Origin of the sequence: Streptococcus cristatus, from assembly GCF_963529205.1 — a bacterium.
GTDB lineage: Bacteria > Bacillota > Bacilli > Lactobacillales > Streptococcaceae > Streptococcus > Streptococcus cristatus_O.
The window spans coordinates 1-57,159 of record NZ_CAURYF010000004.1 but is presented as its reverse complement, the minus strand read 5'-3'; the positions used below and the strand labels follow the sequence as shown (position 1 = coordinate 57,159).

54 protein-coding genes, 1 pseudogene and 1 riboswitch (1 of these 56 only partly in view) are annotated in these 57,159 nt (G+C 43.4%); of the genes and pseudogenes, 12 read left to right on the top strand and 43 right to left on the bottom strand.

Annotation, left to right across the window (positions count from 1 at the left end):
* The 7 genes and pseudogenes from RWS39_RS01855 to yycF all read right to left on the bottom strand — a co-directional run.
* Positions 1-341 (bottom strand): annotated as a pseudogene (locus tag RWS39_RS01855) (AI-2E family transporter) (its annotated part extends 344 nt beyond the left edge of the window); the annotation flags it as partial.
* 366 nt (positions 342-707) lie between these two features.
* Positions 708-4,244 carry a chromosome segregation protein SMC gene (smc, locus tag RWS39_RS01850; RefSeq protein ID WP_045501073.1) on the bottom strand — a complete coding sequence of 1,179 codons (3,537 nt, stop codon included), beginning with the start codon at positions 4,242-4,244 and terminating at the stop codon, positions 708-710.
* A complete protein-coding gene (rnc, locus tag RWS39_RS01845) occupies positions 4,244-4,933 on the bottom strand; it encodes a ribonuclease III (protein WP_045501072.1) in 690 nt (229 codons plus the stop codon). Before rnc ends, smc begins: the two co-directional genes overlap by 1 nt.
* A 145-nt stretch (positions 4,934-5,078) precedes the next feature.
* A complete protein-coding gene (locus RWS39_RS01840) occupies positions 5,079-5,438 on the bottom strand; it encodes a YbaN family protein (RefSeq protein WP_015605195.1) in 360 nt (119 codons plus the stop codon).
* 312 nt (positions 5,439-5,750) lie between these two features.
* Positions 5,751-6,551: an MBL fold metallo-hydrolase gene (locus RWS39_RS01835; protein WP_037586201.1), complete on the bottom strand. Its 801-nt coding sequence runs from the start codon at positions 6,549-6,551 to the stop codon at positions 5,751-5,753.
* Positions 6,544-7,908 (bottom strand): cell wall metabolism sensor histidine kinase VicK, encoded by a 1,365-nt coding sequence (gene vicK / locus RWS39_RS01830; RefSeq protein WP_005589490.1) that lies wholly within the window; start codon positions 7,906-7,908, stop codon positions 6,544-6,546. Before vicK ends, RWS39_RS01835 begins: the two co-directional genes overlap by 8 nt.
* Entirely contained in the window at positions 7,901-8,602 is a 702-nt protein-coding gene (gene yycF / locus RWS39_RS01825; RefSeq protein WP_045501071.1) for a response regulator YycF, read from the bottom strand. The genes vicK and yycF overlap by 8 nt, the downstream gene beginning before the upstream one ends.
* A 262-nt stretch (positions 8,603-8,864) precedes the next feature.
* Here yycF and RWS39_RS01820 point away from each other — a divergent pair, with 262 nt between their 5' ends.
* Positions 8,865-9,947 (top strand): M24 family metallopeptidase, encoded by a 1,083-nt coding sequence (locus tag RWS39_RS01820; protein WP_314479845.1) that lies wholly within the window; start codon positions 8,865-8,867, stop codon positions 9,945-9,947.
* A gap of 51 nt (positions 9,948-9,998) precedes the next feature.
* On the opposite strand, the gene RWS39_RS01815 is transcribed toward RWS39_RS01820, so the two are convergent.
* From RWS39_RS01815 to RWS39_RS01785, 7 genes are all read right to left on the bottom strand, one after another.
* Positions 9,999-10,505, bottom strand: coding sequence for a methylated-DNA--[protein]-cysteine S-methyltransferase (locus RWS39_RS01815; protein WP_314479843.1), 507 nt, complete (start codon positions 10,503-10,505; stop codon positions 9,999-10,001).
* Between the two features lie 35 nt (positions 10,506-10,540).
* On the bottom strand, positions 10,541-11,398 hold the full coding sequence (locus RWS39_RS01810; protein WP_314479839.1) for a VOC family protein: 858 nt from the start codon (positions 11,396-11,398) through the stop codon (positions 10,541-10,543).
* A gap of 55 nt (positions 11,399-11,453) precedes the next feature.
* A complete protein-coding gene (locus RWS39_RS01805) occupies positions 11,454-12,083 on the bottom strand; it encodes an NAD(P)-dependent oxidoreductase (protein WP_314479837.1) in 630 nt (209 codons plus the stop codon).
* Positions 12,084-12,210: 127 nt separating this feature from the next.
* Entirely contained in the window at positions 12,211-12,660 is a 450-nt protein-coding gene (locus RWS39_RS01800; protein ID WP_048763305.1) for an Rrf2 family transcriptional regulator, read from the bottom strand.
* Positions 12,661-12,716: 56 nt separating this feature from the next.
* Positions 12,717-13,565, bottom strand: a complete 849-nt coding sequence (locus RWS39_RS01795; protein WP_314479835.1) for a metallophosphoesterase family protein — start codon at positions 13,563-13,565, stop codon at positions 12,717-12,719.
* A 93-nt stretch (positions 13,566-13,658) separates the two neighbouring features.
* Positions 13,659-16,382: an FtsX-like permease family protein gene (locus RWS39_RS01790; protein WP_314479832.1), complete on the bottom strand. Its 2,724-nt coding sequence runs from the start codon at positions 16,380-16,382 to the stop codon at positions 13,659-13,661.
* A 1-nt stretch (position 16,383) separates the two neighbouring features.
* A complete protein-coding gene (locus RWS39_RS01785; protein ID WP_125383645.1) occupies positions 16,384-17,085 on the bottom strand; it encodes an ABC transporter ATP-binding protein in 702 nt (233 codons plus the stop codon).
* A 141-nt stretch (positions 17,086-17,226) separates the two neighbouring features.
* Between RWS39_RS01785 and RWS39_RS01780 the strand changes: the two genes are divergently transcribed.
* On the top strand, positions 17,227-17,790 hold the full coding sequence (locus RWS39_RS01780) for a TetR/AcrR family transcriptional regulator (RefSeq protein WP_125383644.1): 564 nt from the start codon (positions 17,227-17,229) through the stop codon (positions 17,788-17,790).
* Positions 17,791-17,919: 129 nt separating this feature from the next.
* Here the strand turns inward: RWS39_RS01780 and RWS39_RS01775 are convergent, their stop codons facing one another.
* Positions 17,920-18,849 (bottom strand): peptidase U32 family protein, encoded by a 930-nt coding sequence (locus RWS39_RS01775; protein ID WP_314043044.1) that lies wholly within the window; start codon positions 18,847-18,849, stop codon positions 17,920-17,922.
* A 129-nt stretch (positions 18,850-18,978) separates the two neighbouring features.
* On the opposite strand from RWS39_RS01775, the gene RWS39_RS01770 reads away from it, so the two are divergent.
* Positions 18,979-19,266 (top strand): DUF3270 family protein, encoded by a 288-nt coding sequence (locus RWS39_RS01770; protein WP_005589467.1) that lies wholly within the window; start codon positions 18,979-18,981, stop codon positions 19,264-19,266.
* 52 nt (positions 19,267-19,318) lie between these two features.
* Here RWS39_RS01770 and RWS39_RS01765 read toward each other — a convergent pair whose 3' ends face one another.
* From RWS39_RS01765 to RWS39_RS01725, 9 genes are all read right to left on the bottom strand, one after another.
* Positions 19,319-20,161 carry a C39 family peptidase gene (locus RWS39_RS01765; RefSeq protein ID WP_314479824.1) on the bottom strand — a complete coding sequence of 281 codons (843 nt, stop codon included), beginning with the start codon at positions 20,159-20,161 and terminating at the stop codon, positions 19,319-19,321.
* Positions 20,162-20,241: 80 nt separating this feature from the next.
* Positions 20,242-20,685 (bottom strand): YtxH domain-containing protein, encoded by a 444-nt coding sequence (locus tag RWS39_RS01760; RefSeq protein ID WP_061423198.1) that lies wholly within the window; start codon positions 20,683-20,685, stop codon positions 20,242-20,244.
* Positions 20,686-20,700: 15 nt separating this feature from the next.
* Positions 20,701-21,096, bottom strand: coding sequence for a DUF948 domain-containing protein (locus RWS39_RS01755; RefSeq protein ID WP_061910099.1), 396 nt, complete (start codon positions 21,094-21,096; stop codon positions 20,701-20,703).
* A gap of 12 nt (positions 21,097-21,108) precedes the next feature.
* Complete coding sequence (gene lgt, locus RWS39_RS01750; RefSeq protein WP_125383640.1) at positions 21,109-21,888, bottom strand: prolipoprotein diacylglyceryl transferase; 780 nt, start codon at positions 21,886-21,888, stop codon at positions 21,109-21,111.
* The gene (gene hprK, locus RWS39_RS01745) at positions 21,881-22,816 is read right to left on the bottom strand and encodes an HPr(Ser) kinase/phosphatase (RefSeq protein ID WP_048792079.1); all 936 of its coding nucleotides are present in this window, start codon (positions 22,814-22,816) and stop codon (positions 21,881-21,883) included. The genes lgt and hprK overlap by 8 nt, the downstream gene beginning before the upstream one ends.
* 143 nt (positions 22,817-22,959) lie before the next feature.
* Positions 22,960-23,451 carry an NUDIX hydrolase gene (locus RWS39_RS01740; protein ID WP_314479816.1) on the bottom strand — a complete coding sequence of 164 codons (492 nt, stop codon included), beginning with the start codon at positions 23,449-23,451 and terminating at the stop codon, positions 22,960-22,962.
* Positions 23,452-23,591: 140 nt separating this feature from the next.
* On the bottom strand, positions 23,592-23,864 hold the full coding sequence (locus RWS39_RS01735) for a PspC domain-containing protein (protein WP_048792094.1): 273 nt from the start codon (positions 23,862-23,864) through the stop codon (positions 23,592-23,594).
* A 102-nt stretch (positions 23,865-23,966) separates the two neighbouring features.
* Positions 23,967-24,416 (bottom strand): SprT family protein, encoded by a 450-nt coding sequence (locus tag RWS39_RS01730; protein WP_314043031.1) that lies wholly within the window; start codon positions 24,414-24,416, stop codon positions 23,967-23,969.
* The gene (locus tag RWS39_RS01725) at positions 24,403-26,535 is read right to left on the bottom strand and encodes a Tex family protein (RefSeq protein WP_314479812.1); all 2,133 of its coding nucleotides are present in this window, start codon (positions 26,533-26,535) and stop codon (positions 24,403-24,405) included. Before RWS39_RS01725 ends, RWS39_RS01730 begins: the two co-directional genes overlap by 14 nt.
* Positions 26,536-26,706: 171 nt before the next feature.
* Here RWS39_RS01725 and RWS39_RS01720 point away from each other — a divergent pair, with 171 nt between their 5' ends.
* The 5 genes from RWS39_RS01720 (at position 26,707) to zwf (ending at position 31,701) form a co-directional block, all read left to right on the top strand.
* Positions 26,707-26,844: an SPJ_0845 family protein gene (locus tag RWS39_RS01720; protein WP_125380345.1), complete on the top strand. Its 138-nt coding sequence runs from the start codon at positions 26,707-26,709 to the stop codon at positions 26,842-26,844.
* A complete protein-coding gene (locus tag RWS39_RS01715) occupies positions 26,841-27,746 on the top strand; it encodes a permease (RefSeq protein WP_314479808.1) in 906 nt (301 codons plus the stop codon). Before RWS39_RS01720 ends, RWS39_RS01715 begins: the two co-directional genes overlap by 4 nt.
* Positions 27,743-28,558, top strand: a complete 816-nt coding sequence (locus RWS39_RS01710) for a TIGR03943 family putative permease subunit (protein WP_314479806.1) — start codon at positions 27,743-27,745, stop codon at positions 28,556-28,558. The genes RWS39_RS01715 and RWS39_RS01710 overlap by 4 nt, the downstream gene beginning before the upstream one ends.
* A gap of 193 nt (positions 28,559-28,751) precedes the next feature.
* Entirely contained in the window at positions 28,752-30,116 is a 1,365-nt protein-coding gene (locus RWS39_RS01705; protein ID WP_314479802.1) for an MFS transporter, read from the top strand.
* A 121-nt stretch (positions 30,117-30,237) separates the two neighbouring features.
* Positions 30,238-31,701, top strand: a complete 1,464-nt coding sequence (gene zwf / locus RWS39_RS01700) for a glucose-6-phosphate dehydrogenase (protein ID WP_314479800.1) — start codon at positions 30,238-30,240, stop codon at positions 31,699-31,701.
* A gap of 68 nt (positions 31,702-31,769) precedes the next feature.
* Here the strand turns inward: zwf and mgtA are convergent, their stop codons facing one another.
* The 5 genes from mgtA to RWS39_RS01675 all read right to left on the bottom strand — a co-directional run bounded on the left by mgtA (position 31,770) and on the right by RWS39_RS01675 (position 39,599).
* Positions 31,770-34,430: a magnesium-translocating P-type ATPase gene (gene mgtA / locus RWS39_RS01695; RefSeq protein WP_314479789.1), complete on the bottom strand. Its 2,661-nt coding sequence runs from the start codon at positions 34,428-34,430 to the stop codon at positions 31,770-31,772.
* 157 nt (positions 34,431-34,587) lie between these two features.
* The gene (locus RWS39_RS01690) at positions 34,588-35,199 is read right to left on the bottom strand and encodes a glutathione S-transferase family protein (RefSeq protein ID WP_314479786.1); all 612 of its coding nucleotides are present in this window, start codon (positions 35,197-35,199) and stop codon (positions 34,588-34,590) included.
* Positions 35,200-35,349: 150 nt separating this feature from the next.
* Positions 35,350-35,505: riboswitch (M-box (ykoK) riboswitch) on the bottom strand.
* A gap of 52 nt (positions 35,506-35,557) precedes the next feature.
* The gene (locus RWS39_RS01685; protein WP_314479784.1) at positions 35,558-36,724 is read right to left on the bottom strand and encodes a MalY/PatB family protein; all 1,167 of its coding nucleotides are present in this window, start codon (positions 36,722-36,724) and stop codon (positions 35,558-35,560) included.
* Between the two features lies 1 nt (position 36,725).
* A complete protein-coding gene (locus RWS39_RS01680; protein ID WP_314479780.1) occupies positions 36,726-37,820 on the bottom strand; it encodes a cystathionine gamma-synthase in 1,095 nt (364 codons plus the stop codon).
* Positions 37,821-37,970: 150 nt separating this feature from the next.
* Positions 37,971-39,599, bottom strand: coding sequence for a putative polysaccharide biosynthesis protein (locus tag RWS39_RS01675; RefSeq protein WP_005589439.1), 1,629 nt, complete (start codon positions 39,597-39,599; stop codon positions 37,971-37,973).
* 86 nt (positions 39,600-39,685) lie between these two features.
* Between RWS39_RS01675 and RWS39_RS01670 the strand changes: the two genes are divergently transcribed.
* Positions 39,686-41,131: a UDP-N-acetylmuramoyl-L-alanyl-D-glutamate--L-lysine ligase gene (locus RWS39_RS01670; protein WP_314479776.1), complete on the top strand. Its 1,446-nt coding sequence runs from the start codon at positions 39,686-39,688 to the stop codon at positions 41,129-41,131.
* A gap of 311 nt (positions 41,132-41,442) precedes the next feature.
* Here the strand turns inward: RWS39_RS01670 and RWS39_RS01665 are convergent, their stop codons facing one another.
* From RWS39_RS01665 to rplK, 7 genes are all read right to left on the bottom strand, one after another.
* Complete coding sequence (locus RWS39_RS01665) at positions 41,443-42,192, bottom strand: CPBP family intramembrane glutamic endopeptidase (protein WP_314479774.1); 750 nt, start codon at positions 42,190-42,192, stop codon at positions 41,443-41,445.
* A gap of 96 nt (positions 42,193-42,288) precedes the next feature.
* Positions 42,289-42,942, bottom strand: coding sequence for a DUF1803 domain-containing protein (locus RWS39_RS01660; protein WP_314479771.1), 654 nt, complete (start codon positions 42,940-42,942; stop codon positions 42,289-42,291).
* The gene (locus RWS39_RS01655; RefSeq protein WP_314479769.1) at positions 42,935-43,447 is read right to left on the bottom strand and encodes a YiiX/YebB-like N1pC/P60 family cysteine hydrolase; all 513 of its coding nucleotides are present in this window, start codon (positions 43,445-43,447) and stop codon (positions 42,935-42,937) included. Before RWS39_RS01655 ends, RWS39_RS01660 begins: the two co-directional genes overlap by 8 nt.
* 87 nt (positions 43,448-43,534) lie before the next feature.
* Complete coding sequence (locus RWS39_RS01650) at positions 43,535-44,470, bottom strand: manganese-dependent inorganic pyrophosphatase (protein ID WP_314479766.1); 936 nt, start codon at positions 44,468-44,470, stop codon at positions 43,535-43,537.
* A 313-nt stretch (positions 44,471-44,783) separates the two neighbouring features.
* Entirely contained in the window at positions 44,784-46,235 is a 1,452-nt protein-coding gene (locus tag RWS39_RS01645) for an APC family permease (protein ID WP_314479763.1), read from the bottom strand.
* 127 nt (positions 46,236-46,362) lie between these two features.
* Positions 46,363-47,052, bottom strand: coding sequence for a 50S ribosomal protein L1 (rplA, locus tag RWS39_RS01640; RefSeq protein ID WP_001085673.1), 690 nt, complete (start codon positions 47,050-47,052; stop codon positions 46,363-46,365).
* Between the two features lie 97 nt (positions 47,053-47,149).
* Positions 47,150-47,575 (bottom strand): 50S ribosomal protein L11, encoded by a 426-nt coding sequence (gene rplK / locus RWS39_RS01635; protein WP_001085808.1) that lies wholly within the window; start codon positions 47,573-47,575, stop codon positions 47,150-47,152.
* A gap of 149 nt (positions 47,576-47,724) precedes the next feature.
* Here rplK and RWS39_RS01630 point away from each other — a divergent pair, with 149 nt between their 5' ends.
* Positions 47,725-48,072: a DUF3397 domain-containing protein gene (locus RWS39_RS01630; protein ID WP_125390334.1), complete on the top strand. Its 348-nt coding sequence runs from the start codon at positions 47,725-47,727 to the stop codon at positions 48,070-48,072.
* Positions 48,073-48,178: 106 nt separating this feature from the next.
* On the opposite strand, the gene gloA2 is transcribed toward RWS39_RS01630, so the two are convergent.
* The 3 genes from gloA2 to RWS39_RS01615 all read right to left on the bottom strand — a co-directional run bounded on the left by gloA2 (position 48,179) and on the right by RWS39_RS01615 (position 51,224).
* Positions 48,179-48,565 carry an SMU1112c/YaeR family gloxylase I-like metalloprotein gene (gene gloA2, locus RWS39_RS01625; protein ID WP_314479753.1) on the bottom strand — a complete coding sequence of 129 codons (387 nt, stop codon included), beginning with the start codon at positions 48,563-48,565 and terminating at the stop codon, positions 48,179-48,181.
* A gap of 116 nt (positions 48,566-48,681) precedes the next feature.
* Positions 48,682-50,970 (bottom strand): DNA translocase FtsK, encoded by a 2,289-nt coding sequence (locus RWS39_RS01620; protein WP_314479751.1) that lies wholly within the window; start codon positions 50,968-50,970, stop codon positions 48,682-48,684.
* Positions 50,971-51,041: 71 nt separating this feature from the next.
* Complete coding sequence (locus tag RWS39_RS01615) at positions 51,042-51,224, bottom strand: PspC domain-containing protein (protein ID WP_148887930.1); 183 nt, start codon at positions 51,222-51,224, stop codon at positions 51,042-51,044.
* A gap of 543 nt (positions 51,225-51,767) precedes the next feature.
* On the opposite strand from RWS39_RS01615, the gene RWS39_RS01610 reads away from it, so the two are divergent.
* Positions 51,768-52,103 (top strand): NUDIX domain-containing protein, encoded by a 336-nt coding sequence (locus tag RWS39_RS01610; protein ID WP_390896026.1) that lies wholly within the window; start codon positions 51,768-51,770, stop codon positions 52,101-52,103.
* Positions 52,104-52,158: 55 nt separating this feature from the next.
* Positions 52,159-52,953, top strand: a complete 795-nt coding sequence (locus RWS39_RS01605; RefSeq protein WP_314479745.1) for a peptidylprolyl isomerase — start codon at positions 52,159-52,161, stop codon at positions 52,951-52,953.
* A 210-nt stretch (positions 52,954-53,163) separates the two neighbouring features.
* On the opposite strand, the gene ldcB is transcribed toward RWS39_RS01605, so the two are convergent.
* Genes ldcB through RWS39_RS09535 form a run of 4 tightly spaced genes read right to left on the bottom strand, consistent with a single transcriptional unit; the run spans position 53,164 to position 56,832 of the window.
* The gene (ldcB, locus tag RWS39_RS01600) at positions 53,164-53,949 is read right to left on the bottom strand and encodes an LD-carboxypeptidase LdcB/DacB (RefSeq protein ID WP_314479743.1); all 786 of its coding nucleotides are present in this window, start codon (positions 53,947-53,949) and stop codon (positions 53,164-53,166) included.
* 9 nt (positions 53,950-53,958) lie between these two features.
* The gene (locus RWS39_RS01595) at positions 53,959-55,683 is read right to left on the bottom strand and encodes a TcaA second domain-containing protein (RefSeq protein WP_314479741.1); all 1,725 of its coding nucleotides are present in this window, start codon (positions 55,681-55,683) and stop codon (positions 53,959-53,961) included.
* Between the two features lie 18 nt (positions 55,684-55,701).
* A complete protein-coding gene (locus tag RWS39_RS01590; protein WP_390896025.1) occupies positions 55,702-56,670 on the bottom strand; it encodes a DUF6574 domain-containing protein in 969 nt (322 codons plus the stop codon).
* 36 nt (positions 56,671-56,706) lie between these two features.
* A complete protein-coding gene (locus tag RWS39_RS09535; protein ID WP_390896028.1) occupies positions 56,707-56,832 on the bottom strand; it encodes a hypothetical protein in 126 nt (41 codons plus the stop codon).
* Between the last annotated feature and the right edge of the window lie 327 nt (positions 56,833-57,159).

Sequence of the window (57,159 nt, the reverse complement as noted above, 5' to 3'; positions counted from 1 at the left end):
ACGAGAATACTCCGGCCAGCACCCCAACAAGTCCTGCATATGGCAACCCTACAAGAGAGTATGCGGCAAAAATCATAACCCCAACAATTCCCGCCTCGATGATTTGACTCATCAAGAAACGGTCATACGTATCCACGATGACTTCCCCGACATAAGAATGTGCTCAATTTTGTCTTTTAGCAACACCACATTGAGAATGCGAAGCGTTAAACGTGCGAGTATTTCCTTACTTACGAGAATATTAATCATGAAGAAAATCCCCATAATCACAGAGAACACATTTGAGAAGAGCCTATAATATTCGTTGTAAATCCGCCAAGGAATGTAATGACAGACGATATACGCTTTTGTATTATCTATAACCTAGTTTATTTCCATCAACATACCTGTGCCTTCAAATTATTTTTTATTTATTATCCTCATTATACCAAGAATTCTCACAATTTACTATAACTCCTACTTTCTATTGACGAAAGAAATGTTATTATGCAGTTATACTGCCTCAAGATGATTGACTTTCGAAACATGCAATTTAACGTTTAACAAATCAAGGGTGTCTCCATAGAATCAAAGTATTTCTGATACCCATTTCCTTCTATCTATAGACAGTAAAAAGCCTTGAAACAACTTATTCAAAGGCTTTCTTAGTATTCTATTGTATCAATTACCTTATTCCGATTTCTGTTGCTACTAATTTTATACTCATACTATAAACTTTCTAAATCTTTTAACTTGACCGACACAATCTTGGAAACTCCTGACTCCTGCATGGTTACTCCATAGATGGAATCTGCCGCAGACATGGTTCCCTTACGGTGGGTCACAACGATAAACTGGCTTTCTTTGTCAAAGCGATTGAGATAATCCCCAAAGCGCTTGACATTGGCCTCATCCAGAGCTGCCTCAACTTCATCCAAGATAACAAACGGAATGGTCTTGACGCGGATGATGGAGAAGAGAAGGGCTAAGGCTGACAGGGCTTTTTCTCCACCACTCATAAGATTGAGAGATTGGATTTTCTTGCCCGGAGGCTGAACCGAAATCTCTACCCCAGCTGTCAGCAGGTCGCCTTCTGTCAAGATCAGGTCAGCTGAACCGCCGCCAAACATCTGGCTAAAGGTCAGCTTGAAGCTTTCACGAATGGCTTCAAAGGTTGTTTGGAAACGTTCCTTGACTTCGTCATTCATCTCTTCAATGGTTTCCAAGAGAAGATTTTTGGCTGAGAGGACATCGTCCCGCTGACTTTTGAGGAAATTCAGTCGGTTGCTGACTTCTTCAAATTGTTCTACTGCTTCCAGATTGACCGGTCCCAAAGCACGAATAGCCTTTTCTAAGTCTTTGACTTGGGCTTCTGCAGCTGCAAGATTTTCCAAAGAACGCGCTCTTTGATCAGCCTCTTCAAAGCTGATCTGGTAATTATCCGTCAGATTAGTCAGCAGACGACGCAAGGCATCTGAAAATTTCTCTTTTTCAGCCTCTGCCTTGGCCTGACGGCGAATCAGACTTTCGTTTTGCTGACGGGCTTGATCTAAGTTCCCTAGAATATCCTCAGACTGGCCCTCTAAGTCGTCCAGCTCAAATTTGAGTCGGATGAGGCTCTGATCCAAGTCTGTCTTTTTCTCTTGGGCAGTCTTAAGCTGCTCTTCCAAGACGGAAATATCCACCTTCTGGCTGACCGCTTCTTCCTTTTGCTCTATCAAAAGCTGCAAAGTAACGACTTCCTTGTCCAGAGCAGCCTTCTCCTCTAGCAAACGCGACAAATCATTCTTCTCAAAGCGCTGGCTAGAAGTCAGCTCCGTGCTCTTCAATTTCAGTTCTGACAAGTTAGCCGATAGCTGATCGAAACGATCCTGAACAGCGTTTTTATTCGACTTGACTTGCTCGATTTCAGCAGTAATGGCTACTTTGGAAGCCTCGATAGCCGACAGCCGCTCTTCCATTTTTTTCTTTTCAGCAAGGCCTGCTGCTTCAGTCTGATTAGCCAAATCTTGCTCCTGGAGTTGCTCCAGCTGGCTGAGTTCCGCAACCCGCTCTGCAATCTGTTCGTAGGCCAACTTGACTCTTTGCTCCGTCAAGCGGGCTTGCTCACCCTCAGACTTGATGGCTTCCAAGGCTTGCTTGGCCTCTGATAGCTGAGACTGCAAGCTTTCGACTTGCTGCTCCTGAGCTTTCAGCTTCTGGGACTGCTGCTCCATTTCTCCAAGCAGGCTGTCCAGTTCAGGCTTGATAAAGATTGTGTTATTATTGCGATTGGCTCCTCCGGCGTAAGAACCGCCTGTGCGCAGTTCCGTTCCGTCCAGCGTTACAATTCTGACTTGGTAACGTACCTGACGAGCAGCCGCACGCGCATGCTCAATCGTATCAAAAATAGCGGTTGTCCCCAATAGATTTTGGAAAATATTCTCCAAACCTGGCTCATAGGTCACCAGCTCCGAAGCTATACCTAAGAAGCCTGAACTAGCCTCAATTCTGGATTGATTTTGCTCGGGAAGTTGACGAGCCTTGATGGTCGTCAGAGGTAGGAAGGTAGCCCGACCAGCCCGATTTTTCTTAAGAAAATCGATGGCTCTGGTCGCTGCCCCTTCGTCCTCAACGATGATATGCTGACTACTTGCCCCCAGCGCAATTTCCAAAGCGGTCTGGTAATGAGGATCGAAGCTCAATTTCTCGCTGACTGCCCCGACAATGCCACCCAGACGATCAGCTTCCTGCAGGACACTTTTTACACCTGCATAGAAATTACTGTGATTTTTAAGAATAGCTTCTAAACTGGCTGCACGGGCTTTTTTATTTTTCAAATCATCCAGCAGGGCAAACATGCTGGTCTGCTCATTTTGATAAGCAGTCGCCAACTTCTCGACCTGCTCCTCCTGCTGCTGATACTGATCTAGCAAGTCTCTGAGGGCAGCCTGTGCCGCTTCCAATTCTGCTTGTCGAGCCGCTTCTTCGTCTCTACCAGCTTTTAAATCAGCCTGTAGTTTGCTAAACTCTGCCTGTTTGCTGGCCGCTTGGCTCCGCTCATTCTCCAGACGATTTTCTAGCGAGGTCAAGTCGTTGGACAAGTCCGCTTCTTCTTGCATGAGCTTGACGTAACGATCCCGCAGATTTTCGATCAACTGGTCTGGGTCATCTGAAAAGTCCGCCAATTCTGCTTCCAACTGGCTCATAGCCTCTTGATTTTCTGTCAACTGGACTACTAAATCAGCCAGATGAGCTTCCTTGGAGGAAATATCAGCTGTCAGCTGCTGGCTTTTTTCTCTCAACCCAGCCAAGCGTTCTTCATTTTCCAAACGGCTGCTGGCCGCCTGACTAGATTCCAGCTTAGCTAGGTCTATCTGGCGTTCCAAATCACTGATCAAACGCGTCAACTCCAAAAGACTGGCCTGATCGTCAGACAGTTTTTGATTCACTTCCTGACGTTTAACCTTAATCTCTTGGTTTTCACGCTCCAATTCATCCCGTTTCGTATAATAGGCCGCTAGTTCCTGCTTGATACTCTCCAAATCAGCTTCTGCCGCCGTCAAATCAGTTTTATTCGCCTTGATTTGAGCCACCAAGACATCCAGATAAAGCTCCTGACGCTCATGATCCAGTTCTAAAAAGCGCTTGGCCGTCTCAGCCTGCTTTTCCAGTGGCTTGACTTGACTATCCAGCTCGTAGATAATATCTTCCAAGCGATCCAAATTGTCTTGAGTCTGCGCTAGTTTGCTTTCTGTTTCCTTGCGACGGGTCTTATATTTGAGCACTCCGGCCGCTTCTTCAAAAATAGCCCGACGCTCCTCTGGCTTACTGTTAAAGATTTCCTCGACCTTTCCTTGGGAAATAATGGAGAAAGAATCCCGTCCCAGTCCTGTATCCATGAAAAGGTCATGGACATCGCGCAGACGGACCTTTTTGCCGTCAATCTTGTACTCGCTATCACCACTGCGATAGATATGGCGCTCGACGCGGATTTCCTTGCTTGCTTGCTTGATAAACTGATCCTGATTATCCAAAACCACAACGACCGAAGCATAGTTGAGGGGCTTGCGGTTCTCCGTCCCTGCAAAAATGACATCGGGCATCTTGCCACCCCGCAGACTCTTGACACTCGACTCACCCAGAGCCCAGCGCAGGCTCTCTGTAATGTTGGACTTGCCTGAGCCATTGGGACCAACAACAGCAGTCACACCTTGGTCAAAAACCACCTTGGTCTTATCTGCAAATGACTTGAAGCCCTGAATTTCAATTTCCTTTAAAAACATTAGTGACTTTCCTTTTCAAATGCATCCTTGGCAGCTTCCTGCTCAGCCAGTTTCTTAGAACGGCCTTGTCCCTGACCCGCTTTCTGACCATTGATTAACACAGCCACAGCAAAGTTCTTAGCATGGGCTGGCCCTGTCTCATCTGTAACCTGATAGACAATCTCCACATCCCCATTAACCTGTAGGAGTTCTTGCAGCTTAGTCTTATAGTCAGTCACCTGCTCAAAGTCACCTGCTTCTACCTTGGGAATCATGACTTGGTAAATAAAGTCTTTGACAGTCTCCACATCCTTATCCAAAAGAAGGGCACCCAAAAAGGCCTCAAATAAGTCACCCAGAATGGTATCGCGATTGCGGCCTCCTGACTTTTCCTCACCGCGACCCAGCTTGATAAACTGATCGAACTGACAGTCCCGTGCAAAGCCAGCCAAACTCTCCTCCCGAACAATCATGGAGCGTAGTTTTGACAAATCTCCTTCTGGTTTTTTGGGGTATTTTTTATATAAATACTCAGAAATAATCAGCTGCAGAACAGCGTCTCCTAAAAATTCCAGGCGTTCATTGTGTGAAATTTTTAAGAGGCGGTGCTCATTGGCATAGCTGGTATGAGTAAAAGCGGTCTCTAGCAGACTGCTGTCTTCAAACACCAGCCCAAACTGCTCCAGCAGTGCATCTTTTAATTGTTCCATAATTTCTTTTTCATGCTAGGCCAAGGCAGAGCATGAGTCCAATCCATCCTTTCTAAAATGATGTTCTTTGTGAACCATCTACCATTATACCAAAAAACAAGTGCCAACGCACTTGTTTACTTGTCTTCTTAGCGTAATTCCTGGCCTATTCCTTATCTGGGATGACCTTGAAAAGATAATAGGTAATAAAGATTGTCAGGGCGAATAAGAAAATTTTTACCCAAATTATCGGAGCTAACGCAATGGAAATTCCCATCAAGATATAGATGGATACGATAATCTTTTTCTTGCGCTCCTTAGCAATCGAACCTGTCTCCCGAAAATCTGCAACATAGGTCTGATATAGCTTGGTGTGATAAAGCCAATTCTCAATCCGCTTGGAACTGCGCGAAAAGCAAGCAATAGACAAAAGTAAAAAAGGAGTCGTAGGAAGAAGGGGCAGAAAAATCCCCAGCACTCCTAAGGCCAAAGATAAGCAGGCAATCACAAAATAAATCAAGCGCATTTGGTTTCCTCACGTACGTTTTCATGGTCATTCTTTAGCTTCCTTTCTAGTATAAAAAACAAGCTAAAAAATATAAAACTAGTTTCCCATAAAAAGCAATCCTTGTCAATCCTAAAAAAGAGGCTGGGACAAAAATCCCAGACTCTCAATTGTCTTTGGTTTGTTGAGCAAGACGCAGTGGTTGAGTGGGCTCTACCACGCTGATTTCATCAGCTTTTACAGCCCTACTCAACTGTGCGGAGGTGGGACAACGAAATCGAATTCTAACGAATTACCGATTTCTGTCCCACTCTCTTTCTGAACGACTGATGATTAGATATTTACCAAAGGCGTCGCTGTATCAGGAGAAGTATCGAAGACCTGGAAATCATGGCCCACTGGCAAGTCTGCTTGAGCCAGTTGATTGACCATGGTCATATGAGCCAACTCCTTGATATTATTTTCCTTGCTCAGATGCCCCAGATAGATGCGCTTGGTGCGATTGCCAAGTGTACGAATCATAGTTTCCGCACCATCTTCATTGGATAAGTGCCCCAAGTCAGACAGGATGCGCTGTTTCAGGCTCCACGGGTAGGCACCGCTCCGGAGAATCTCGATATCATGATTGCTCTCAATCAAATAAGCATCTGCATTCTCAATGACTCCTGCCATGCGGTCACTGACATAGCCCGTATCCGTCAGCATGACAAAGCTCTTGCCATCCTTCATAAAGCGATAAAACTGGGGAGCAGCCGCATCATGGCTGACTCCAAAACTTTCGACATCTAAATCGCCAAAAGTCTTCATCTTACCCATTTCAAAGATATGCTTCTGACTAGCATCCAGCTTGCCCAAGTCCTTTTCCATCGCTCGCCAGGTTGCTTCGTTGGCATAAATATCTAGATTGTATTTACGCGCCAAAACCCCCACACCATGGATGTGATCCTTGTGCTCATGGGTGACCAAAATAGCATCTAAATCCTCTGGTTTGCGATCTATTTCGCTCAAAAGACTCGTAATTTTTTTCCCTGATAGACCAGCATCAACAAGCAGTCGTTTCTGGTCTGTTTCCAGATAAAAGCAATTGCCACTCGAGCCTGATGCTAGAATACTATATTGAAATCCCTTAGTCATGTTCACTTTCTACATTCTCTTCATTTTCCCAGTCATCTACACGGACAGCATCGTTATCATATGGAAGAACAATGGTAAAGGTAGATCCTTTGCCATACTCACTCTTGGCCCAAATAAAGCCATGATGCTGCTTGATAATTTCTTTAGCAATAGCCAGACCCAAGCCCGTTCCTCCCTGGGCTCGACTGCGGGCCTTATCCACCCGATAGAAACGATCAAAAATCTTTGGCAGATCCTGCTTGGGAATGCCCAGACCTTCATCTGAAATCGAGAGAATCAACTGAACATCTGTTGTTCTCACAGAAACCGTAATCGTCCCACCATCAGGCGAATACTTGATGGCATTGTTCATGATATTATCAATCACCTGGGTCATCTTATCCGTGTCAATCTCTACCCAAATCGGTGTAATTGAATAATCCCTGATAATCTCATATTTTTTGGTCTCATCCTGATTTTTTATCTTATCAAAACGGTTGAGGATATAGGTGATAAAGGCTGTAAAATTGGTCAGCTCAACATCCAGATGGCTGGTATTATTATCAATCCGCGATAAGCTAAGCAAGTCCGTCACCATCCGCATCATACGGTTTGTCTCGGTTAGTGAAACCTTGACAAATTCCGGTGCAACAGGCTCTGACAGAGCGCCATCATCCAAGGCTTCCAGATAGGATTTCACACTGGTTAGAGGCGTCCGCAATTCATGGCTAACATTGGAAACGAAAAGCCGACGCTCCCGCTCTTCCTTGTCCTGCTCCGTTGTATCATGTAGCACTGCTACCAACCCTGATATAAAACCTGACTCCCGTCTGATCAAGGCGAAGCGAACCCGCAGGCTTACATATTCACCATTTTCATCTTGAGAATCAATAGTCAATTCTGGAACCTTGGTGATCAATTCGCGCAGATCATACTCATCAGCAATATCCAGCAAATCTAAAATACTGGTATTAAGGACATCATCACGTTTGACACCCAATTGCTTGGTTGCCATGTCATTGATGGTAATAATCTGTCCTCGGCGATTGGTCGCAAGCACGCCATCCGTCATGTAAGACAGGATACTGGATAGACGCTTGGTTTCTTGCTCCAAATTTTCATGCGTCAGGCGGATGACTTCAGAGAGATCATTGATGGAATTGGTCATGTCCGTGATTTCAGGACTGCCCTGCATATCTAAAACTTCTGAATAATCTCCTGCAATCAATCCTTTGATCTTTTGGTTTAACTGCACCAGCTTTTGAGTATCTCGTCGATTTTCCAGTAGCAAAAGAGCCACGACGATGATAAAGCCGACAACAATCAGTGAAAAGACAAAGTCAGGAGAAAGTACGAATTCTTTTAGCGTTTCAATCATTATTTCTTATGTAATAACCGACACCGCGGCGAGTCAGGATATACTCCGGACGGCTTGGAGTATCTTCGATTTTTTCGCGCAGACGGCGAATAGTCACATCGACTGTCCGCACATCTCCAAAGTAATCATAGCCCCAGACGGTCTCTAGCAAATGCTCACGCGTCATGACCTGACCAACATGAGTCGCCAAATGGTGCAAAAGTTCAAATTCACGATGGGTTAATTCCAATTCTTTCCCATGTTTTTTCACCACAAAAGCATCTGGAAGAATCTGCAAATCCCCAATAAACAGTTCCTTTGGACTGCTCTCATCCACATGACTATCTGGGACTAGTTCAGAACGGCGCAACAAGGCCTTGACCCGAGCCAATAATTCACGATTTGAAAAGGGCTTGGTCACATAGTCATCGGCACCGATCTCCAGACCAATTACCTTATCGAACTCGCTATCTTTGGCCGAAAGTACAATAATCGGCACATTGCTGGTCTTGCGAATGGTCCGGGCAACATCCAGTCCATCCACTTCTGGCAACATCAAATCCAGAATCAAGATATCCGGTTGCTCTGCTTCAAACATTTCTAGAGCTTCCTTACCATCAAAGGCTGTCAGTACTTCATAGCCTTCCTTAGCCATGTTAAACTTTATAATGTCCGAGATTGGCTTCTCGTCATCTACAACTAATATTTTTTTCATTTTTTACCTTCATATCTATACAATTTTTAAGCTTAGACATCTATTATTTTTGTATCTGTCCTACCGCTCCATAAGCACTATTATATCAAATTTTCCTTAAAAAATACTATTTTCGCACACTATATTCCAACATTCTTATAGAAATTTTACCTTAGCTTTCCCTCTTGCGAAAATTCCAAGCAATGATAAGGAATCCTCACTAAAATCCTTGATTTTTTTCACTTTTTCTGCAAAAATAGAGGCATAGAAAGAAGGTTGAACTATGACAAAAATCAATCAAATCATCACTTATCTTGAAAATGAAAAGCAGGATGTGGCTGTAATCTCTGATCCTGTAACCATTCATTACCTAACAGGCTTTTACAGCGATCCACATGAACGCCAAATGTTCCTATTCGTCTACACTGACCATGAGCCACTCCTTTTCGTACCAGCACTGGAAGTTGAGCGTGCTTCTTCTACCGTAGACTTTCAGGTTGTGGGCTATGTCGATTCTGAAAATCCTTGGGAAAAAATCAAGGCTTCCCTACCATCTCACACCTTCAAACAAGTAGCGGTCGAGTTTGACAATCTGATTTTAACCAAGTACCACGGCCTGCGTACCGTTTTTGATGGGGCTGAATTTGTCAATTTGACTCCTTACATCAACCGCTTGCGCTTGATCAAATCAGCCGACGAAATCCAGAAAATGCTGGTAGCTGGCCAGTATGCCGATAAGGCGGTCAATATTGGTTTTGACAATATTTCACTAGAAAATACCGAAACAGACATCATCGCTCAAATCGACTTCGCTATTAAGCAAGAAGGCTATGAGATGAGCTTTGAAACTATGGTTCTGACAGGCAACAACGCAGCCAATCCGCACGGCATTCCCGGAGCCAATAAGATCGAAAACAATGCCCTTCTTCTCTTTGACCTTGGCTGCATGGTCAATGGCTACGCCAGCGATATGACACGGACCGTCGCTGTTGGCCAGCCAGACCAGTTCAAAAAAGATATCTACCATCTGACATTGGAAGCCCAGCAAGCTGCTCTTGACTTTATCAAGCCAGGCGTCACAGCTCATGAAGTAGACCGAGCAGCCCGCGAGGTCATCGAAAAAGCTGGCTATGGTGAGTATTTCAACCACCGCCTTGGACACGGCATCGGTATGGATGTCCACGAATTCCCATCTATCATGGAAGGCAATGACATGGTCATCGAGGAAGGCATGTGCTTCTCTGTCGAGCCCGGCATTTACATTCCTGGCAAGGTTGGCGTCCGCATCGAGGACTGCGGCTATGTTACAAAGAATGGCTTTGAACTTTTCACTGAGACTAGCAAGGACTTGTTGTATTTTGAATAGAATAACAGAAAAGCACCGTTCGGTGCTTTTTTAGCTTATCAATAGTTTTATTTATCCTGTTGTCTTCTCCCCAGCCTCCAACTCCAGTAGGAAGGCTTTTTTATCAAGACCGCCAGCATAACCGGTCAATCTGCCGTCGCTTCCGACAATCCTATGACAGGGAATCAGAAGGGAAATGGGATTATGACCGATGGCACCACCGACTGCTCTAGCAGAGCCAATCTTACCGTACTCAGCTTGTAATTCTCGTAGAATATCTGAATAGGTAGCCGTTTGTCCATAGGGAATCTTCTGCAGCACTGTCAGAACCTTGCTTCTAAACTCAGTAACTTGGGGTGCCAATGGAATTTCATCAGTTGCAGGATTTTCTCCCTTAAAATAAGCATCCAGCCAGGCAGAGATGCGTCGGCTGACTTCTGTCTCCTCCTGCTGCGCTTGCTCTAGATTATAGCCTGCCCCAAAATATTTTTGATTCTCCAGCCAAAGCCCCAACAAGGCATTTGCGTCTGTCAAGATAAGAATCCGGCCAATCGGTGATGCATAATAAGTCTTGTACATATTTTTTCTTTCTTCGAGCTTCTTGATAAGCCTTATTATACCACTTTTGTTTTAACTTTTGCCACAATCCCATCTGGGTCTGTGATTTCTAGCTCTTGGGAGCTAATCCATCGGACTGGCGCCTGCAAGTCCAGAGCATTTTCATAAATTGCTACTAGGTCTTCTTTTCCTTCTACTTGTGCCTCAAAATAGGCTAGTCCCTGTTGTTTAGGTTGGCGATGATTCAAGTGAGAACCTCCCCATTCATTGACTGCTAAATGGTGATGGTAGTTTCCGGATGCCAGCCATCTAGCAGAAGGTACAGAAAATTTATCCTCCAAGTCTAGAAGCTTTTGGTAAAAATGACTGGCTGTTCTACTATTTTTCACAGACAGATGGACATGGCCCATACGAGTGCCTTCCGCAATACTAAACGGCTGGACTTCCTGACCTAGTTCATAGATTTCTTGAGCCGCTAGCGCTTCCGTCACTCCGATAATGCGGCCATCTTCTCGAATATCCCAATCAGCCTGAGGCTTGTCCCGATAAAGCTCAATGCCGTTGCCTTCTGGGTCCTCCAGATAAATGGCTTCACTGTAACCGTGATCCGCTCCTCCAACCATAGGTACTTTATTTTCGGATAAATGCTTCAGGATATCCGCTAAGGCTTGACGGCTTGGAAGCAAAAGCGCCAGATGATAAAGACCATAAGCCGACTTGACTGACTGCCGGTCACTGGTCGCTAAGAGCCTCACCAGAACTTGTCCAACCCTGCCCAAAGCTACTTGTCCGTCCTGCTCTTCCAAAAGTTCCAGGCCTAAAACGTGCTGGTAAAAATCCTTTTGGCTTGCTAGGTCAGCTACATAAAGTGCCACCTCTCCTAGATAAATCTTGCTTCCATATTCAAAAGTCATGTTTTTTTCTCCTCTCTTCGATTCTAAATTTTAGCAGTTCTTCTGCTCAATTTTTTTATTTTTCCAAAACAGAAATACGTTTCTTGATGTGGCTACCCTTTTCAATCTCATCCAGCATAGCCACAGCATAATCTGCATAGCTAATTCGACTTTGACCGGCTTCATTGACAGTAAAGACCTCGCCAGCTAGGATATAATCGCCCGTCTTAGCACCATCTGCATCAAAATCTGCTGCGGGACTGATGTAGGTCCATAGAACATTATCAAACTGACGCAAATGAGCTAGCCCTTCCGCCATAGCTTTAGCCAAAGGCTTGTAATCTGCTGGAAAATCTGGTGTATCTGACAGCTGGATGCTCATTTCTGGATCCATATAGAGGCTGCCTGCACCACCGACCACCAACAATCGAGTCTTTGCATCTGCCAAAAGCATTGCTAGATGTTCCAATGAACCTGTATGCTGAGGCAGGTTGTCGCGTGCAAAAGCTCCAAAAGCTGATACGACTGCATCAAACTCAAGTAAGTCTTCCTTAGTCAAGTCAAACAAATCTTTAATTAATTCATACTGGCCCTCACTTTTATTAGCTGACCGAACGATAGCCGTTACATTATGCCCCCGTTTAACTGCTTCATTCACGATGAGACTGCCCGCTTTTCCATTTGCCCCGATTACTGCGATTTTCATACTCATTTCCTCCGAAAGTTTATTTTGGATTGTAATTGTTTTTGTTACATCTAATAGTATAGCACATCTTAATGTAATGTCAATAATTACATCTCGGGATATTATTCACAAAAAAACAATCTGCTCACTAGGAAACAGATTGTTCTTTTATTTCTTTTTCGGTTGCTGCGACGACCTCGTCAAGGCTGGTCTGAGCCAATTCAGCTTCCATGGCTGCCTGAATAGCCGCTAAGCGGTCATCTAAGACATTGTGAATGTTCTTGCCGATAGGACAGTCTGGATTAGGCTTGTCATGAAAGCTAAAGAGCTGGCCGCTCTTGCCCAGACATTCAACCGCACTATAGACATCCAACAGACTAATATCTTTCAAATCTTTGGCAATCTCTGCTCCTCCAGTCCCACGAGCAACGGTAATCATCCCGGCATTCTTGAGCTGGGACAGGGTCTTGCGGATAATAACTGGATTGACGCCGACACTTCCAGCAAGAATATCACTTGTCAGTTTTCGTTTTTTTCCCTCCAAAGCCAGTACAATCAGCATATGGGTGGCAATGGTAAAACGGCTAGAAATCTGCATTTTTTCTCCTCCCTCATCATTTTCTCTCACTATTATATCTCAAAAATGGTGTAACTTCAAGAGTTACGACTAGACTTTAAGAAAGCCGCAATCTCATCTGCATAGCCTTCCCGCTCACTGATTTCCCGCAGCAGATCATGGTTATGGGTATGGTGGATACCATTGACCAAGCTCTCCCGATAAATCTCATAGTAAGGCAAGTGGAGCTCCCGAGCCAATCTCAGCTCCTGCTCCACATCATAGGCCACGCGCCGAAGGTCAACATCAGCCAGACCTGTCTCATCAATCTCTAAAATGGCATACTGGGCTCGCAAGTCCTGACGCAAAGCTGAATCAAGAAAGAATGGCTGACCAATAGAGCCAGGATTGATAATCAGCTGCCCCTGAGTCCCATAACGGAGAAACTGCTGGTGAATATGACCATAAACAGCGATAGCGCAGTCATTCCCCTCAAAAAGGCGGTCGAAATCGCTCTGCTCGCCAATATGAATCAGCTCCCGCCCCCAGTTCTTATCAGGCAGATGGTGGCTGACCGCAATCTTCAAGCCTTCTACTTCTGTCAAGAGCTGCAGAGGAAGTTCCTGCATACGGTCAATCTCTTCAGGACGGATTTCCTCTAGGACAAAATGGCAGAGCCGGGTCAGGTAGAGATGACTGGGACGTGTCAAGTCTAACTTTTGGTGCAGGGCATGCCAGAGGCTGTCCTCCCAATTCCCCCTGACCTGGAGACTGATGTGCAGCTGCTCCATCCTATCTAGGATATTTCTGCGACCAGTTCCTGGCAGGAGCAAGTCCCCTAAAAACCAATAGTCTGTCACCTGCTGGCTTTCCGCATCCGCAAGTACTGCTTCCAAGGCTGTGCTATTCCCATGCACATCGGATAATAAGGCAATTTTTCGTGTCATCGTGTGTCTTTCTCTTTCTTTACAAAGAATATTATATCAAAGTTCAAAAAAACTTCCACCCATCAAGGGAGTGAAAGTTTTGAAGTGTTTTTTTCAATCGACAGACTTAAGTGCTTCCAGCATATCTACTCGTCTGAGACGGTAGTTAACAAAGAAGCCAAGCAAGGTCAGAATAAGAGTCACTGCAGTTAGAGGAAACAGATAGACTGAGGGACTTACTTGAGGGTTTAAGCTGATAATGCTAGGCGCAACCTTCTCAATCAAAAAACGATGAAGGAAAAAACCGCCTAGAAGCCCAACTGCCATCCCAATCACTGACAGGATAATGGTCTCTCGATAGATATAGAGGGTCACTTCCTTATTATGGAAACCCAAAACCTTGATAGTGGACAGTTCGCGAATCCGCTCGGCTACATTGATATTGGTCAGATTGTAGAGAATGACGACTGCTAGAAGAATGGAAATCAGCACTAAAATCATCATCGTATTATTAAGAGAATTAGCTAGAACGTTGAACTGCTGCACCATGCTAGCATTTTGCGAAACACTCTTGACAGACTTGAGGCTCATAAATTCATTGGCTTTGTCCACAATATTTTTGCTGGAAGAATCCTTGAGTCGCACTAGATAAGCATTTTTCTCAGGCTTTTTCCCGTAAATCTTCTGGTAGTCAGTTGCCTTCATAAAGGCAAAATGGCCAAAATGATTCTCATTGACTGCTGCGAGCTTGACAGACTTGCCACCCAGCTCTATACTGCCACCGGGGCTAACTCCAGCTATACGGGCCAATTTATCCGAAACAACTGCACCGTCCTTCAGGGACAGCTTCTGTCGGCTGTCAGGACTTTCCATAGAAATAAACGGTTTAAAATTTTCCTTGTCCGTAACCATTAAAGTGACTGACTCTGTTTCTTTTTTCCCTTTGTATTTCTCCGTCAAAGTTTCACTGTGGATCTCCTGATAGGCAGCAATCGAGTCATCTGCCAACATCTTTTTCAGCTTATCTTGTTCGGCTTGATTTTCCCCAGGATTGGCAGCGACAATCAAGTCGTATCGCAGAATCTCCTCAAACTGACGTTTGGGAATACCACCAATAGAAGACTGGAGTCCTAGACCGGCAAAGAGTAAGGCAACAGACCCCGCCACACCAAAGATGGTCATAAACATCCGCTGCTTATAGCGAAAGATATTGCGAGCTGTGACCTTCTGAGTAAAGCTAAGACGTCGCCAGATAAAGGGCAGTCTTTCCAAGAAAATCTTGGAGCCCTTGACCGGTGGCTTGGGCAAAAGCAGATGTGCTGCTTCCTCTGTCAGCTCCCGTCTTGCTACCAAATAGGCAGGGAGAACACTGGATAGAAGGGAAAGTCCAAGGGCCAGTATACTATAGGAAACATAAAAATATGCATGCGGGACAGAAAGCACCATTCCTCTGGTAATAATAGAAGAAATCACTCCCGATAAGAAATAATGTCCCAGCAGAATCCCTATGAGGGTACCTAGACTCCCCGCCACCAAACCGTAAAGAGCAAACTTGCGAATGATATCTCGGCTATGATAGCCTAGAGCCTTAAAGACACCTGCATTTGTTCGCTCCTCATCGACAAAGCGCGTTATAGTGGTAAAGGTCACCATTGCTGCCACCAGATAGAGCACCACCGGGAAGATATTACCAATCGACGCAATACTATTCATGGAGTTTTTATACATATGATAGCCATTCCCACCTGGCAGAGACTTGCGGTCATAGCTATGATAGGCCAGCTCTTTCAAACGACTAAGGTTTGCCTTAGCGTCAGCTAGCTTGTCCTTGCTAGCTGATAAGTCTTTCTCTGCCTTTGCTAGCTCTGCTTTTTTCTGATTGAGCTGGGACTCAGCTCCCTGAATCTGCTGCTGGCTCTGGCTGAGCTGAGCAGGAGGGAGGATAGAAGCGGATCGAGTTGCTGCTAGCTGGTTTTTTTGCTGGTTCAGCTGATTCTGAGCTTGCTCTAATTGCTTTTTACCTTGGGTCAGTTCGCTCTCAGCCTGAGCAATCTTATCTTCGCCCTTCTGAATGGTGCTTTTGGCATCTGCCTCTAATCGCTTAAAGCGAGCCACTCCGTTATCTTCCAGGCTCTTGTCCAAAGCAGTCTGGTGCTGCTCCAAATGCTCCTGATAGCTTTCAGAGAAGGGAGCCAGTTTTTCTAAATCATGATAGCGCAGGCGGGCAATACTGTAAACATCTGTATCAAAGGCCTTAGGGCTGACTACAGCATAGGCTGATAAAGCCCCGCTGCCACTAGTCGCATTGCCTAGATTTCTATCAGACCAGAGTTCTGCTGAGTTGACAAATCCCACAATCTTATAGGTCTTGTTTTTCAGAACTGACCGGCTGCCGGCTTTTTCGGTCAGATGGATCTCCTGACCAAGCTTATATTTCTTAGACCAAAAGCTAGCCAGGGCAATTTCTTGCTCTTTCTTAGGAAGACGACCAGAGGTCACTTGAAAGTTTGAAATATCCTTGGTATCTGAGAATATTCGGAGAGCCTCTTCGTCTACGGTGACATCTGTCAGATAGCCAAACTCGACATCAGTTCCCTTGATCGCTTCCAACTCTTTCTGATCCTCCGCATCCAAACCATAATCCGCCATAACGGCCAAGTCCATGGTTCGCTGCTCTTTCAAGTAATCTGTTGCTGTTCTGCGCATATTGGGTGGAGCGACCTTGAGTCCCACGAGAGCTAAAGAGCCCAGCATCATGAGGATTAAAATAGATAGGAAACGTCCTTTAGAGCTAGTGAAGGAGCGCAGAATATCTTTCCAATAAATCTTTCTCTTCATATCAATACTCCAATGTACTTATATCCTGTGGCTCTTCATTGACTGTAATACTTTTGACTCTCGCGTCGTGCATACGGATGACCCGGTCAGCAATGGGAGCCAAGGCAGCATTGTGGGTCACGATAATAACTGTCACTCCTTGATTGCGGGACATATCCTGTAAGATTTGCAGCACTTGCTTACCAGTATTGTAGTCCAGAGCTCCTGTCGGCTCATCGCAGAGCAAAATCTTGGGATTTTTGGCCACAGCCCTAGCGATAGACACTCGCTGCTGCTCCCCGCCTGACAACTGCGCTGGAAAATTATTGAGGCGCTTTTCTAGTCCCACTGCGGTCAGAGCCGCTACTGGATCTTGGGCATCCTTGACAATCTCAGAAGCCAATTCAACATTTTCCTTGGCCGTCAGGTTGGGCACCAAATTGTAAAACTGAAAGACGAAACCCACATCATTGCGGCGATAGTCCGTCAGCTGGTGGGAATTGTAGTTGGCAATATTCTGTCCGTCTATCAGGATATCTCCTTCATCATTGGTATCCATACCGCCGAGGATATTGAGCACCGTAGACTTGCCTGCACCAGAGGCACCTAGGATAATGACCAGTTCCCCCTTTTCAATCTCAAAAGAAATATCATGATTGGCAACAATTTCTGTATCACCTACCTGATAACGTTTAAAATTATGTTTCATTTCAATATAAGCCATATCGCTTCTCTCCTTTTCAAAGCTCTTTTTCTTAAATCAACAATATGTTGATTCTAAATCACAGATATTATATAATGAGCTTAGATAAAAAGCAATAATCAAAAATCAACAAAGTGTTGATTTAAGTAAAAAGGAAGAAAAATGGTCCAGAAACGAAAAACTAGCACCAAGGAAGACATCAAAGAAGCCTTGATTCAGCTACTGTCAGAGGAAAGGTTTGATACTATCTCCATCAGCAATCTCTGCAAGCGGGCAGGGATTAATCGCGGCACCTTCTACCTCCACTACCAAGATAAGTATCAGATGATTGATAGCCTCAAAAGCGACATCATTTCTCAACTTTATAGTTATAGTTTGTTTGAAGAAGAAGGCGAATATTCCAAACGGTTCATGATAGCCAAATTTCATATACTGCGTGCTAATAAACGTCTGATCAATGCCCTGACTAGAAGCCATTATATTGACTTTCGCGGAGCTATTCGAGAGTTCATAACCAGTATCATTCTGAGTGATAAGCAAGAAGCTGCTACCCAGCGTTTTTTAGAGGAGAACTTCCACATCCCTCAGAAATACGCCTTGGAAATCTTCTTATCCAGTGTTGAGGGGATTATTTCTCTTTGGATAGCTGGCGGAGCTCAGGAAGAACCTGAAGAAATTACGCAAATGATCCTAGCTACCTACAATTATGATTATTGGAAATCATAACCAGCACTCCATTTTTATAGATGAAAACTCAAAAAGGCACAGAGTAATCTGTGCCTTTTCTTAAAACGTTTCTGGTGAGCAAATAGCTTTTTGGTGATGGCCACTTAGATAAAGGCAACAAAATCCTGTCTATTTCACCATGTCTGGGTCGTAATCATAGAATCCTGTATCAAGGAAACGATTCTTCGGATGCAATTTGTGAAGTAGTTCGTCTAGCAAGAAAGCTTGGTCATGGCTAAATTCACCTTTTTCAATCAGATCTCTTGCCTGAACAAAGAGCTTAGCAATCTCAACAAAATTCTGACCAGGAGTATAAAGACCTTCCAATTTCCAATGAGTAAATCCGTGGTCAACCAATTCTGTCAACTTGGTCATCAAGTCCAAGTCATTATTGGCAAAAATGTGAGTCCCATGCTTGTCCTCAAAGATTGAATAATGGCTCTGAGGATCGCTCGGTTCCGCAAGAAAGAGATCCCTCTCTCTTGATTTTTCATCATCGATGTGTGTAAAGTTATAATAATTTTGCAAAAGCGGACGTTTAGAGTGGTGGATAACGCTCGCACCATAAACTAGGACTTCTGCTGGAATTTCAAGGATTTCCGGCATTTTAAAGAGTTCTGCCGATGGAATTTCCCGCGCCAAAACAGCTTCTGATACCCCAGCATTCTTGCCCCAAAAATTAATCTGGCGGCTGCTGGTAACCATGGTCGAAGCATCATAAATCGTTTTCAACTTATAACCATCCCGTTGCAAGACGTAGAATACACCTGCATCCCCAACGGTGATATAGTCCACTTCAATCTCCTGAAGAAAATCCAAATAAGGCTTGATCTGGTCCATCATGTCCTGATGCATCAAAGCATTGACGGCAACGGTCATTTCTTTTCCTGCCTGATGAACCATTTGAGAAATACGATTTAATTCGTCGTAACTGAAGTTATGCGGTAAACGAAGACCGTAGTTTTCCTCACCGACATAAATACGATCTACTCCTGCTTCCAATAAGGCTTGAACTTGTTCTATACTTTCAGCTGTTGCTGTAATAATTATCTTTTTCATATCATTATTATACCAAAAAAATAGGATTTATGATTTCTTAATTCGATTTTATTCGTTTTGTAACTATCTTGTAATATATCTAATCATAGAAACATGATAGAATGATAAGGTACTACTAGGAGAGAGACAATGGCTGTAAGAGATTTTAAACAGTTTGAATCAGCGCCCCTGCATGATTCGACAGAACAAACTAAGGAAATATCCTATCAAGAATACCTGCCCCAAGCAGAATCGGCATCACAATTACGTGAGCTATTTTTCTTTATAAATATTGCTTTATTCTGTATTTTGACAGTCTTTTTTAGCTTTATTTTTTTGTCTGCAAAAATGAGCACCTTTCTATCTTTCTCACTTGCTATTGTCCTAAGTCTTATGATTATTCAAGGGTATCGCACTGTTCGAAGAAAGAAACATTGATTATCTACGAATTAAATCAAACGAGATCGAAAGATCTCGTTTTTTCTTTTCTTTACCAAGCGTAATTTGGTTCCTGACAAACACACATAGCTGCCAATAATTCTTCCGGAGTTACCTTTTTCAGCCCTCCATAGACTGGATCCTGAACGGTGTAGGACGGATCAATGTAATAAACTGCAAGGACATCACTGCCATCTGCTGATAATTCATAACCTGTCCCCACAACATTGTGTTCACCCTTGTGACCTGGGTAGATGGAGGCATTATCAATCGTATAATATAGCGGATAGCCATCATCAATATTCTTGCGCAGGCGCTCTTTAAAAAGACGCATATCTTCCGAATTCGAGGCGCTACTAGTCACTGTAGCAAGATGATAGCCCGCTTGACCTGCTGGCACTTCCGCATAACCAAATAAATATTGATTTAAGACACGGATTGCATTGACATTATGGGTACCGAAGGTCTCATCAGTGCCCATCGCTCGTGCCAATTCTTCCTGACTAGCCTGAACGCCCCTGTAAGCTAGAATCATACTGACAGAGGTCGGTGCGCAAGTATTCCAAGCTCGCTGGATCTGCATTGGAACTTCCAGGCGTTTTCTGATTGGGGAAGATGCTTCTTTACTAGAAGATTGTGTCTCCTCCTCTCTGACCTTTTCACCGGTCTGACTAGAACTTTCCGACTCCGCAGAAGTCGAACTCTGACTGGGGCTAGATTGATTTGCACTAGATTGACTACTGCTAGCTGTTTTCGAGCGGGCTTGACTCGTGCTCGAAGCCTTAGAAGAAGAGTCAGAGCTTCCAGACTGAGGGGACTCTGAATCTTTCTGCCGAGAACAAGCTAGTAAGCAGCAGCCTAAACCTAGCAGGGCAAGTACTTTTAAATTTTTCATACCAACACCCCCTTTTATTTATATGATAGCGTTTTCTAAGTCGAAAATCAAGATAGGCTAGCAAATGCTAGCCTAATTTTTTATTTTTCAAGTTCTTCTGTTTCTAAATCAATGATGATTTCTTCTGAAGGGGCTTTTTCTCCTTCTTCCACCACGATATCAGAAATTTCTTCTTCAAGAATTTCCTCTTCTTTTTCAAACTTTTCTTTGATTTCTTGGAATTTATCCTGTGAATAGTCTACTACTGACTTGGTCGTATCCTTTACAGACTCCAACACTGTTTCAGCTGTAATTTCGCCATTTTCAACCTTTTCCTTGGTTTGGTTGATGGCCTTGACAGCCTGATCTGAAAAATCCTTTACTGATTGGACAACTGCTTCGTGTGTCTTATCTGGATCTTCACGATAGTCAACAACAAAGTCTTGAACTTTTTCAGTAATTTCTTTGCCTTTTTTGCTGGTGAGAAAGTACGCCGCAGCTGCACCAGACACAGCACCTAATAAAAGTGATGAAATTTTTCCCATAGTAAACCTACTTTCTTATTTTTTGAATAATTTTGTAAACAAACGAAGGGCAGTCAAACCTGCTGTTGTTTTGGCTGTCGTGCTTCCTGCTGCGACTGCTTTTTTTCCTAAAACACGCGCCTGATCGTTTAAATCAGAGACTGATTCGGATAGGTCTGCCACCGCATTGAAAAGCGGATCAATCGTTGCTACTTTGTGGTTGATATCATCTGTCAACACATTGACTTTGGCAATCAAATCATTGGTTTGATGCAGGGTGACATTGACATCAGAAGTCAACACTTTGATCGTATTTTCGGTCTCATCCAGCATTTTTGCAGCCTTATCACCGAGAGTTTTGACGGTGAGGGTCATGTAGATTAGAAAGACAATCAAAGCGACAGCAACTAAAGTATAAGCAATTTCAAGCATAATATTCTCCTCTCATTCTTGATAATAGGGGGCTTGTTTTTTTCTTTGGTAAATCATAATGCCGATGCCGAGTAAAATCAGAGCTGCAGACAGCCACTGAGATACACGCACACCCAAGAACATGAGACTGTCGGTCCGCATACCCTCGATAATCATCCGGCCAAAACCATACCAAATCAGGTAAAAGGCTGCCAATTCTCCCTGACGGAAGAATTTAGGGCGGCGTCGTAAAATCAGCAATAGGGCAAAGCCAAGTAAATTCCAAAGGGATTCGTATAAGAAGGTTGGCTGGCGATAAGCACCATCTATGTACATATTGTTACGGATGAAGGACGGCAGATAATTAAGATTTTTGACCACTGCTCCATAGGCTTCTTGGTTAAAGAAATTGCCCCAACGGCCGATACTCTGAGCGATCAAGACGCTAGGTGCTGCAATATCCAAGAAATCAACAGGATTGATCAGCCTTCTTTGTGAAAAGAAATAGAGGACAAGGGCACCAGTGATCAAACCGCCGTAAATGGCTAAACCACCATTCCAAATCTGAAAAATCTCAATCAGAGAGTGCTTGCCATAATAAGACCATTCAAAAATTACATAGTAAAGCCGCGCTCCAAGGATAGCCAAGGGAAAGGCAATCAGAATGAAATCAAGAATATCATCTGGAATCATTCTTTTGCGTGGCGCTTCCTTCATAGCTAAGTAAACGGCTAAAATCAAGCCAGTGACAATGCAGATCGCATACCAACGAATACTAAAGGGACCGACTGAAAAAGCTACTGGATCAAGCATCTTTCACCTCATTCTGGCTAATCAGATTAGTCAGTCGTTCTTCAAAAATCTTGGTGGCATCAAAGCCCATTTCCTTAGCCCGATAGTTCATGGCTGCGGCCTCAATCACTACAGAGATATTGCGTCCTGTCTTAACTGGGATGCGAATCCGAGGAATTCTGACACCGGAAACTTCCAGTTCTTCTGCATTATTGCCCAGACGGTCAAAGGTCTTATTGGTATCATAATTTTCCAGATAGACGGCAATCTGTACCTGTGAAGAATCCTTAACCGCACTAGCTCCGTAAAGGCTCATCACATCGATAATGCCGACACCGCGAATTTCCAAGAGATGGCGAAGAATCTCAGCAGGCTCTCCCCAGAGAGTCATTTCATCCTTGGCAAAGATATCAACCCGGTCATCCGCCACTAAACGATGGCCACGCTTGACTAACTCAAGACCAGTTTCACTTTTACCAATACCACTGTCCCCTTGAATCAGCACTCCCATCCCGTAGATGTCCATCAATACGCCATGAACACTGGTTCTGACCGCCAAGCGTGAGTCAAGGAAACTAGAAATTTCCCCTGATAGACGGCTGGTTGATGTGCGGCTGGTAAGAATCGCGATTTGCTTTTCTTCAGCTGCTCGCCGCATTTCTTCAGGAATCTCCAAATCGCGTGCCACAATGACAACTGGCGTTTCTGGTTGAAACATTTTCAGAAGGACTTGATGACGGTTGTGGGATGTCATCTTCATCAGATAAGACCACTCCTTCATCCCAATCAGCTGAATCCGTTCTGGCGTGTAGTAGTCAAAATAGCCGGTCATTTCAAGGCCCGGCCGCGAAATATCCGATGTCGAAATCTCCTTTTCTAAGAGGTCATCACTGCCGTAAACGATGCGTAAACGGACTTTTTCAATCAAATCTTTGACCTTTACAGACATTCCCTGCTCCCTTCAAATTTATCTTTCTCTATTATAGCAAATTTTTACCCTAAAAGAGTTTTTAAGATTGGAATTTAAGCAGGATTTTTCCCTAGAAGCTTGTGAAAATATCTGCCAGCCAGCAAAAGGGCCAGTCAAAATAACTAGCCAATCCATTTTTTGAGAATTCTTTTTTGATTTTGAAAGCAAGGATGGCTCTCGATAAAGGCTGGTATTTCACTTAGAGGTAGCCAGAGATGAGCATCGGTTTCGCCTGCCTGATAGCGAACTTGATTCTTGTCACTAGACACCACTGCTTCATAGAAGTCAAAGTGGCACTGGTCTTCGACAGAGCACACCTGCTCCAACAGTCTGATACTGTCGGGAACCAGGCCTGTTTCTTCTTTCAATTCCCGCAGAGCGGCTGTCTGACTATCCTCTCCTGCCAGCACACTACCTCCCGCTCCGAACTCATAATAGCCAGGATAGAGACTTTTATTTGCTGACCGCCGCATAAAGAGAATATCACCATCTTGGTGACGAACCAAGACATTGACACAGAGATGAAATTGCCCTTCAGGAATTTTTTCTCCTCGAACTAGGAGATGCGGGAGCTGTTTTCGATTCAAGTCATAGGCATTCCAAACTTCTGTCATATTTCCTCCTTGGATAAGTCATTCGTATTTCGGTAGCAGTTTCCAGATTCAGCCAACTACACTTCCCTAGATTCTCTCTTTTCGTTTCTTCTACATCTAGCAAAAATTCGGGCATACTCCCGAATTTTATATTTGTTATTTTACCAAAACCAACCGTCATTGTCATTGATTGGCTCGGCATCTTTCATTTTGCGAGGCCCCGTTCCATACATTTCTGCTTCCACATCTTCTTTGTAAGGCATCACGATGGCCAACAAAATATAAATCAAAATGCCCAAACCAAAATTGAAAACTGTAAAGATGATGAATAAAAAGCGTAACAAGCCAAGATCAAAGTTAAATTTATCAGCCAATCCCGACAAAACTCCTGAAATCACTCGGTTTCTTCTTAATTTATAAAACTTAGTTTTCATGATGATGACCTCAACTCTCATTCTTTCCTTCATTTTATCATAGCGGGATAACAAAAAAATCAGCCCCAAGGCTGATTCTGCATCGTTCCGTTTTTAATTCATTCACTCTCTGTTTGTTTCCTCTTTGAGGAAGGACAGTTGACCTCTACAACGACCGCAACGATATTTTTTTATGTCTATCCTGCGTCTACGACGGATAAGCGTTCCGCAGCTCAAGCATTTATAAATGAGAAAGGTTTGCGAGTCGGACAAGGATGGAGCGTAACTCAGACCGTCAACTTGCTTAAGGAGGTCTTTAAAATCTCTATCTCCATGGCGATAACCTTTACCCTGATAATAGAGATGATAGTGGACTAGCTCATGACGGACAATTTTTCGAAAAGTTTCAAGCCCAAAAGTTTCATAAATTTTCGGATTGAAATCCAGATGACCATCTTTTGGAAAGAAGCGTCCTCCAGTCGTCCGGAGACGTTTGTTCCAATAAGCTTGGTGGTGAAATTCCCAGCCAAAATCTTCCAATGACACCTGCTTAACGTAGTTAGTTAGATTCATTTGGCGCTATCAGAGAGAGATTGACCTTCTCCCGCTCCACATCCAGTTTATCCACCCAGACAGTGACCAAATCACCAACCGACAGGACTTGGCTAGGGTGTTTGATAAAGTTTTTACTGATTTTAGAAATATGGATAAGACCGTCTTCGTGGATACCGATATCCACAAAGGCTCCGAAATCGACGACATTGCGGACAACGCCTTCCAGCTTTTGACCAATGCGCAGGTCCTTGATATCTAAGACATCCTGCCGCAAAACTGGCGCGTCAAAGGAATCACGCAAATCTCGGCCAGGCTTGAGCAAATCGGCAATAATATCTTTGAGGGTTTCTTCTCCCAAGCCTAGCTCTGCAGCCAAACTAGCAATCTGAACAGCCTTTAATTTGGCTTGGGCTGCTTCATCCAAACTGCTGATTTCCAGACGCTTAAAGAGCTCCTCCACCGCCTTATAAGACTCTGGGTGAACGCCTGTATTGTCTAGCAAGTTATCACTTTCGGGAATACGCAGGAAGCCGGCTGCCTGTTCAAAGGCTTTTGCACCCAGACGCGGCACTTTCTTGATGGCCTCGCGAGACCGAATCAAGCCTTCTGTTTCCCGGTACTTGACGATATTTTCTGAGATAGTTTTATTAAGACCAGCTACATGGGCCAGCAGGGCAGGACTGGCGGTGTTGATATTAACTCCGACCTGGTTGACCACGGTATCAACGACAAAGTCCAGACTTTCAGACAGTTTTTTCTGGCTGACATCATGCTGGTACTGACCAACCCCGATCGACTTAGGATCAATCTTGACTAGCTCAGCCAAAGGATCCTGCAGACGGCGGGCAATGGAAATAGCTGAGCGCTTTTCAACAGTCAAATCTGGAAACTCATGACGAGCCAGTTCACTAGCTGAGTAGACAGATGCTCCGCTCTCATTGACGATAACATAGCTGACATTTGGATGAGATTTCAAGACTTCAGCTACAAAGGCTTCGCTTTCTCGGCTGGCCGTTCCGTTTCCAATGGCAATGATTTCCACGCTAAACTGCTCAATCAGCTCTGACAACTCTTTCTTAGATGCTTCAATCTGAGCTGGCTTTGCTGGCGCTACTGGATAAATAACATGAGTCGTCAGCATCTTACCTGTCGCATCAACAACAGCCAGCTTAGCCCCTGTCCGAAAGGCTGGGTCAAAGCCCAGTACTACGCGACCTTTAAGAGGAGCAATCAGAAGGAGATGGCGGAGGTTATCTGAGAAGAGTTGAATTGCTCCATCTTCAGCGGCCTCAGTCAGCTCGGTCCGAATACGACGCTCCATGGCTGGAATGATTTTCTTTTTGACCGCTTGCTGGATAGCTTCACTAATATAGGTATTTTTCACCTTGAAACGTACTTCAAAGAAGCGCAGAATTTTCTCAAGATTGTGCTCAAAACCAACCTTGAGAATACCTAGCTTCTCACCACGGTTAAGAGCCAAGGTACGGTAGCCTTGCATGGTCGCTACTTTTTCGGAAAAATCATAATAAATCTGGAAGACCTGCTTTTCATCCAAATCCCCGTCTTTGAGACTGGATACGATAGAAGAATTGGACTGCATTTCATGGTAGGTCCAAGCCCGCAGCTTGGTATCTTCGGAAATCGCCTCGGTCAGAATATCCACTGCTCCAGCAAGAGCAGCTTCTGCTGTCGGAAAGGCTTCACTAGTCAGTTTCTCAGCTTCTTCCTGCAAGTTAGCCGCATCCTGTAGGATGAGGCGGGCCAAAGGAAAGAGACCTGCTTCACGCGCAATGGTAGCCTTGGTACGGCGCTTCTCCTTGTAGGGCAGATACAATTCTTCCACATCAGCCAGTTTTTCAGCAGCCTCAATCTCAGAGCGAAGCGCATCCGTTAGTTTACCCTGCTCCTCAATCTTAGCTAAGACCGTTGCTTTACGCTCAGCCAAAGCAGTCATGCTCTTATCTAAGTCAATGATTGCCTTAATCTCGACCTCATCCAGATTTCCTGTCATTTCCTTACGGTAACGAGCAATAAAAGGAATCGTATTTCCTTCAGCGGTCAGATCTAGGACTTGTGATACTTGGCTTTCTTTAAGGCCCAATTTCTGGGCAATTTTTTCAATATTTATATTTTCCATAACTCTTCTATTATATCATAATATGAAGCTGAAAAATCTATAAAGACTAGTTTAAACCATCTTTTTCTTGCTAGGATAAGTCTGCCATCTCTGATCCATCATGTCTGAAAATATCATTTTTTTTCGTTTGGTAGTATAATAGAATTATTATTTTAGAAATGAGGTGGCCCTATGGCTGTGAAATTTACCAAAACAGACGATTTAGACAAGATGTTCGAGGAGTTTGCCACTCTGCCCAAGCTTGAAAAAGTAGAATTTCCAGATGACAAAAAGAAAAAAGAAGCGCAAGAAAAGGCTAGAAAAGCATGAGTTTCTTTTCTAACCTTCCTTCCAGCGTCTTACAGGCTGGCGCTATCTTTCTCTCCATCATCATTGAGGCCCTGCCTTTTGTCTTGATTGGGAGTATTATTTCTGGCTTTATCGAGGTGTATGTCACGCCAGACAGGGTTTATCACTTCCTGCCCAAGAACAAATGGGCTCGGATTTTCTTTGGAAGCTTGATCGGTATAGTCTTTCCGTCCTGTGAGTGCGGTATTGTTCCCATAATTAACCGCTTCTTAGAAAAGAGAGTTCCCAGTTACACAGCTGTGCCTTTTCTGGTAACGGCTCCAGTTATCAACCCCATCGTGCTCTTTGCGACTTACTCAGCTTTTGGTAATTCCTTCCGAATGGCTCTGCTTCGTGCTTTAGGCTCTATGGTCGTGGCTGTTCTTTTAGGGATTTTTCTAGGCTTCTTTGCAGACAGCAATATTCAAAAAGAAAATCGCAAGGCTGTTCATGAGCATGACTTTTCACATCTCAGCAAGGGACAAAAGTTTTTTCAGGTCTTTGTGCAGGCCATTGATGAATTTTTCGATACAGGTCGCTATTTAGTCTTTGGCTGTCTCTTCGCCAGTCTGGTACAAGTCTATGTGCCAACCAGAATCCTGACCTCAATTAGCTCAACACCAGCTGTTGCCATTCTCCTGCTCATGCTGCTGTCCTTCCTGCTCTCACTTTGCAGCGAAGCTGATGCTTTCATCGGGAGCTCCTTGATTGCTAGCTTCGGCTTATCGCCAGTCTTAGCTTTCTTGGTCATTGGGCCTATGCTAGATGTTAAGAATCTGCTGATGATGAAAAACTACTTTAAGACACGCTTTATCTGGCAATTTATCAGCCTGGTTACCGTCGTTGTCTTTCTTTACTCTTGGCTTGTGGGGGTTGTGCTATGATTCGATTTCTAATCTTAGTCGGCTACTTTGAGATCACCATGTACCTACAGCTGACAGGTAAGCTCAACCAATACATCAATCTCCACTACTCCTATCTGGCCTATCTATCTATGATTTTATCCTTTATCTTGGCAGTTGTGCAGCTCATCATCTGGATGAAGAAGATGGAGGTCCACAGTCATTTAAGCACTCGCTGGGCTAAGTTAGGCAGCGTGCTGCTCCTTGTCATTCCGCTTTTCGTGGGAATTTTCTTTCCAACTGTCACCTTGGATTCGACGACAGTTTCGGCTAAAGGATTTCATTTCCCGCTGGCTGAAGGAACTTCTGCAGCCGTCCAGCAGGACGAAGGCACTACCAGCCAATACCTGAAGCCGGACACCAGCACCTACTTCACAAAAGGTGCTTACGAAAAAGAAATGCGGGCAGCCGCTAAGAAATATGTCAAGCAAGATACCATTCAGGTCACAACCGAAAATTACATGGAGGTCATGGAGGTCATCTATGACTATCCCGACGAGTTTGTGGGCAAGACGCTGGAGTTCACCGGATTTGTCTACAATGACCCCAGCGATCAGAAGAGCCAATTTCTCTTTCGCTTCGGTATTATCCATTGTATTGCCGACTCAGGTGTCTATGGTCTCTTGACGACTGGAAATACCCAGCGTTTCGAGAATAATACCTGGATTCATGCCAAGGGAAAACTTGCCATGCACTACCATAAAAGTCTGGGGCAAAGCCTGCCTACTCTAGAAGTCGAGAGCTTTGATAAGGTAGAAAAACCAGAAAATCCTTACGTTTATCGAGTCTTTTAAAGCCAAGCACCTATGAAAATCCATTTTCATGGGTGTTTCTTTTATATGCCATTCTCTACCCTTTACTCAGTTGCTCTGACCGACTTTTCTAAATTAGAAGAGACTTGATAAAGGTCGCTCTCTAAATTTTTCTCTCTTATCTTGAAAAATCATGCTACAATAATACTATCTCATTTGAAAAGGAGCTCTTTTTATGAATCAAGAAAAAGTAAGGAAACGAGATTTGCTTTCTATTCTGGCTGTGGCTTTAGTCGCCTTTGCTGGAATTCTTTCAGAGACTAGTATGAATGTGACCTTTCCCCACCTCAGCAAAGTATTTGGTCTGAGCTTAGGAGTGCTACAATGGATTACGACTGGCTATCTGCTGGCCGTCGCCATCACCATAACTTTAGGTGCAACTCTGGCCCACAATTGGACGGAGCGTCGCATCCTCTTTACCTCGCTTTCCATCTTTACCCTTGGCAATCTGATTGCCATGATTGCCCCAGACTTTACTTTCCTTATGCTGGGACGGATCCTTCAGGGGGGAGCGACTGGGATTGCCATTCCACTTATGTTTAATCTCATCGTGGAGCGAATTCCTCGGCAGAAAATCGGCTTTTATATGGGGCTGAGCGGCCTAGTCATCAGCATAGCACCAGCCATCGGCCCGACCTACGGAGGATTCATGATTGGCTCCTTCGACTGGCACATGATCTACAGCTTTATCATGCCAGTTCCCATTCTCTCTTTTTTACTGGCTTATGTTAACTTGGAAAATTCGTCTGGCAAAAGCAAGCGTCCCTTTGATGTGCTGGGCTTTCTCTCGCTCGCAACGGCTCTTTCCTTTTCTCTGATGACCATCTCCAGTTTGGAAGGTGGCGATAGTGTCAATTGGCTCTATCTAGTTATTTTCCTCCTTTCCTTTGCCTTTTTCATCTGGCGGAGTCTGACTGTTCAACACCCATTTCTGGACATCCGTATCTTGAAAGAACCAACGATTTTCTTTGGAATTCTACCCTTTTTAATCTTCCAATTCTCCAATCTATCCAGCAATTTTCTCATTCCCAACTTTCTCGTACTGGTCAAGAATGTCTCTACTGCTCAAGCTGGATTTTCTCTACTTCCCGGAACCATGATCGGAGCTTTTATGTCGCCTTTTCTGGGAAAATTGTACGATAGCAAAGGTCCAAAGCTGTCTCTACTAGGCGGCAATAGCCTAGTCTTTCTGGTCATGATTGTCTTTAGCTTCTTTACAGGCTGGCTCAATCTGCCTTTAATCTTGGGATTTTATATCCTCTTTACTCTGGGACGCAACATGGCCTTCAACAATACTATGGCTTTATCCGCTTCTCAAGTCAGCAGAGATAAAACGGCGGATGTGACTGCCCTCTTTCAACTAGCGCAAACCTTTGCTGGTGCCTTGGGAACGGCAATTGCAGCTGTCCTGCTCAATCAAGCACCCGATACGACAAGCGGCGTCCACAATGTCTTTAGCCTACTTCTCCTTCTCGCAATAGGAAACTTTATTTTCTACTATTTTCTGTTTCGAGCGATTCATCAGAAGAAAGAAGCTTAATTTTCTATCCCGACTTCCCCTCGGGATATTTTCTTTGGTCAAATCCAGATTTTTCAAATACAATTTTTCTGAAAATTGTGATAAAATAGAGACAATCACATTTAGATAGGTAATAAATATCATGTCTTCAAAAGTTATTATTACAATTTTCGGTGCCAGCGGAGACTTGGCTCAAAGAAAACTTTATCCTTCCCTCTTTCGACTTTATAAATCTGGCAATCTTTCGCAACATTTTGCCGTAATCGGAACTGCCCGCAGACCTTGGAGCAAGGAATATTTCGAGTCGGTCGTTGTCGAGTCCATCTCAGACCTAGCCGATAGTGCAGAGCAGGCTCAAGAGTTCGCCAGCCACTTTTATTATCAAAGCCATGACGTGCAAGATACCGAGCATTATATCGAATTGCGCAAGTTGCAAAACAAGCTTAACGAGCAATACCAGGCAGAAAATAATAAACTCTTCTTCCTTTCTATGGCGCCACAATTTTTCGGGACCATTGCTAAGCATCTCAAATCTGAGCAAATCGTTGATGGAAAAGGATTTGAACGCCTGATTGTCGAAAAACCTTTCGGAACAGATTTGGCAACTGCCAGCAAACTTAACGAAGATCTACTGGCCACCTTTGAAGAAGAACAGATTTTCCGTATCGACCACTATCTGGGCAAGGAAATGATTCAAAAGATTTTTGCCATCCGCTTTGCTAATCTGCTGTTTGAAAATGTCTGGAACCGCCAATACATTGATAATGTGCAGATTACCTTTGCTGAAAAGTTGGGAGTTGAAGAACGCGGTGGCTACTATGATCAATCCGGTGCCCTCCGTGATATGGTGCAAAACCACACCTTGCAACTCCTCTCCTTATTAGCTATGGATAAGCCAAAAAGCTTTACAAAAGACGATATCCGAGCAGAAAAGGCCAAGGTATTTGAGCGCCTCGTTCAGCCAAGCGAGGAAGATTTGAAACGTTTCTTCATTCGCGGCCAGTACAAGTCTGGCAAAATCAACGGTCGAAAATATATTTCTTACCGTAGTGAGCCCAATGTCAATCCTGAGTCTACTACTGAAACCTTTGCTTCTGGGGCTTTCTTCATTGATAGCGACCGCTTCCGTGACGTTCCTTTCTTCTTCCGAACAGGGAAGCGCCTCACCAAAAAAGGCACCCATGTCAATATCGTCTTCAAGCAAATGGACTCCATCTTTGGTGAGCCTCTCAAACCAAATGTCCTAACCATCTATATCCAGCCAACTGAGGGGATTTCACTCAGCCTCAATGGCAAGGAAGTGGGGGAACTCTTTAATCTAGCTCCCATCTCATTGGATTATCGGACAGATGCCACAGCTTCAGGAGCTTCTCCAGACCCTTATGAAAAATTAATTTTTGATGTCCTCAATAACGACTCAACTAATTTCAGTCATTGGGACGAAGTAAAAGCCAGCTGGGAGCTTATCGATCGCATTGAAGAACTCTGGAGCCAAAATCAAGTGCCACTCCATGAATATCCTGTTGGATCTATGGGACCAGAAGCCTCTTTCGAGCTACTCGCCCAATGTGGAGCAAGCTGGCAATGGCAACCTGATAAAGAATAATACATGCAAAAAAGATTGGAAAGTTTTCCAATCTTTTTTAAACTCTTAAAACTCTGCGAGCCCTTCTATTACAGCCATTCCTTGTAACGCTTGATATAAAGGCCTTTCACAAGGGTTACGCTAACCATATAAAGCACGATAATCAAGAAAAGGCAAAGGAAATAGGTGCCATTCAGCGGAGCTGTCTTCAGAACTGACGCAAAGAGGCTATATGGCAAGGAAGTAACAAAGAGCGCAGCCGCCATGGTCGTCACAATGACGGAAAGAGCAGGACGGCTTTGCACAAAAGGCAGCTTAGGCGAGCGTAGCATGTAGATGACCATGGTCTGGGTCCACATAGACTCAATAAACCAGCCTGTTTGGAAAAGAGTGATAAAGGTCACTGTCTGTTCAGTACCAGCTTGATAGCTGCCTCCTGTGATCATAGGCACGATGATAAAGTAAAGTACCAGATAGGTCAAAACATCAAAAACGGATGAGATAGGCCCGATCCAAGCCATAAAACGGGTAATGGAGCTAGCTGACCAAATATGAGGTTTCTTGAGAAATTCACTATCTACATTATCAAAGGGCAGAGCGATACAAGACAAATCATAAACTAGATTGAGGACAATCAGATGAACTGGTGCCATAGGCAGAAAAGGCAGAAAAATGCTGGCAAAAAGAAGAGAAAAGATATTTCCAAAGTTGGAACTGACCGTCATCTTGATATACTTGGTCATGTTGGCATAGACCTTGCGACCTTCTACCAGCCCTTTCTCCAGAACCATGAGATCCTTGTCCAGCAAAATGACATCTGCTGTTTCCTTAGCTATATCGACTGCCGTATCAACAGAAATACCAACATCTGCTACCTTCATAGAAGGCGCATCATTGATGCCATCACCCATGTAGCCAACCTTGTGGCCATTGGCTTTGAGCTGGAGGATGATCCGAGCTTTTTGGTCAGGTGAGAGCTTGGCAAAGACTGTCGTGTTCTCCACCGCCTGACTCAATTCCTCATTAGATAGAGCATCTACCTCTACACCTAGCAAGATATTATCTACATCTAAGCCAACCTTTTCACAGACTGCCTGGGTTACCTTATCATTATCACCGGTCAAAATCTTAGTGGCAACACCGTACTCAGCCAAGGTTTCAATAGCTGGAGCCGCAGATGACTTAGGTGGATCTAGAAAAGCTAGATAGCCCGTCAAAATCATATCGGACTCATCCTTCACTTCATACTCATAATCTTCTTCTAAGTCTGACTTGTAGCTAACACCAAGCACGCGCAGCCCCTGCTCATTGAGTTGAGCCACTTCCGCAAGGATTTCCTGACGAATCTCTTCAGTCAGTTCTGTAATACGATTTTTATACTCTACATAGCTAGAGATGGCCAGCATTTCCTCCAAGGCCCCCTTGGTTACCATGCTGATAACATCCTCATCATCCTTGACGATGACGCTCATGCGACGGCGTTCAAAGTCAAAAGGCAGTTCATCAATTTTCTTAAAGGTTTGGTCTAAGTCACGAACAATCTCATGCTTTTCTGCTTCTTTCTCCGTCCGATTGATAATAGCCCGATCCATGAGGTTTTTGAGACCCGTTTGATAATAGGAATTGAGAAAGGCCCGGCGGAGCACTGCCAAGTCCAAATCACCATGAATATCCAGAGGGTATTCTAACACAATTTCGTCTTGGGTCAGTGTGCCCGTCTTATCCGTACAAAGGATATCAATAGCTCCTAAGTCTTGGATGGCATTCAGCTTCTTAATCACGACCTTTTCCTGAGCCATGATAATGGAACCTTTAGCCAAGCTAGCCGTGATAATCATAGGCAGCATTTCTGGAGTCAGGCCGACCCCAACGCTGAGGGCAAAGACACCTGCTTCCAGCCAGTCACCGTCTGTCAGACCGTTGATAAAGAATACGACTGGCACCATGACCAACATCAGACGAATCAAGAGCCAGGAAATACTATTCATCTCGCGCTCAAAAGAGGTCGGTTCATCGTAGGTGTTAAGCGTCTGCTCAATGGCTCCCATCATGGTCTCATCACCAACCACCAGCACCAGAGCCGTGGCTCTCCCGGAAATAACGTTGGTTCCCATAAAGGCCAGCGACTCTGTTTCTAAAAGGCTATCTAGATTTTGCCCATCTGCTTTGGTCAAACAGATCTTTTCTATTGCATCACTTTCCCCTGTCAGGCCAGACTGCTGAACAAAGAAATCACGCGAATCCAGCAGCAGTACATCTGCAGGAATCATGTCTCCAGCACTAAGTTTGATGATATCCCCTACAACAAGCTCATCAATGGGCAGTTCCTGCTCTGCTCCTTCACGGATAACCGTAGCCGTGTTGACAATCAAACGAGACAGATTGCTAGCAGCGCGGTCACTCCGCAGTTCCTGAATAAAACGAATGCCGCCGGAAATCAGCACCAGAACGACAATAATGATGGAAGTCGTCGGATCTTCCTCACCAGGCTTAGCCAGCCAGACATTAGTCACCAAAGAGACTAAAGCAATCACTAATAAGATGACTGTAAAGGGGTTAATGATAGACTCGTAAATCTTCTTGAAAATGGAGTCTTCCTGACCCTTTGTGATGACATTTTCACCATAGAGATCACGATTTTCTTCGACCTGCTCTTCTGTCAGGCCACGAAAGGAAGTCTTGTAAAATGCCAGAGTTTCTTTTACAGGAAGTTGCAAAGCAGCAACTAATCTTTCTTTTACTGTTTTCATTGGTTTCTCCTTTATGTATGATTGATAATTTTCATACACAGGGACCAATCACTTTATGAGGACAGAACGACACAAATCAGCGATTGGCTGTGTATGTGCGGTTCCGGATGATCGTCAATTTGCATCGTACTTCTCCTTTCTTAGTTTACAAATGTAGTTAATAATCCCAAGATGCCTGCAAGACATCAAAAGTAGCATTCATCTTCTGGGTCCATTCTTGCAAGTCGGGAAAATTTTCTTTTAAAGAAAATCCAATGACTTCTTCACGTAAATTCCACCAATCTACAAGAGCAACTACTTGGATTGTTGCAATATTTAAAGAAAGTCCCTGCTGAGTAGCCAGTTTCTCTAATAAGGCCAAACTCCGGACATTTCTCTCTTCAATTTGCTGATGTCTGTCTTTCCACCAATGCTCTTTTTCATGAAAAATTTTTTCCGCAACCATCGGCATTGTGTTTTCCAAGATTCCTTCAGCAACGGATAGTATGTTTAAAACGTGCCACTTCTCTATCCCATTAGGAAAAAGCGGAGTTTCCTGACCTAGCTCGTCTAAATATTGGGAAATTAAATCACTACCATACAACCATTCTCCATTGGAAGCTTGAAAAGCAGGAATTCTACCCAAAGGGTTATCTTGATTATGCGGTGAATTTTTGTCGAAAGCCACCTGAACCTTCTGAATATCCACTTGCTCCTCTAAATGATGATGTAAAATTGTAGCGTAGACTTTACGCGCAAAAGGACTGGTACTGGAATACCAAAATTTCATCACTATTCCTCCTTCTTTTTTTCTTAAGAGGCAGGCAATCAACTATTTACTCTCTTGAAATATTTTTAGCAAAAAAGAAGACCCTGCCAATTCTGGGCAGGGTTGTTTGCATGTCAGGTTGTTCGCTTCATTGTTTTAAACATAGATAAAACAAGCATTCACCGTTCAAGCTTTAACTCCATAAGGCGATGAAATGAGCTTAGTCTTGACCTTGGCGATCAGGACTGTTGACCAACGAGTAGTGTCTCCACTGCTTTGCGGTAGTCATCCGTATCCTTATGGTAGCCTCACCTACCGATTGACACTATTACTATACTCCTCTTTAGAAAGATTGTCAATAAAGAAAGCTATTTTTATTTTATTTTGGTAAAACTTCCGTAATCCTTCGACAAATCTCTTTGATCATAGTCTTTGGCGCAGCTGTATTGAGACGAGCATGTCCTTTGCCTTCTTGGCCAAAATCACTTCCCCGATTCAGGACAACCTTAGCCTCTTCTCGAAGCAAGTGGAAGAGCTGATCATCTGTCAGTCCATAATCTGAAAAGTCCAGCCAAACCAGATAAGTCCCTTGAGGCTTCATGACCCGCAGACGTGGCGCTTCCTTAGCAAAATAATCGACTACAAAATCAATATTTTCCTCTAAGACAGCCTTGAGCTCTGTCAACCAAGGCTTGCCATGACGATAGGCAGCTTCCGTCGCTAAAAATCCAAGACCCGAAATTTCATGCTGGTTATTGGCCAGTTGGCGCTTTTGAAACTTTTGTCGCAAGCTAGGATTCTCAATCACCGCATAGGAATTCTTGGTCCCAGCAATATTAAAAGTCTTAGTTGCACTGGCTAAAATCAAGCTAAAGTCCTTAAAGTCAGGTGAAAGAGTATTGAAAGACTGGTGTTTATGTCCAAACAGTGTCAAATCTTGGTGAATCTCATCTGAAACCACGAGAACGCCGTACTTTTGGCAGAGACGACCAATCTTCTCTAAAACGTCCTCTTCCCAAACTCGACCGCCAGGATTATGCGGATTACAAAGCACGTAAATCTTAACTTCATTGTCTACGATGTCCTGCTCCAGCTGTTCAAAGTCAATCTGAAAAAGACCGTCCTGTTCTATTAAGGAATTAGTAATCAACCGACGATTATTAAGCTTGACACTGCGGGCAAAAGGAGGGTATACAGGAGTGTTGATTAGAACGGCATCACCTTCCTTGGTAAAGGCTTGGATAGCCGTCGAAATAGCAGGAACAACTCCCTCGATAAAGACCAAGGCCTCCTTGTCAAATGTGTAGCCATGCTCATCCCGCTCCCAAGCTAGCACAGCATTGATCAACTCCTCACTAGCATAGGTATAGCCATAGACTAACTGATCAGCGTAATCATGCACAGTTTGCTTGATTTCAGGCAGGACCTCAAAATCCATGTCCGCAATCCAGGCTGGCAGGACTTGACTGTCTTTCTCCGCCTCTTTCCATTTATAAGTATGCTGGCCAATCCGATTGGGCGCTGTTTCAAAGTTATAACTTCCCATATTAGTCCTCCAAGGCTGCTCGTAAATCATCTACTAAATCCTGACTGTCCTCAATGCCAATCGACAGGCGCAGCAAATCATCGGTCAATCCATAAGAATGACGCACTTCAGAAGGAATATCTGCATGAGTCTGGGTCGTTGGATAGGTAATCAAGCTCTCTACTCCACCCAAACTTTCCGCAAAGGTAAAGACTTTCAGGCTATTTAAGAGATGAGGAATCTTGCTTTCATCCACTACTTTAAAGGAAATCATGCCGCCCTTACCTGGATAGAGAACTTCTCTTACTGCAGGAGATGACTTCAGAAATGCAACTACTTCTTGCGCATTCTGAGTAGAGCGCTCCATGCGAAGAGCTAGCGTTTTGAGACCACGCAAAAGCAGATAGCTATCAAATGGAGACAGGACTGCTCCAGTTGTATTGAGATTATAGAAAAGCTTGTCATAAATAGCAGCATCATTGGTCATGATAGCTCCAGCCAAGACATCATTGTGCCCGCCCAGATACTTGGTCGCAGAGTGTAGGACAAGGTCGGCTCCATCCTCCAGCGGTCTTTGGTAAATAGGACTGTAGAAGGTATTGTCCACAATGACAGCTGCTCCTCGCTCATGAGCCGCTTGGGAAATGCGGGCAATGTCAAACTCTACCATGAGAGGATTGGTCGGTGTCTCGATATAGACAATATCTATATCATCCGTTAGCTTGTTCAGGAGTTCTTCTTCCGTATTGGCATAGGTAAAGACAAAGCGCCCTTCTGTTTCAGCCTGAGCAAACCAACGGAAAGAGCCACCATAAAGATCCCGAACAGCCAAAACCTTACTGCCGACTGGAAAGGCACTAAAGGCTAGGACAATAGCCGACATACCAGAGCTAGTCGCTAGGGCATAGTCTGCACTTTCGATAGCAGCTAGAGTCTCTTCCAAGCTAGCCCGTGTAGGATTTTTGGTTCGAGTATAGTCATATCCTGTGGACTGGCCAAACTCTGGGTGCTGGTAAGTCGTTGAAAAATGCAGGGGTGTTGTTAAGGCACCCGTTGTTGTGTCTGTTTTTACTCCCGCTTGAGCCAACAAGGTATTTAATTTCCGTTCTCTCTCCATTTAACCGTTCCTCTTTTTTTAAAATATTCTACCTTTCTATTGTAACATCTTAAGAAAATCATGAGCTTTTTTCTTTTCAAGAGCTAGCTATAGTCTGAAACTATAGAGTAACAGTCCATAAAAAAGAGTCGCTGAACGACTCTTCGTTTCTTATTTCATTCTTAATCGTTGGCGTAAACTATCTGCCTTTTGTCCGATAAAACGGTCTATGAGCCGAACTTTGAGAGACAGTACGATATAGACGAGCATTCCGACTCCTCCAACGGCAGCGACATAGATAAAGCTGTACATCCGATTAGTTGGCTGGAAGATAAAGCTTAGTAGATACTCGACAAGCAGAACCAAGATCACCATGGCAATTGTGAGAATCATACTCAACAGCAGGCGCTTCAATAGATTCTTAGGATTCAAACCAACAACCTTGCGAATTTCTCTAAACATGAAGAAGATTGGCAGTAAAAGACCGACGGTCGTTGAAATCAAAGGACCATAAGCATGGAAGAGATTGATCATCGGCACCTGCAGACTAAGCTTGACAAGAACTCCATAGAAGAAGTAGAGAATGGCTTTCTTGTTTTGGAACAGAGCTTGAATCATCGGAGCCAGAACTGTATAAGTGCTGAGAATGATCGTCTGCAACATAGCGCAGATAAAGAGCCCCAGTGCTAGACTATCTGGCTTACCATAGAAAACGGTATAGAGCGGACTAGCCACCATAACTGCTCCCACTGTTGACGGAAAGATGAAGAAGAGCAACATACTAAGATTATCTTGCACTAGGCGAGCAGCCGAGCGAAAGTCACCCTTGACATAATTCTCGGTCAAGAGAGGAATCCCGACACCACCGATAGAAGTTGCTACCGCAATTAAAATCATGGTGATTTTATTCGGATTAGCTGAGAAGTAGGCGAATTGCACTAGGAGCTCTGATTTTGTATAATCGCTAATCTGGGTCATAATGTTGATAAAGGTCGCCTGGTCAATGATCTGGAAAAGCTGAATGGCAGAGCCCGTAATGATGAAAGGAATGGCTTCTCGTATGGTATCCCAGAGAAGAGAACGACCACTAATTCCCGCAGACTTTTTAGGCTTTCTCAGGATAGAGCGCAGCATACCCGTTTTTGCTAGATAGAAAAGTAAGACGAGCATACTTGCCAGCATCCCGACAAAGGCAGCAAAAGTAGACTGGGTCACAGCTTCAACATAGTCACCTGAACCGATTTTCATAATGAAATAAGCCGTCAGTAGCATCCAGATAACCCGAATCACCTGCTCCGAAATCTGGCTAATCGCATACGGTTTCAGATTATTAAATCCTTGGAAAAATCCCCGAATGACACTCATAGACGGAAAAATGAGCACGGCCCAAGACAAACTCTGCATGACTGGAATCAGGTCAGCCCCGCCACCAGACATTGAGGCAAAAACCGGTGCCATCAAGTACATGATGATTGCAAAGATCAGTCCCAAGGCCAGCATGAACTTGAGGAACTCTCGAATGAGGGCAAAGCTGTGTTCCTCCTTGTCAATCGTATTGTACTTAGCAACTTGCTTGGCAACAGCTACCGGTACTCCTGCTGTGGAAACCAAAAGGAACCAAGCATAGATATTGTACCCCATAGTAAAGAGACCGTTCGCTTCCGCCCCATGCTGGCCCATCCAGATGTACCAAGGGATGATATAAACAGCCCCAAGAAGGCGGCTGATAAAATTACTAGCAGTCAGCCAGGCAGTCCCTCTTAGCATTTTCTGCTGCTGGCTTGTTGTTTCTTGGCTCATAGAAAACCTCTTCTATTTGTTCTTCTTTTATTATAAACTTTTCCTTGCCTCTTGTAAAACATAGCCTTTCGGTTTACAATAGAGATATGATAAAAATTGAAACAATACTAGATATTTTAAAAAAAGACCAAAATTTTCGTGAAATCATCGCTGATGGAGACTACCACTTCAACTATCAGGGCTTGTCCTTTGACAAGATTAGCTATGATAGTCGCAAGGCAGATAGTAGAACCCTCTTTTTTGTCAAGGGCGAGCATTTCAAGCGGGAATTTTTAGAGAAGGCTGTAGCAGCTGGACTAGGCTTTTACCTGAGTGAGACTGACCTCGAAGTCGGCATTCCAGTACTCTTGGTCAATGATATTAAACAAGCCATGAGCCTCATTGCTATGGAATTTTACGGTCACCCAGAGCAAAAACTCAAACTGTTGGCCTTCACTGGTACCAAGGGCAAGACCACATCGGCTTATTTCGCTTATAATATTTTAAAACAAAGCCACAAACCAGCCCTGCTTTCTACTATGAATACCACTCTGGACGGCGAAACTTTCTTTAAATCAACCCTGACCACTCCTGAGAGCTTAGACCTCTTTGAGATGATGGCTCAAGCTGTAGCCAATGGTCGTACCCATCTCATCATGGAAGTCTCCAGCCAAGCCTATCTTAAAAAGCGAGTCTACGGCCTAACCTTTGATGTGGGGGTCTTCCTCAATATCAGCCCTGACCATATCGGCCCGATTGAGCATCCGACTTTTGAAGACTACTTCTACCACAAGCGACTCTTGATGGACAATAGCCGAGCTGTTGTCGTCAATAGTGGCATGGATCATTTTCAAGTTTTAGCTGAGCAAGTGGCTAGCTACGACCACGACTTCTATGGAGCAGACTCCGCCAATAGTATTCAAGAATCGCAAGCCTTCTCCTTTAAAGCCCAAGGAAAGTTGGCTGGTGCCTACGATATCCAGCTGATTGGTCGCTTCAATCAAGAAAATGCCATCGCTACTGGCCTAGCCTGCCTACGACTTGGAGCTTCTTTGGAGGATATTCAAGCTGGTATTGCCCAGACACGAGTGCCGGGCCGCATGGAGGTCTTGACCCAGTCAAACGGTGCCAAGGTTTTCGTGGACTACGCCCACAACGGCGACAGTCTGGCTAAGTTGCTGTCCGTCGTACAAGAACATCAAAAAGGGCGGACCGTTCTTGTACTAGGAGCTACTGGCAATAAGGGAGAAAGTCGACGCAAGGACTTTGGTCTCCTACTCAACCAGCATCCTGAAATCAAAATTATTTTGACCGCAGATGATCCAAATCGCGAAGATCCAATTGCTATCGCGAAAGAAATTGCTAGCTACATCTCCTTTGAAGTGGATATGATTGCTGACCGAGAGGAAGCTATCAAAAAAGCCCTCAGCCTGACTAGTGCTAAAGGCGATGCAGTCATTCTAGCTGGCAAGGGAGCTGATGCCTACCAAATCATCAATGACCAAAAGGTTCCTTATCCCGGTGATTATGCACTTGCAGAGAAATACATATAAAAGTTTGGGACAAAAAGATTTCAATTTTTAAAAATCTTAATTATTAAGCCCTTCAAATCTATAATTAAATGCGAAAAGCGAACAAAGCAGAATTCTGATTACCAGAAAACTAGTTTTGTTCGCTTTTTATATTTGAGGTCGGACTTTTGTCCCAGCCTCCTCAATTGTCTTTGGATTGTCGAGCAAGACGCAGTGGTTGAGTGGGCTCTACTACGCTGATTTCATCAGCTTTTACAGCCCTACTCAACTGTGCGGAGGTGGGACGACGAAATCGAATTCTAACGAATTACCGATTTCTGTCTCACTCTCTATTATCCATTCCACATCACTAAAACGTAGAGCAAGCTGCTACCCACCATATCCGCAAAGGCATGTGCCAAAAAGAAAGGCAGCAAGTTTTTAACCTTGTATTTGTAAAAGAAATAATAGAACAGACCGAAGACTACGCCAATCAGAAAAGCAGAGACTAGCCCCTGATAGGTATGGACAGAAAAGCGAACCAGCGTTGAAAAGCCTAAAACCCACCATTTGCTCTCTTCTTTCACCGATGTGAGCAAGCCTAAGAAAAAGAATTCCTCATAGACACCATTGAATAGAGAATAAAGAATGACGACAGGTCCTAGCGCAGCTAGTTTTCGAAAAACTTCGACAAAGGTCCAGTCGATATGCTGCAAGATTTCTAAGTCAAAATAATTATAGGAACCGACTAAGGCCGCTATTACATCAGAAGTCAGACCGACAACCCCAAAAATCAAGGGCGCCCAAAGAATAGACCAAGACAAGCGTAGTTTCAGCTGTTTGAAATCATAATGGCAGATACCTAGATAGATAAGTGCCAACACCAGCAGGAAAACTTGCAATTTCAAATTGCTCAGCAAGGCAAAATTTTCATCCTCTGGTCTGGGCACGATTGCTTGTCCTACAGAGCTGGACATAGTCAGCCAATTTATTGTTGAGGAATAAATAAATTGACCAAACATAATAATTGCTAAAATCAGCATATCGAACCACCTAAGGTTCTCCAGTGGTTGCTCGGGATAGATTTTTTTCAACATTGTCATTCTAATTCCTTTCCCAAATTCTATATACTACTATAGCACAGAATATGGCAAAATGACAGGTGGGTCTGTCTAATTTTTCCCTCATTCTAAAAACTATCAGTCCAATTGGAACACTAGGCGCTCTTTGTCAAAGCTGGCCTGTAATTCATACTTGCCGGTCTCATTCTGACGAATATAGCCTAGAATCACCAGACTATCAACAAAAATATCGCGACGCTTCTGCATGAGCTCATTCTTTCGGACATACTTGAGGAGGAAAGTCGTCATATATTTCAGGGCATACTCTGGATTCACATCTCCCAAGATAGCATAAAGAGGCTTCTGCTCCTCAGACAGCGGATACTGTCGCTGCATTTTATAGAAATAATTGGACAAGGTCAGTTTATCTCTCTGAAAATCGGTCTTTTCCAGCAGAATAGCCGCATTAGTCTGATTAGCAAGCTGAGTCTCAAAGCTCAAATTCAACAATTCCTGATAGATCGGACTATCATCTCTAATAAAGATTTCCTGATCCAAAGATAGATTTTCTAGATTGTCCAAAAGTGGAAGCTGCTGATAATAGCGCTTATTTTCCCGCCGAATATAGCCCGCCTTGATACATTCCTCCATGAAGCGATCTAGATTGGGAAAGCCCGCAAACTCACGTTTGATTTCTCTTAAAATCACATCATCCTGCTGATCCAGATAATTGATTAGTTTTTCAAATAAAGGCTGTCGCGTCAGCCGAGTCGGATTGATAATTTTAATCATGGAGCTCTCCTTTATAAATGAGCTTGGCTGACTGAGCCAACTGACTGGGATTGGTACCAGGCTGCCCTAATGGTACAGCCACACCCAAGTCCTCATAATAAGCCTGCCAAAATGTAGAAACAGCATTTTCACCATCAGCAAACTGCATGGGAATGGTCTCAAAAATCGGCAAAATCTGAGCAATATATTCCGAGCAGTAAAATCCCTCGCACTCAGGATAGAAACTAGCATTATAAGGCTTTCCAAGATGGGACTTAGCTTCTTTGAAGGCGGCAGAGGCATCTATCTCTGGATAAGCAAAGACATGATAGATGTCCTCTTCTTCCAAAAACTGGCTCAAGGGCTGATGGGTCACTCCCTTGTCCTGCGTCGCATGGTAAATCTCACCATCAAAAAAGATACCCACATGGCTATAGGAGCCCGTTGCTGTCCGAATCGCTGCTGCCATTTCGGATTTCCCAACTGTAAACAATAGATCACCATTTTGTAAATCTTGAATCTTCATTTCTCTCGTCTATCAAAAAAGGAGCCGAAACTCCTTTACGTGTGCGGAAAACCAGTGTTTCCTATCTTTTAGTTGTCATTTAAGCTATTAAGCATTAAAACTTTCAGTCAACTGAGGCACGACTTGTTTCTTACGTGAAACGGCACCAGCCAAGAAGGCATGGTTGTTTTCAAGTTTAAAGTTGAAGGCTGCTTCTACCTTATCCATGTTTGACCCAAGCGCAAGGATTTCTGAGTTTGAATTCACGATGTCTGTAATCATCAAAACAAAGTCAGAATAACCATTTGCTTCATTAGCTGCTTGCATTGCTGCTTCGATTTCTGCTTGGCGTTCCAAAACCTCAGCGATATCAACAGTATTGACTTGGGCTACACGGACATTGTTTCCGTTGAGTTCAAAAGTCTTGGCATCAATATCGATCAATTCTTCCGCAGACTTGCTAGCCAAGTTTGTACCAGCCTTAAGCATAGCAAGACCGTATTCTTCCAAGTTCACACCGGCTAACTCAGCCAACTCAGGAGCAATATCCTTATCACTTGGGTGTGTCGTTGGAGATTTCAAGAGAAGTGTATCTGAAATCAAACCAGATAACATCAAACCAGCAAGCTCTTTAGGAACTGCCACACCGTGTTCTTTAAACATACGGTAAACGATAGAAGACGCTGACCCAACAGGTTCCAAACGCATGTAAAGTGGGCTTGCAGTTTCAAAGTTAGCTACACGGTGGTGGTCCACCACGCCATAAACTTCCACTTCAGCGATATCTGAAACAGATTGTTGGAATTCATTGTGGTCAGTCAAGATGACTTGCTCTGCACCTTCTGCTTTAGCAGATGTGATCACGCGTGGTGCTTCTACACCAAAATAGTTCAAAACGAAGGCTGTTTCTTCATTAGGAGTCCCAAGTGCTACTGCTTCTGTGTCCAATCCATAAGCCTCTTTTGCAAGGTAAGCAAAGGCTACAGATGACCCGATGGCATCTGAGTCTGGATTTTGGTGACCAAATACTAGAATCTTAGACATGATAATACCTCTTTGTTTTTAATAATATTTATTCCACTTATTTTACCATAATTATAGGTATTTCACAAAAGGAGAAGGATATTTTCTTGAGAAAAATTGTAGCTTTGCAATAGAGGGCTAAGCTGAACCTTCAAAATAATCATCCAACCTTAACCGTCGATACAAGTACCATCTCTGATGAAAGTCCCCAGAAGAAATACTTACCTTATCATTTTTATTTCCTGTGAAAGAACAAGAAGTTTTTTATAAAAATCAGCCCTATCATAAGATAGGACTGGAAATTTTATCAATTTAAGAATATGGGCAATTGTCTCTATTGCTTAAGCGACTGTCTTTTCTCCCGCTTAGCCAAGAGAGGTAAGATGACGCCTAAGCTAATCAAGACAATCGGCGTCAAGATATTTGTCATCAGAGAGAAGCGCCAACCAGCTGGATCAACCGCATAGTCTACCTTAGGAACCATACCTAAAATACAAGCAAAGGCTGTGAAGAGGAAGCACCAAGCTCCAATAGCAAAGCCGACTTTTGGATTTTTAGTAAACTTGTACTCTGCATCCTTGTACTTCTTCCAAGCTTTATTGAGTAACATATAAGCCACAAATACCCAGAGATAACGCATGGGCATAACGATAGAGTTAAGATTGGTCATCCATTTAACTAGACCGTCAATTTCCTTGATTCCAAAGATTGGTAGGACAATCAGGAAACTTACCAAAATCCCTGTTAGGATATAACCGTTAATCAGTACACCTTTTGATGTCCGCTTGCGTAGCCAGCTTGGAACAAATTCCTCATCAGCATTATTAAGCAAGATTTGTAGAGGAGCATCAATAGAGAAGGCCAAGGCCGCAATCTGTCCGACCATATTGGTCAGGGCATAGATAACGACTAGCACATTACCTACACCCCAGTAATTACCCAGCATTTGGAAGGCTTGATAAGCACCGTTACGCATCAAATCTTCAGGAATATTGCTACCGTCAAAGAGCATACCCATAGCCAGAGATCCTAGGATAGCAGAGGCACCAACCATGATGGCCATGATGATCATCCCTTTTGGAAATTCCTTAGCTGGATTGCGGGTTTGGTTAACGTAAGGCGAGATTTTCTCAGCCCCACCGACTGCAAAGACCAAGAGCGAGATAGTCGTAAAATATGAAAAATCAAAATTAGGAATATAGGTGCTGAGCTTGTCCATATTAGCCGTTGCAAACTGCATGTCCGGCTTGATAAAAGGCGCGCCAACCGCTAAGAGAACAAAGAGGAAGGACATAATCAACATGGCACTTCCAGCCAAGCCTCCAATCACCTTAAGTGTAGACAGCCCCTTTGTAGACAAGTAGAGGAAGGCACCGAAAATCAGCAAGCTAAGAATAACAATCCAATGGAAATCCAAGCTGCTCAAAAAATCGCCATTGCCTTGGATAGCCCAACCTAAAGGAATCAGAACTCCCTGTGGTTTTTGAGCCAAGTAGGGAATATGCACCACCCAGTAAGTCCAAGCCGCAAAATAAGCCAAGCGCTTGGTAGAAGTCTTCTCCACCCAGTCGCTGACACCACCTCCGCTTTCCTTAAAAGTCGAGCCTAACTGTCCCACGATGAGGGCATAGGGAATAAAGTAAATGGCCAGGATAAGAATCCAAGAAACAACGACTGAAATCCCCTGTTGGGAGTAGTTGTTGACCACATTTCCCAGACCCCAAACCATATTAAAGGCAATCAGGGACACCATCAGCCAAGTCAGCTGGTTCTGATCTTTTTTCATCATTCATCTCCTTTGAATATAAAATAAATAGTTCCATAAAATTATACCATGTTTTTACATTTTTGTAACCGTCTTCAGCATATTTTGTCCAAAAAAAGAGCTACCCTAGGTAGCTCAAGTTCAATTCTTAAAGTGAGTTCACATCAACCTTGATACCAACACCTTGAGTAGTTGTGATAGTCAAGTTTGTTACGTAAGTTCCTTTAGCTGTAGCTGGTTTTGCTTTTTGGATTGTTTCGTTGAAAGCTTTGAAGTTTTCAACCAATTTTTCAGCTTCAAATGATACTTTACCGATGATTGCTTGAACGTTACCTGCACGGTCAGCACGGTAAGTGATTTTACCACCTTTAGACTCTTCAACTGCTTTAGCAACATCCATTGTTACAGTACCAGTTTTAGGGTTTGGCATCAAGTTACGTGGTCCAAGGACACGTCCAAGACGTCCAACAAGAGCCATCATGTCAGGTGTAGCGATAACTACATCGAAGTCCAACCAACCGTCGTTGATTTTAGCAACAAGGTCATCTTCACCAACGAAGTCTGCACCAGCAGCTTTTGCTTCTTCTGCTTTTGCACCACGTGCGAAAACAAGAACGCGAGCTGTCTTACCAGTACCGTTTGGCAATACCATTGCGCCACGGATTTGTTGGTCAGCTTTTTTAACGTCGATGTTCAAGTTGTAAGCAACTTCTACAGTTGCGTCAAATTTTGCAAAGTTAGTTTCTTTTGCAAGTGCTACAGCTTCTTCTACGCTGTATGCTTTTGTGCTGTCGATTTTTTCAAGAGCAGCACGAAGTTGTTTGCTTTTTTTAGCCATTTTCTATTCTCCTTGTAAGTGGTTCAATCGATTTTCATCTCCCACGTCACTTCTCGAAATGATGAAGTCTTGCGGGTTATATTGGGGGTGTTATTGATTAGTCAACAACAGTGAATCCCATAGAACGAGCAGTACCTTCGATCATACGCATTGCAGACTCAATGTTTGCTGCGTTCAAATCTGGCATCTTAGTTTCTGCAATTTCTTGTACTTGTGCACGAGTAACTGTAGCAACTTTCGTTTTGTTAGGTGTACCTGATCCTTTTTCAACACCTGCAGCTTTTTTCAAAAGAACAGCAGCTGGTGGTGTTTTTGTAACGAAAGTAAATGATTTGTCTTCGTATACTGAGATAACAACTGGAATGATCATACCAGCTTGGTCAGCTGTACGAGCGTTGAACTCTTTAGTGAATCCCATGATGTTGATACCGGCTTGACCAAGCGCAGGTCCAACTGGTGGAGCTGGAGTAGCTTTACCAGCAGGGATTTGCAATTTTACAAGTTTTTCGACTTTTTTAGCCATTTTTAAATCCTCCTTTGTGGTTTTGGCGGTAAATAAAGATTTTTACCTCCCACAAGTATGCTTTTTGCACACTTTTCTATTATACACTAATCTTTTCAAAATGCAAGAAAAATTCTTATATTTTCTTATTTTTATGGTAAAATGGTTACATGGTATTATTAAAAATTGCTTCTGTATTATTTATTTTTTTAACACTTATCTTATCGATTATCGCGGTGAAGGTCTTCAGGCTAAGAAAATTTGGCTTGAATTTTGCAGATTTGGCTTTCCCTTTTTTTGCTATAGAGTTGTATATCATTTCAGACAAGGCCTTCTATCATAGTCTGTTACCCCACCTATTATTCGTCTTGTCTGGCCTAGCTATCGCCATCACAGCTTATTTTCTCAGGAAAAAACGGACTTTCTATTATCCCAAGTTCTTTAAATTCTTCTGGCGGGCTGGTTTTATCTTGACCTTCTTTATGTACCTAGCCATGGTCATCGCTCTCTTTTTGTAACAACGTAAGACACGCCCCCATTGGTTATAGCCGATGGGGTTTTCGTATGCGGAACTTACAAGTCATGTTTTTACTGAGAAACAAATATCTTCCGATTCTCTTAGTCTTATTCGTGAATCTCCAGAGGCAGGCCATCGGGATCAAAGAAGAAAGCCATCTTACGACCATCAAAGTCGTCATAGCGCAGCTCAGTATGGGGAATCTCCAAACGATCAAATTCCGCTAGTGTTTCTTCAACATTTGTTACTCGGAAGGCTAGATGCCGCAGACCAGTATTCTCTGGAGCTGGCAAGGCTGGCCGCTTGGGAGCTTCTTCCTTGATGAAAATTTCCAGCGTCAGATTTCCCTTGCGGACATTAAAGAGAATGTCCTGTTTGTCTGGCCGGTGGTGCTCATCCAGCTGTTCAAAGCCCAGCTTTTCCACATAAAAATCCCTGGTCTTGGCATAATCATGGCCAATAATCGCAATATGGTGAATGCTATCTAGTTTCATAACTTTTTCCTTACTTTTTCCTTTCATTCTTCAGTAGAGAAAATCTGCCGGCTAACTGCTGGCAGATTTTTATTTACAGGACATTATTCTTGTTAACCAACTGCTCGGGAAAACGTTTAACTTGTCTGCAACACTTTTCTCGGCTTCGTTCCTTCGGCTGGTCCAATAACGCCTGCTGCTTCCAGTTCTTCCATAAGACGGGTGGCGCGGTTAAAGCCGACAGAGAGTCTCCGCTGGATCATCGAAGCGCTAGCTTTCTGTGTCTCAATGACCAAGGCCTTAGCTTCCTCAAAGAGAGGATCGCCTTCATCGTCGCCTCCGCCAGCATCCAAATCACTTTCAGAGACTTCGCCAGGATCAAAATTATCATCATAGTCAGCTTCAGCTTGATTCTTGACAAAAGCTACGATTCGCTCCACATCTTCATCCGAGATAAAGGAGCCCTGCAAACGAACCGGATGGTTTTCATCAATAGGCTTAAAGAGCATATCCCCACGACCCAAGAGCTTTTCTGCTCCATTTTCATCCAGAATGGTCCGACTGTCTGTCCCACTGGATACAGCAAAGGCAATCCGAGAGGGTACATTGGCCTTAATCAAGCCCGAGATAACATCTACAGATGGCCGCTGGGTAGCCAGAATCATGTGAATCCCAGCCGCACGCGCTTTTTGTCCCAAACGAATAATAGCGTCTTCCACTTCCTTGCTGGCCACCATCATAAGGTCTGCCAGCTCGTCCACGATGACGACGATTAGAGGCAAGGGAATCTGCTTATATTCTGACTGAGCATTGTACTCAGCTACTTTAGCATTGTAGCCGGCAATATTACGGGCACCGACCTTGGAGAAGAGTTCATAGCGGTTTTCCATCTCGTCTACAACCTTCTGGAGGGCGCGGCTGGCCTTGCGAGGATTGGTTACGACTGGGATAAGCAAGTGGGGAATGTCATTATAAACGGACAGCTCCACCATCTTAGGATCCACCATCATAAACTTGACTTCATCCGGTCTGGCCTTCATGAGAATGCTGGCAATAATACCGTTGACGGCCACAGATTTTCCAGAACCAGTAGAGCCCGCTACCAAGAGATGGGGCATTTTAGCCAAGTCAAAGGAGCGGACAGATCCGTTGACAGCCTTACCGAGCGGAATTTCTAAGAGCTTGCTGGCATCCGTCTTGGACTGGTCCCAGAGTTCTCGGAAAGTCACGGTCGCAACTTCAGAATTGGGCACTTCGATCCCGACAAGAGACTTCCCAGGAATTGGTGCCTCAATTCGCACATCCTTGGCAGCTAGAGCGAGAGCCAAGTCATCCGCCAGATTGGAGATCCGATTGACCCGAACGCCGACGGCTGGCTTAACCTCGTACTTGGTGACAGAAGGCCCGATTTCAGCTCGCTCAACAGTAACCTTAATCCCAAAGCTAGCAAATGTTTCTTCCAAAATCTTGATGTTTTCTCGGACAATCCGCTTTTCTTTAGACTGATTTTTGGGCTTATCAGGCGCAAAGAGATTGATGGTCGGTAATTTATAGTCTAGACTTTCTTTGGTCGTAAAATCTACCTCTACGTCCGCCTCTGCTTCTTCTATTTCCTCTTCTCGGCCAAAGTCTAGCGGTTCATAGTCTCCCTCGTCAACATAATCTGCCTCGTCAAAGTCCATAGGCGAATAGGACAAATCCTCGTCATCTAAAATCTCTCCAGTTTCAGGATCTACTTCAGCTTCTGCCTGCTCTACCTCAATAGCTTGCATAGCTGCCTGTGCAGCTTTCTCCTCCTGCTCAAGAAAACGAAGCTGACGTTTTTCTTCCTCTTTTTCCCTCCAGTTTTGGAAAGCCACGCTAAATTTCTCAGCAAGATCATAAAGCGACCATGGACTCATGAGCAGGGCTCCCAGCAAAATTAGGAGCAGCCCGATAAAGTAAGAGCCGATATTTGAAAAGAGAAAAGAAATCGGAGCATAAAGAGCCGCCCCAATCAGCCCTCCACCAGCAAATGAGGTCACTTTAAAGGCCATCAAATCTGTCAGGACTCGCGTAAGCGTTGTGGATAAAACCTGCCCTTTCAGATGCAAAACATGAACAAAATAGGCTTGAAAGATTAAGCTTAGTCCTAAGAAAAAGCTGATGAAGCCTGAAATCTTTCCTTCATGTTTATGCAGCCACTTAAAGAAAAAGAGATAAAACAAAGCAGCTAGAATCGCCACATAAGCCAGACTCCCTACTAGAACCCGAATTAAGTTATAAATGGTGACTCCAAAAGCTCCCAGCTTTAAAGCAGCAAACAACAAAGCGATAGCCAAAACAAAGGTGACTATCATTCGTCGAATCGCTTTTTGTCTTTCTAATTCCGCTTTTGTCGGCCGTCTCGTAGTCCGACTGTTTTTTGTATTTTTCTTATTTGCCATAACTTTCATTATACCATATTTTAAGATCTTCTAAAGAGAAAACTAGCTGCCTTTTGCAACTAGTTTCTGCTTTATTCTTCTGGCAAAATCACCCAGAAAATGAGGTAGGGAAGAAGTCCAATCCCATAAGCAAAAAAGGAAACTCCCCAGATAACACGGATAATGACCGGATCTATATTAAAATACCGAGCCAAGCCGGAGCAAACTCCCGCAATGATTTTATCATCAGCACTTCTTGTTAAACGTCTTGCCATAATCAAACTCCCTTCAAACGAACGACAAATTTTTATCAAACGAAACCATTCATTCTTATCTTATTTTACCATAATTTTTCCTCAAATAATTGTCGGAACTTCATCATCATCTTCAAAATCTTTGACTTTTTCTTAATTAGGGAAAGGTTTCTGGATACGCCCTAGTATAAAAGGCGAGAGCGGACCAACCAAGAGGAAGTTGAGGGGGACTGCCATTACAAAGTTTGTTGCCCAAGCTCCTAAATAGCTTTCCATTGACAAGAATACACCATTAAAAAGCAAACCATAACATTTCTAAGCATAAGCACTCCATTTCTGATGAATAAGATTCATGCTAGCATAAATATCTTTGTCTCGTAAGCAAAATTTTCAAGAAAATGTTGTCATAGTTTGAGATTGGTAATCCTTAGTTATTTTTGCTAGACTAAGTAGAAGAAAAGCATCGGAAAGGAGAATAGTATGCGAGCAGGTGTGATTGTCTACAATCCTTTCTTGGACAAGATTTTGCTTATTCACCGCTGGAAGGAAGGATAAGAGTATTTCGTGATTCCCGGTGGGACTATCGAGCCTGGAGAGAAGGCTTTAGAGGCTGCCTTACGGGAAATGAAAGAAGAAGTCAATCTTAGCTTTTCTGTCGATCAGCTGCGCACAGCTTTTTCCCTTAATAATCAGGGCAGACAGGAGTATTATTTTTACGCTGAACTATGTACGGCCGAGACTCCCCGCATACAAGGCGAGGAGCTTGAGCGCAGTAGTCTCCAAAACATTTACCAGCCCGAATGGGTCAGCTTGCAAGAACTTTACAACTACAATCTACGTCCAGAAATCCTTAAATCGCTACTATTGGAATTTCTGACGCAGGAAAGTTTGAAAAACTAAGGCACTTATAGTAAAATAGCAATAGTTCATAAACTTACGCATAGAAAGGTTATTTATGAAAAAAATCATTCTTTTTAGTCTTTTATCTGCACTTGCTCTGACAGGCTGCTCCACTAAAGAAGATTCTACCACCAAGTCCTCCAGCGCTCCTAAGCAGGCTTCTGCTACCGATACCAGCTCTGAGGCAGCTGAAGCTCAAAAACTCCGTGAACAATACAAGGATGCTATGACCAATGAAAATGCCAACTTCCCGCAGCTATCTACAGAAGTTGCCGAAGACGAGGCTGAAGTCAAGATTATCACAACCCAAGGAGATATTCGTCTCAAGTTATTTCCCAAATACGCTCCTTTAGCGGTCGAAAATTTTCTGACACATGCCAAGGAAGGCTATTATGATGGGGTGATTTTCCACCGCGTTATCAATGATTTCATGATTCAGACTGGCGATCCTAAAGGAAATGGCACGGGCGGCGAATCCATCTGGAAAGGCAAAAATAAGTCTATCGACTCAGGAAATGGCTTCAAGAATGAATATTCCCCTTACCTCTACAACTTGCGCGGTGCATTAGCCATGGCCAATGCTGGAAAAGACACCAACGGTAGTCAATTTTTCATCAACCAAAGCAAGAAAGACTTATCTAAACAATTACCGACCGACACCTTCCCAGCTAAAATCATTGAAGCTTACAAAAACGGCGGAAACCCAAGTCTTGACGGCGGCTATACTGTCTTTGGTCAAGTCATTGAAGGCATGGACGTAGTAGATAAAATCGCTGCCACAGAAACTGGTGATAAAGACAAGCCCAAAACAGATATCAAAATCGAAAAGATTGAAATTATAAAAGAATAGAACCAGAGTTAACTCGAGTTCTGATCATCTTATGAGTTATGCCTTAGCATCAACAAAACAAAAAACCAGTCCCCAAAAACGAGGACTGGTTTTACTATTGCATTTTCTAATCATACAACAGAAACAGCATATCTCAATTCCACTTTTAAAATTAGGTATGTAGCTTCTAACTTTTGAGAATAGAGTAGATGCTGAGTCTGCAATTAGATTTTACTGGACATAATTACCACCTGTAAAGTGATAATATTCCTCCAATGTGAGGCCAGATTCAGAGATTTCTTTAGCCTCTTTTCCTACATAGCGCAAATGCCAACTTTCTGGCATATAGCCAGTAGAAGCCTCTTTGCCAACAGGGTAGCGCACTACAAAACCATATTTGTAGGCATTGTCCAAGAGCCACTGACTAGCCCCAGCTTCTTCAACTAGATTACCTCTATTATCAATCAAATCAAAAGCTAAGCCAGTTTGGTGCTCACTGTAGCCCGGTCTTGCTGAGTAGTGATCAGCTGCGGCTTGCCCATCTCGATTAGCATAACTCTGATAAAGGCCGACTTGAGTTTGATAGCTACGAAAGCCGCTGTATTGGTTGCTGATAGGATAACCTTTGGACTGCATATCTGCGATTAACCTAAGTAATTCTGCTTTAGCAGTCGGATCCTCACCTGGATTGTAGTCAGCTGATAAGGGATAGTGCTTATTGGCAATGACAATTTCGTCATATTTTCCTTGAACACTATAGTAGCTCCCATTGTAAGAAACATTTTTATCGACAGTTACTTCCTGCTTTTGCTCCTTCTTAGACTCCGTGCCATCCGACGACTCACTTCTGGTATCTTGGCTAGATGTTTGGTCTTTTTCAGCCTCTTTCTTCTCCACAGATACCTTTGAGCTATTTGCCTGCTTGTTTGTACTGCTTTCAGTATTGTCTTTAGTAGCTGAGCAAGCCCCTAAAACCAAGACTGAAACTGCTAGAAAAATAAATTTATTAGATTTCATTGTATCCCACTAACTTTCTGAAACTTCAATATTGTAGATTGCAAAGGAATTTCCGGTCGGCTTCAAATAGTAAGTTTTATTTTTTCGATTGACACTATTTGGAGTACTATCAATATAGTGAACTGTATAGTCTTCATAAGTTGTCACAATATAGGACCCGTTCTCCTCTCTCACTTCACGGATATCCAAAGATCCTGGATCGTAATAATCAATTTTCGCCTTCTTGACACCACCACCTGTAGTCCACTCAACCATCTCTTTGTATGCTGGACTAGAAGTGTCATAATATTGAGCATAATAATTAGAACGATTAGAGACCGATCTGAAAACAGCCGTGCGATATTCGCTAAGGAAATTGGTGATTTTTGCCTTGTTAGCTTCTACCTTTTTAGCTTCTTCGTCCTTTTCTTTGATCTTATCTGTCACTTCTTTAGGTAAAGATAAAGCAACATCAAGCGTGTCTCCCTTGACAACAATACTTTCCTTGTTGGTTACAAAAGTGTTATCAGCAACAACAAATTTAGCATAAACTTCCAGTTCTTGATGTGGTACGACTTGAATATCTGTTTCCAAGCCACCACCAATTTCCTTGCTATTTACAACAATTTTAAGATCCGTTGCATTTGCAGCTTCTGCTGGCATAATCACCTTTAATCGTTTCTTTTCAGATTTAAGATCTAATTTGATTTCATTGTTCTTGGCAGTTGCCAAATCAAGCTGAATCTTGCTCTCAATCTCTCCGACTTCCGTCTTCCCTTTCAGGGTAAATTCCTGCTTGATAAAATGATATTTACCAATATTCGTTTCAGCATTCTTACTCAAAGTAAGGCTTTTCTTATCTCCTGCTTTGATACTCGCATTGTCTAAGTTCGTGTTAACCTTAACCTCTACTGGATAGGCCACTATTTGATATTCCTGAAAAATCCCAAATTTCTTGCTTTTTTCAGTTACACCTAAAAGTTTATTCTGATTGTCATCAATATAGGCTGATTTTCCCTTTGACTTAGCAATGTTGTCCAACTCGGTCTCAATATTGATTTCTTGACTTTCTAAGTGTTCGACTAAAGCCCTCGCATCTGCGCGTGTCCACTTATCTGAATTCGTAGAGAGAAGGTTTGCAATTCCATCATAATCCTTTTTCGTAACTGCTTTTGCAAAATCATCCGTCACTACTTTAACACCTGTCACGGAGCTCAGATATAGAAAGGCTGCTACCAAAACAGAAAGCAAAATCAGAGGAAAAGCAATCAGCATGGCTTTCTTCTTCGACATTCTTTTTTCTGCTTTTTTTATTGCTTTCTGTGGCAATTCCGAATCCAATAATTCAGAGCGGATAGGCAGATTAAGAAAACCTTGATTTCTAGCTTCTAAAAATTCCTCTTTATTCGGCTTTCTACCAATATTCATCTCGAAAGCTTGCAGCCAATTTTCCCGTTGCTCTTGGTATTGATCCGATTCTGAAATCTCTTGCTTCTCTTCTTTAGGAGAATCCACAACAGATTCTTCTTTGAAAAACTCTAGGGCTGGCTCCTCTTGCTCCAAATTTTGTTCCTGAGTCACCGAGCTTTGCTTCTCTTCAGCTGGCCCATCGTTACTTTGTCCTGCTGGAGCCGCAATAGAAATAATCTTTCTGGGATCAAAATCAGAACGTTTTCCTTCTAAAAACTCATCTGCGGTTGGCTTTCTGCCAATCACTTGCTCAAAAAGCTCAACCCATTTTTCTTTCGTTGCCATAAATCACCTCCTAAAACATTACATCATCATAAGACTCATCAGCAATGAGAAAGCGATGAAAGTAAAGATAAATGTAATCACACCATTGACAATAATTGCCAGTAAATATTTATAAAAAGGATCCATTGACGTGCTAGATTTTGAATAAATCAAAGCAAAGGTTGCACCAACCCCAATTAACACTAAGCCGATCCATGCTAGGAAGAGGGATACAGACATAATGCCTAATAAACTAAATAAAGCAGAAAGAGCTACAAAAGGTAAGACAATCGCATAGAGCCGGCCATACCAATCAAATGCCTTATTAAAGCTAAAGCTTTCATCCTTATAGACCATGCGTTTTACAGCAAAACCTCCTAAAATAATGGAGAAAAGAACGAGAGCTACAGCTATCAGTGAGACCACTAACAGTCTAAAATTAAAAGTCGGGCCACTATAAAAGCCAAAACTCACCGAATAAATAAGATTATAAAAGTTATAATTCACCACAATAGCTGCAAAGAAAACAGTCAAGCCTAAAGAAAGATAGCCATTTAATTTACTACTTTCAACTTCTGAAGTTGGCGACTTCCAAGCAGAAATAAGCCAAGCCCAGAAACCTTTCATTGTTTTAGAAAATTCACTTGGTTGCACAGGCTGTTGCTGACTATAGTAGGCCTGTGGACCTTGCTGGAAATTCTGTGCATTGAACTGCCCTTGCGGATTGTTTTGATAAGGTTGCTGATTGAATCCTTGCGGACTAGAAGATTGAGGCTGACCAACAAACTGGTTAGGTTGCCCACCATTTGGCTGTTGATAAGGATAGCCCTGCTGAGTAAACGATTGTGTCTGATTAGCAAATTGATTTAGGTTTTGCTGTTGCTGAGGAAGCTCTTGATATTGCTGCCCAGTTGGCTGAGCAAACGGGGCTTGCACGTTCTGTTCCTGAAAAGCATTTTGCGCCTGAGCATAATATTCACCGTTTGAAGTAACTCCTTGTGCTTGCACTGAGTCTGATATGATTGAGCCAGTTTCACTTCCAACTTAGTTCGTACTTGTCACCTCAGGTTCAACAAATTCACCAGCCAGCAAAGCTTGAGTAATTTCCGCATCCGTTGCTGAACGGCCATTCACAGCTTCAAAATATTCGAGCCAATCTTGCTTTAACATATAAAAATCTCCCATCCATAAATGATTATCCTCATATTAGTATACAAAAAATTAAGTAAAAATTCAATCAAGGCAATAGGCACGCATAAACACCCAAAAATATGAAGTAAGCCAAATACTTTAATCAAAAAGTAAAAAGACCACATCCTATATGGATACTATCTAATTTACGAAAACTTATAAATTATAGAGACATTATAGAAAAGCAAAAAAACAGAAGCCATAAGATATAAAAAACAACAGCATATAGCCGTTGTCTTTTATGAATTAGCATATCGGGAAGACAGGATTCGAACCTGCGACACCTTGGTCCCAAACCAAGTACTC

What these genes read in the sequence shown, in the direction of transcription:
- RWS39_RS01780 (WP_125383644.1), top strand. Translation starts at nt 17,227, where the DNA reads ATGGTCCAGAAACGAAAAACTAGCACCAAGGAAGACATCAAAGAAGCC.
- RWS39_RS01685 (WP_314479784.1), bottom strand. Translation starts at nt 36,724, where the DNA reads ATGGGAAGTTATAACTTTGAAACAGCGCCCAATCGGATTGGCCAGCAT.
- RWS39_RS01620 (WP_314479751.1), bottom strand. Translation starts at nt 50,970, where the DNA reads ATGGCAAATAAGAAAAATACAAAAAACAGTCGGACTACGAGACGGCCG.
- RWS39_RS01765 (WP_314479824.1), bottom strand. Translation starts at nt 20,161, where the DNA reads ATGAAAAATTTAAAAGTACTTGCCCTGCTAGGTTTAGGCTGCTGCTTA.
- RWS39_RS01680 (WP_314479780.1), bottom strand. Translation starts at nt 37,820, where the DNA reads ATGGAGAGAGAACGGAAATTAAATACCTTGTTGGCTCAAGCGGGAGTA.
- RWS39_RS01785 (WP_125383645.1), bottom strand. Translation starts at nt 17,085, where the DNA reads ATGGCTTATATTGAAATGAAACATAATTTTAAACGTTATCAGGTAGGT.
- RWS39_RS01595 (WP_314479741.1), bottom strand. Translation starts at nt 55,683, where the DNA reads ATGGCAACGAAAGAAAAATGGGTTGAGCTTTTTGAGCAAGTGATTGGC.
- ldcB (WP_314479743.1), bottom strand. Translation starts at nt 53,949, where the DNA reads ATGAAATCTAATAAATTTATTTTTCTAGCAGTTTCAGTCTTGGTTTTA.
- RWS39_RS01665 (WP_314479774.1), bottom strand. Translation starts at nt 42,192, where the DNA reads ATGACAATGTTGAAAAAAATCTATCCCGAGCAACCACTGGAGAACCTT.
- RWS39_RS01670 (WP_314479776.1), top strand. Translation starts at nt 39,686, where the DNA reads ATGATAAAAATTGAAACAATACTAGATATTTTAAAAAAAGACCAAAAT.
- RWS39_RS01735 (WP_048792094.1), bottom strand. Translation starts at nt 23,864, where the DNA reads ATGAAAACTAAGTTTTATAAATTAAGAAGAAACCGAGTGATTTCAGGA.
- smc (WP_045501073.1), bottom strand. Translation starts at nt 4,244, where the DNA reads ATGTTTTTAAAGGAAATTGAAATTCAGGGCTTCAAGTCATTTGCAGAT.
- RWS39_RS01810 (WP_314479839.1), bottom strand. Translation starts at nt 11,398, where the DNA reads ATGACTTTTGAATATGGAAGCAAGATTTATCTAGGAGAGGTGGCACTT.
- RWS39_RS01615 (WP_148887930.1), bottom strand. Translation starts at nt 51,224, where the DNA reads ATGGCAAGACGTTTAACAAGAAGTGCTGATGATAAAATCATTGCGGGA.
- RWS39_RS01835 (WP_037586201.1), bottom strand. Translation starts at nt 6,551, where the DNA reads ATGACTAAGGGATTTCAATATAGTATTCTAGCATCAGGCTCGAGTGGC.
- RWS39_RS01730 (WP_314043031.1), bottom strand. Translation starts at nt 24,416, where the DNA reads ATGAATCTAACTAACTACGTTAAGCAGGTGTCATTGGAAGATTTTGGC.
- RWS39_RS01800 (WP_048763305.1), bottom strand. Translation starts at nt 12,660, where the DNA reads ATGCAGATTTCTAGCCGTTTTACCATTGCCACCCATATGCTGATTGTA.
- hprK (WP_048792079.1), bottom strand. Translation starts at nt 22,816, where the DNA reads ATGTCTGTAAAGGTCAAAGATTTGATTGAAAAAGTCCGTTTACGCATC.
- RWS39_RS01690 (WP_314479786.1), bottom strand. Translation starts at nt 35,199, where the DNA reads ATGAAATTTTGGTATTCCAGTACCAGTCCTTTTGCGCGTAAAGTCTAC.
- zwf (WP_314479800.1), top strand. Translation starts at nt 30,238, where the DNA reads ATGTCTTCAAAAGTTATTATTACAATTTTCGGTGCCAGCGGAGACTTG.
- RWS39_RS01645 (WP_314479763.1), bottom strand. Translation starts at nt 46,235, where the DNA reads ATGAAAAAAGATCAGAACCAGCTGACTTGGCTGATGGTGTCCCTGATT.
- yycF (WP_045501071.1), bottom strand. Translation starts at nt 8,602, where the DNA reads ATGAAAAAAATATTAGTTGTAGATGACGAGAAGCCAATCTCGGACATT.
- lgt (WP_125383640.1), bottom strand. Translation starts at nt 21,888, where the DNA reads ATGCTTGATCCAGTAGCTTTTTCAGTCGGTCCCTTTAGTATTCGTTGG.
- rplA (WP_001085673.1), bottom strand. Translation starts at nt 47,052, where the DNA reads ATGGCTAAAAAAAGCAAACAACTTCGTGCTGCTCTTGAAAAAATCGAC.
- RWS39_RS01770 (WP_005589467.1), top strand. Translation starts at nt 18,979, where the DNA reads ATGGCTGTAAGAGATTTTAAACAGTTTGAATCAGCGCCCCTGCATGAT.
- RWS39_RS01650 (WP_314479766.1), bottom strand. Translation starts at nt 44,470, where the DNA reads ATGTCTAAGATTCTAGTATTTGGTCACCAAAATCCAGACTCAGATGCC.
- RWS39_RS01820 (WP_314479845.1), top strand. Translation starts at nt 8,865, where the DNA reads ATGACAAAAATCAATCAAATCATCACTTATCTTGAAAATGAAAAGCAG.
- RWS39_RS01725 (WP_314479812.1), bottom strand. Translation starts at nt 26,535, where the DNA reads ATGGAAAATATAAATATTGAAAAAATTGCCCAGAAATTGGGCCTTAAA.
- gloA2 (WP_314479753.1), bottom strand. Translation starts at nt 48,565, where the DNA reads ATGAAACTAGATAGCATTCACCATATTGCGATTATTGGCCATGATTAT.
- rplK (WP_001085808.1), bottom strand. Translation starts at nt 47,575, where the DNA reads ATGGCTAAAAAAGTCGAAAAACTTGTAAAATTGCAAATCCCTGCTGGT.
- RWS39_RS01710 (WP_314479806.1), top strand. Translation starts at nt 27,743, where the DNA reads ATGATTCGATTTCTAATCTTAGTCGGCTACTTTGAGATCACCATGTAC.
- RWS39_RS01755 (WP_061910099.1), bottom strand. Translation starts at nt 21,096, where the DNA reads ATGCTTGAAATTGCTTATACTTTAGTTGCTGTCGCTTTGATTGTCTTT.
- RWS39_RS01675 (WP_005589439.1), bottom strand. Translation starts at nt 39,599, where the DNA reads ATGAGCCAAGAAACAACAAGCCAGCAGCAGAAAATGCTAAGAGGGACT.
- RWS39_RS01795 (WP_314479835.1), bottom strand. Translation starts at nt 13,565, where the DNA reads ATGACACGAAAAATTGCCTTATTATCCGATGTGCATGGGAATAGCACA.
- RWS39_RS01815 (WP_314479843.1), bottom strand. Translation starts at nt 10,505, where the DNA reads ATGTACAAGACTTATTATGCATCACCGATTGGCCGGATTCTTATCTTG.
- RWS39_RS01740 (WP_314479816.1), bottom strand. Translation starts at nt 23,451, where the DNA reads ATGACAGAAGTTTGGAATGCCTATGACTTGAATCGAAAACAGCTCCCG.
- RWS39_RS01720 (WP_125380345.1), top strand. Translation starts at nt 26,707, where the DNA reads ATGGCTGTGAAATTTACCAAAACAGACGATTTAGACAAGATGTTCGAG.
- vicK (WP_005589490.1), bottom strand. Translation starts at nt 7,908, where the DNA reads ATGATTGAAACGCTAAAAGAATTCGTACTTTCTCCTGACTTTGTCTTT.
- RWS39_RS01705 (WP_314479802.1), top strand. Translation starts at nt 28,752, where the DNA reads ATGAATCAAGAAAAAGTAAGGAAACGAGATTTGCTTTCTATTCTGGCT.
- RWS39_RS01715 (WP_314479808.1), top strand. Translation starts at nt 26,841, where the DNA reads ATGAGTTTCTTTTCTAACCTTCCTTCCAGCGTCTTACAGGCTGGCGCT.
- mgtA (WP_314479789.1), bottom strand. Translation starts at nt 34,430, where the DNA reads ATGAAAACAGTAAAAGAAAGATTAGTTGCTGCTTTGCAACTTCCTGTA.
- RWS39_RS01840 (WP_015605195.1), bottom strand. Translation starts at nt 5,438, where the DNA reads ATGCGCTTGATTTATTTTGTGATTGCCTGCTTATCTTTGGCCTTAGGA.
- RWS39_RS01775 (WP_314043044.1), bottom strand. Translation starts at nt 18,849, where the DNA reads ATGAAAAAGATAATTATTACAGCAACAGCTGAAAGTATAGAACAAGTT.
- RWS39_RS01655 (WP_314479769.1), bottom strand. Translation starts at nt 43,447, where the DNA reads ATGAAGATTCAAGATTTACAAAATGGTGATCTATTGTTTACAGTTGGG.
- rnc (WP_045501072.1), bottom strand. Translation starts at nt 4,933, where the DNA reads ATGGAACAATTAAAAGATGCACTGCTGGAGCAGTTTGGGCTGGTGTTT.
- RWS39_RS09535 (WP_390896028.1), bottom strand. Translation starts at nt 56,832, where the DNA reads ATGTTAAAGCAAGATTGGCTCGAATATTTTGAAGCTGTGAATGGCCGT.
- RWS39_RS01605 (WP_314479745.1), top strand. Translation starts at nt 52,159, where the DNA reads ATGAAAAAAATCATTCTTTTTAGTCTTTTATCTGCACTTGCTCTGACA.
- RWS39_RS01630 (WP_125390334.1), top strand. Translation starts at nt 47,725, where the DNA reads ATGGTATTATTAAAAATTGCTTCTGTATTATTTATTTTTTTAACACTT.
- RWS39_RS01760 (WP_061423198.1), bottom strand. Translation starts at nt 20,685, where the DNA reads ATGGGAAAAATTTCATCACTTTTATTAGGTGCTGTGTCTGGTGCAGCT.
- RWS39_RS01660 (WP_314479771.1), bottom strand. Translation starts at nt 42,942, where the DNA reads ATGATTAAAATTATCAATCCGACTCGGCTGACGCGACAGCCTTTATTT.
- RWS39_RS01790 (WP_314479832.1), bottom strand. Translation starts at nt 16,382, where the DNA reads ATGAAGAGAAAGATTTATTGGAAAGATATTCTGCGCTCCTTCACTAGC.
- RWS39_RS01805 (WP_314479837.1), bottom strand. Translation starts at nt 12,083, where the DNA reads ATGAAAATCGCAGTAATCGGGGCAAATGGAAAAGCGGGCAGTCTCATC.